The organism is Gramella sp. MAR_2010_147, from assembly GCF_900105135.1.
Lineage (GTDB): Bacteria > Bacteroidota > Bacteroidia > Flavobacteriales > Flavobacteriaceae > Christiangramia.
In genome coordinates this window covers 3,108,581-3,158,483 of the sequence record NZ_LT629741.1, presented here as the reverse complement: position 1 = coordinate 3,158,483, position 49,903 = coordinate 3,108,581, and the positions used below count along the sequence as shown (strand labels likewise).

Sequence of the window (49,903 nt, the reverse complement as noted above, 5' to 3'; positions counted from 1 at the left end):
TTTGCTGCCTGAGGTTTCAATTTTACCAGCGTAGTTAATAATTCCTTTGCGTTACCTGCAATTTCTCAGCATCAAAAGATGCTTTTCCAACTCCAGCGTGCACAATTCCGTGCTTATCTACCTTAAAGTCAATCTTACCAGCCTTCACATCAGAAACCGCTTTAGCGATATCCATAGTTACTGTACCGGTCTTTGGGTTAGGCATTAAACCTCTTGGTCCAAGAACACGTCCCAAAGGTCCAAGTTTACCCATAACGCTTGGCATAGTGATGATCACATCAACATCTGTCCAACCGCCTTTGATCTTATCAAGATACTCATCTAATCCAACGTAATCGGCACCAGCTTCTTTAGCTTCTTCTTCCTTATCTGGAGTAACAAGAGCCAAAACTTTAACGTCTTTACCAGTACCATGCGGAAGTGTTACCACTCCTCTTACCATTTGATTTGCTTTTCTAGGATCTACGTTCAAACGAACCGCTAAATCTACAGAAGGATCAAAATTTGCGTTGGTAACTTCTTTTATCAAAGCTGAAGCTTCGGCAACTGTATAAGTTTTGCCGTTCTCAATCTTAGACTGAGCTTCTTTGCTTTTTAGTTAATTTTGCCATTTCTTAATTTCTTTAGGATTAAAACGGTGCATCACCTTTTACAGTTATTCCCATCGAACGAGCTGTTCCGGCAACCATTTTCATTGCAGATTCTACAGTAAATGCATTAAGATCCTGCATCTTGTCTTCTGCAATCGCTTTAACCTGATCCCAAGAAACACTAGCTACTTTTTTTCTGTTCGGCTCACCAGAACCTTTTTTAGTCTTAGCCGCTTCCATCAATTGTACTGCTGCAGGAGGAGTTTTGATCACAAAATCAAAAGACTTATCCTTATAAACAGTAATTGCAACTGGAAGTACCTTTCCTTGCTTATCCTGAGTTCTACCATTGAATTGCTTACAGAATTCCATGATGTTTACTCCGGCAGCACCTAAAGCAGGTCCAACTGGTTGGTGATGGGTTAGCAGCACCTCCGCGAACTTGTAGTTTTACAACTTTTACTTACTTCTTTTTGCCATTTTTCAAATTTTTAAATGATCGTTTATTGAGTGGAAGCTTAAAAAACAATCAAAAAATATGTAACAGTTATTATTTATACTTTTTCTACTTGCATATAGCTTAATTCTAATGGTGTTTTTCTTCCGAAATCTTCACCATTACTTCAAGCTTACGCTTTTCTTCATTAATCTTCTCTACTGTACCATTAAATCCATTGAACGGTCCGTCAATAACTTTAATAGTCTCACCAATTGTAAACGGAATTGCAACATTATCAGCTTTCACAGAAAGCTCATCTACTTTCCCTAACATTCTATTCACTTCAGACTTTCTAAGTGGCACAGGATCCCCTCCTTTGGTTTCACCTAAAAATCCAATAACTCCATTTATCCCTTAATAATATGAGGAATTTCCCCTCCAATATTTGCCTGAATCATTACATAACCCGGAAAATAAACACGTTCTTTATTTACTTTCTTTCCATTACGTATCTGAATTACTTTTTCAGTAGGAACAAGAACCTGATCTATCGCATCCTGAAGACCTAAGTATTCGATCTCTTTCTCGATATAATCTTTTACTTTATTCTCCTGTCCGCTAACGCACGAACCACATACCACTTTTTATCCTTTGCTTCTGCCATAGCTATCTAAATTATGATTTAACCCATTCAAAGTATTGCTCAATCGCTCCACTAAAAAGCGTATCAACACCCCAAATAGCTAATGAAAAAATAATCGAGAAAACTGCAACAATCACTGTAAGCCTTTGAGCTTCAGACCAGCTTGTCCAGGTAACGTGGTTTCTTAACTCGTTATATGATTCTGATATGTAATTAACAATTCCTGCCATTTTATAAAAAGATATTTGCACGGGTTGAGAGGCTCGAACTCCCGACACCTGGTTTTGGAGACCAGTGCTCTACCAACTGAGCTAAACCCGTAAATATAAGTGAAGGTATCCGCTCTTCACGGATACCTTTTTATATTAAGATAATTCTTAGTCTAGAATTTCAGTTACCTGACCAGCACCTACAGTTCTACCACCTTCACGGATAGCGAAACGAAGTCCCTGGTTCATTGCGATAGGCTGAATAAGCTCAACTGTAATTGTAAGGTTATCACCTGGCATTACCATTTCTACACCATCAGGAAGATTAATTGTTCCTGTAACATCAGTTGTACGTACGTAGAACTGAGGACGGTAGTTATTATGGAATGGAGTGTGACGTCCACCTTCTTCTTTCTTAAGGATATAAACCTCTGCTTTGAATTTAGCGTGAGGAGTTACAGATCCAGGCTTAGTGATTACCATACCTCTAGAAATCTGAGTCTTTTCAATACCTCTTAGAAGGATACCAACGTTATCTCCAGCTTCACCTCTATCAAGAATCTTACGGAACATCTCAACTCCAGTAATAGTAGAAGTAAGTTTTCCAGCTCCCATACCAATGATCTCTACAGGATCTCCAGTGTTAGCTACACCAGTCTCAATACGACCAGTTGCAACAGTACCACGACCTGTAATAGAGAATACATCTTCGATAGGCATTAAGAATGCTTTATCAACATCACGCTGAGGAAGTTCAATCCAAGTATCTACAGCTTCCATAAGATCAAGAACAGTCTTAGACCATTTCTCATCACCTTCTAAAGCTCCAAGTGCAGAACCTGAAATTACAGGACCATTATCACCATCATACTCGTAGAAAGAAAGAAGATCTCTTACTTCCATCTCAACAAGCTCTAAAAGCTCCTCATCATCAACAAGGTCAACTTTATTCAAGAATACAACAATTCTTGGGATACCAACCTGGCGTCCAAGAAGGATGTGCTCACGAGTTTGTGGCATAGGACCATCAGTCGCAGCAACAACAAGAATAGCACCGTCCATCTGAGCAGCACCAGTTACCATGTTCTTTACGTAATCGGCGTGACCTGGACAGTCAACGTGCGCATAGTGACGCTTCTCAGTTGAGTACTCAACGTGAGAAGAGTTAATAGTAATACCTCTTTCCTTCTCTTCTGGAGCGTTATCAATTTGATCAAACGCACTAGCTTCTGAATATCCAGCATCAGCCATCACTTTAGTAATCGCTGCAGTTAAAGTAGTTTTTCCGTGATCTACGTGTCCAATTGTACCAATATTTAGGTGCGGTTTGGAACGATCGTAAGTTTCCTTTGCCATAATTAATACTTATTTAATCTTAGTTATATATTAGTGTTCAATTTTATACAAAACTAGAGCCAACGATGGGAATTGAACCCATGACCTCTTCCTTACCAAGGAAACGCTCTACCCCTGAGCTACGTCGGCCAGACAATTGACTGTTTCAAACAGCAATAACCATAAACCTACTAGGGCTTATGGACACGATCAAGACTGAGGTAACATTGCCGACACAACCCATAATTTGGTTTTAAAAGAATAGATTCAAAATTAAAGGCTACAAAACCTGAATTTCAAACTACCCTGTACCGGGGGACATCTTGATTCAATTTAATTTAGAGCGGGAGACCGGGTTCGAACCGGCGACATTCAGCTTGGAAGGCTGACGCTCTACCAACTGAGCTACTCCCGCATTACATATATTTAAGGATTATCAAATAAATTTGATGATCCGTAAGGGTGACCCCTTACTAAGCTTTTTATTCAATCGCTTTAGAAAATGAGTTTTCTTCGCAATTTTCATAAAATCTTTGTGGGGAGAGCAGGATTCGAACCTGCGAAGACGTAGTCAGCAGATTTACAGTCTGCCCTCGTTGGCCGCTTGAGTATCTCCCCAATTTTACCACTATTTCATAGAACCGTAGCTGAAACAGCTAAGCTTCTGATGGTTTTAAAACGGCTGCAAATTAAAGTAAATTTGAAGCACCATCCAAAGCATTTTTTAAAATTTCAGAAGATTTTTTTCAATTTATTAATCCTTAAGGACTTAAATTTCAAATTATCTCTGAAACTTCGGTGATTTCAGTATTTCAAGAGCCGATGGAGGGACTCGAACCCACGACCTGCTGATTACAAATCAGCTGCTCTAGCCAGCTGAGCTACATCGGCCTTTTATGCTACTTTTTCAGCATAAAAAAGTCCGCTATTTCTAACGGACTGCAAATGTATATAAATTATTCCTTTATCAAAAAATAATTTTAAAAAAAATTAGCTAAACATGTGAGCTCATTTTTTCCTTTTTCTTAATTAACTGTCTTTGAAGCGAACTAACACATTCATCTACACAAGCTTCAAATTTATTACAGGTCTTTTTAACCATAATATCTCCACCAGGAACACTTAGCAAAATTTCGGTAATCTTATTATCTTTCCCACTAGTATTTTGAACTTTAAAATAAACATCGGCATGAATAATCTTGTCAAAGTAAGTATCCAGTTTATCAAGTTTCTTTTGAGTGAAGTCAATTAGCTTTTGGTCGGCATTGAAGTTCACAGACTGCAAATTCATTTTCATATCCAATAGAATTTAATTAAACAAAAGGTTAAGTTAATTCTTATTGTTCCGGGGATGAGCGTTTTGGTGAATTTTACTCAATTCGGCAATGCTGTTATGGGTGTAGACCTGAGTCGCTGCTAAACTGGAGTGACCCAATAATTCTTTTACCGCATTTAAATTCGCGCCCTGGTTCAATAAATGAGTGGCAAAAGAATGTCGCAAAATATGCGGACTTCTTTTCAATTTGCCAGACACTTTACTAAAATAATTATTTATAATTCTATAAACAAAACTTTCATAGATTTTATCTCCTTTGGAAGTTAGAAAAAGATAGTCTGATCCTGATATATTCTCCGTATGCCTTCTGCCTTCAAGATATTTGGAAGCGGTATCTTTTACGGAAGCAATCAGGGGAATATATCTCTCCTTATTTCTTTTCCCCAAAACTTTTAGTACTCCCCCATCGAGATCCAAATCTGAAATTTTAATATTGATCAGTTCTGCCCTTCTAATCCCTGTTGAATAAAATAGCTCAACGATCAATCTATCCCTGATACCTTCTAACGTAGAATCATCTATCGTTTCCAGTACCCGCACAATCTCATCTTCTGAAAAAGGAATCTGAATCTTTTTTGGTGTTTTTAAAGCTTTATGTTTTGTAAGTGGAGAAGACTCTATTTGTTCGGTTTTTAAAAGAAACCGATAATAAGCCTTTAGAGAGGAAATTTTTCTATTGATCGTTCGGTTAGAAATATTTGATTCAGAAAGCTCAACGATCCAACTTCGAATCTGAGCATAATTTACATCATCAAGTGTTTTCTGCTCAAAAGCGGTTTCTATATAAAGCTGAAAATCACTAAGATCTGCTTTATAAGCCGTAATGGTATGTACGGAGTATTTTTTCTCAAGCTGAAGATAATCCAGGAAAGCAGAAAACGGCATAAAAAAACTGTTGATAAACAAAGTTACTAAACTTTAGCCTATCAACAGTTTTTAAAGTTTTAATCAATACTTACAAAGTGGACCATATAGAATAAGAGTTCGCGGGAACTTCTATTTTAACCCAACCATCTCCCTGTGTCGTTGGCTGCCAATTAGAATTACCTGTGTATTCTTTTATGGTTTGGTTATACCAATTTGTTGGCACCCATCTTTCTAATCTACTATTACTATCGTTTAAATAAACTATCAAACCGGGAGCTCCATTTCTACGGGCTACATACTCGTCCTGATCTGCATGCAAAATATCTGTAGATCCACCGGCCTTATTATTGTGAATCCAAATAAGATTATTCAATTTATCCTTATCCAGCCATTCTTCGTAATCCTGGTAAAAAACAGTAGGATAACCTTCATGTGTCATAATATAAGCGTAGGCCAGCATTTTCCCGGTATAGATTTCATCTGTATCATGGTTTGTTACAAAAGTAACGGCCTTCATAGGTTTTCTCTTCCAGAGCATATCATCCTGTAATCTGGAAAGATCATTCCCTTCAAAGGCATCCTTCATTCTATAATAACAAGCAAAATCGAATGCAGAGGCTCCAGATTGGTTTACCCAGGCTTCCAGAGTAGCGGCATTTCCATCCCAATACTCTCCAACGGCAAAACCTCCTACTTCATCAGTCCAGCTGTTCACCACCCATGGTGCAAAACCTTTTACATAATCAAATCTCCAACCATCAAATCCCATGGTATTCTTGTAGTACTTCGCAACCGAATTCGGTTTATTCCAAAGCCAATCCTGCACATAGGTTTTATCGTGACATAGATCTGCAAAGCCGCCAAATACTCCAGAATCATTGCTATGGTAATCATTAGGATGAAAATCTGCAGCAGACCTGTAAAATAAACCTGAAGCAGGATCATAATCGGTATAAGTAGATGTACCGGTGTACGGATTATTTTCAGAAGCACCGCCACTATTATGATTTAGCACGATATCTGCTATTACACTAATATTATTGGAATGTGCAGTTGAGATCATTGATTGAAGCTCTGTTCTGGAACCAAACCTGGTCTCGGTAGATCCCATCTGATTAAAATCACCAAAATCATAATAATCAAAAGGATCGTACCCCATAGAAAAAGGTCCGTTTTGTGCTTTAGAAGCCGGAGGAACCCAAATAGCATCTATACCGGCATTACTCCAGGCCGGAATCTTATTTTCAATAGTTTCCCACCAGGTACCACCAGCAGGAACATCCCAGTAGAAAGCCTGCATCATTACTTTACCACCCACCTGGGCTTTGGTAGTATTGGAGTTTTTAGTTTGGGATCTTAAAGTGTTCTGATTCTGGATCTCTTCTGAAGCAATTTTCTCCTGCTCACACGAGCTGAAGAATAAGATTGAAGAAGCCAAAACAGCGTAAAGGTTAAGTTTTTTCATAATAAATTATTTAGGGTTATCCTCAAATTATGAAAAACCGAAGTTTTTAACGATCTAAAAAAGAGAATCACATAAACGAAAACGTTTTCGTGTTGACAAGTTTTTAAATAAGAGCACATTAAATAAAAAAACCACCGAAATAATCGGTGGTTCTTCTTAAATGATATTAGCTTTTTACTAGATATCTTCTGCGTCTCTCAGATGCTGAATGTATTCAGCTTTCTGAACCTGAGCTCTACGCTCTACAGAAGGTTTCGTAAAATGCTGACGATCTCTTAGCTGACGCATAGTTCCTGTTTTGTCGAACTTACGCTTAAAACGCTTAAGAGCTCTATCTATATTTTCTCCGTCTTTAACTGGTATAATTAACATAGTGTCATCACCTCCCTTCTTTTGGAATCGGCTGCAAAGATAATGCATTTATACAAACACCCAATATTTTTATTATTTTATTTCAATTTATAAAGCATACATTTAAATACTAAGTTCCAGTTTTTCTGTAAATTAGAAATCTATAAACTAGCCATCATGAAATACTCTTTTAAAATTCTGTTTTCAATACTTTTAATAAACTCTTCTCTGTTTGCCTTTCAGGATATGAAAGATGTAGAGATCAGGATCATTCCTGTAAATGAGAATGTATATATGTTACAGGGCGCTGGAGGAAATATTGGAATTCTAACCGGTGAGGATGGAATTTTTATGATAGATGACCAGTTTCCCGCCCTTAGCGAGAAAATTAAAGAAAAATTAAAGACGATTAGTGACCAACCAGTTAATTATCTTGTGAACTCACATCATCATGGTGATCATACAGGTGGCAACCTGAATTTTCAGGAAGATGGCGCCTTAATTTTTGCTCATGAAAATGTTCGGAAAAGACTTAAGGCAGACACTACTAAAACAAACGGACTTCCTATTGTAACTTTTAACAACAAAATAAATCTTCATATTAATAAAAATGATATTGTGGTTGCCCATGTCCACAATGCTCACACAGATGGGGATGTACTGATCTATTTCCCGCAAAGCAATGTATTGCACACGGGGGACACTTTTTTTAATGGCATGTTTCCCTATATAGATCTAAAAAGTGGAGGGAGTGTTGATGGCGACATTAAAGCTGCAAAAACGGGCTTGTCGTTAATAAATGAGAACACGAAAATAATCCCTGGTCATGGAGCGGTTGCTAATTATTCTGAGTACGAGACCTATTTAAAAATGCTGGAATCCATTAGAACAAATATACTCAACGCCATTTCTGAAGGAAAATCTGAATCTGAAATCGTTGAGGATGAAAATATAACAAGTGAATTCTATTCTGATGAAAAAGCAGAGAATTTCTTTATAAACGGAAAAAAGATAAGAAAGACATTCTATGATAGTTTAAATAAATAACCCCGGGTGAAACCCAGGGTTATTTATTTTATTTGTTCTAAAAACTCTTACTTAGCTGCTGGCTTATATTCTTTATTATCGATTACCATTTTGGCGATAATTGAAATGAATTTTCGCCAAAACTCTTACTTAGCTGCTGGTCTATACTCTTTATTATCAATCACCATTTTGGCGATAATTTCTTTTAAAATTTCAGAAGTCCCTCCACCTATTGGGCCTAATCTGCTATCCCTAAACATTCTCGCCATAGGATAATCTTCCATATAACCATAACCTCCTAACATTTGGAGGCACTTATACATCACCTCATCGGCAATCTTAGTGGCCAGCAATTTAGACATACTCGCCTCTTTCACTACATACTCCCCATCATTCAATCTTTGTGCAGTAGCATAATTAAATTCTTTAATCACTTCCACCTCACTAACCATTTCTGCAAGAGAGTGTCTCAGTACCTGAAACTTATCCAGGGTCTTGCCAAAAGCTTCACGCTCCTTCATATAACCCATTGCATAGTCTATTGCAAATTCAGATCTTGCATGAGCATTAATCCCCATGATCAAACGCTCCATAGCAAAATGCTGCATAATATAATTGAAGCCCTTTCCTTCTTCTCCCAACAAATAGGCCTCTGGCACCTCTACGTTGTCAAAAGCAAGTTCTGCAGTATCTGAAGCTCTCCAGCCCAACTTGTTTAATTTAGTAGCTGAGATGCCTTTAAAATCTTTATCTACCAGGAACATACTCATTCCCTTATTTCCCTCTTCGGGAGCTGTTTTGGCAGCAACAACATAAAAATCGGCATAAACGCCATTTGTGATAAATGTTTTAGAACCATTGATCACATACTTATCACCTTTTTTTACAGCGGTAGTTTTCATCCCTGCAACGTCAGACCCTCCAAAGGGTTCTGAAATACAAAGACAACCTATCTTATCGCCATCTATGGCAGGTGTGAGATATTTTTCTTTTAAATCGTGACTTGCCTCAACTTTTAAATGAGTCATCGCCAAATAAGCATGAGCCCACATTGCCGCTGCAAATCCTCCGGAATTGATCTTCTGAAGCTCTTCCAGGAATATTACCGTGTAGAATAGATCAAGACCCATTCCTCCATATTTCTCTGGTTGATTAAGTCCGAAATATCCCATTTCACCAAACTTTTTCCAGATAAAACGCTCTATGGTTCCCGTTTCTTCCCACTTTTCTATGTGAGGCACCACTTCTTTCTTCAAAAATTCCTGGAAACTTTTTCTGAATAAATCATGTTCCTCTGTAAAATATCTGCTCATTTCTATATTGTATTAATGCTGTTATAAATTATATAAAAACAGCAATCTTCGATTATCTTATTATGAATTTGGATACGAAATATTTCCAAAAATTATTCTATGGCCAAATATAATTTAATTCTATCGATTTTATCGTAAGGAAAAGTGTTGATTTTTGATAATTCTTCAAAAGAAGAAATCCCCTCATGTAGCTTTCGATAGCTTATAATCTCCCTGGCAAGCTGATCATTAAAATACGGAATTTCAGATAATTCCGCTTCCGTTATAGAATTGAGATTCTTTATAGCAATATCAGGTTTAGACAGAATGGTGAACTTTTGATCAATCCTGGCTATAACCTCTGGAGAGAGCCCATAAACATCCTTTAACTGAGATGAATTTAGAAATCCTCCAATACTGCTGCGATATTTCACAATTCTTTGGGAAAGCACCTCTCCTATCCCATTAATTGCTTTAAAATCTTCGGCACTTGCTGCATTGAGATCTGAAACCTTCATTTCTGAAGTTTTCAAATTATTTTGAAAAGTGTTTATCGATGAAACTTTTTGTGTCCATTCAGGAAAGCGAAATGACGGACTGATCTTTTTAAGTAAACTATCTGAAATATCGGTTACTTTTTGAAAGTCTTCGCTAGAATTAATCCATTTTCCTGAATTCCTGAAGACTAACAAACGATCTATCTCCTCCAGGTTCATCCCCAACTGATATCCTTTAAAATCGGTAATATAATTAGGGTTGAAAGGATAAATTGTATCCTTTCGTTTAGACGCAGTACGGTTTAAGGAATCTAATTGCCGTTGAAAACCTTCAATTTCGCTTTGATCAACAACTTCAGATTCCGAAGAAAAATCAAGAAATAAGAATATCTGAAATCCAATGATAATAAGCACTAAAACAAAAATCCCATTTTGCTGACTTCTTGAAAGCGCAAAATGGGATTTTAGAAATTTCATTTTTTATAATGACCTAGGAGGTCGCTTCAGCTTTATTCTTTCCAGTTTTATGGAATAGCTCCCCTGCTTTAAGTCTATGAGTGTACTCTTTAAGATCATTACTCACTTCACCTATCATAAAGTATAATCCAATGATGTTAGGGAAAGACATCGCAAGGATCATCATATCTGAAAAGTCAAGTACTGCTCCTAAACTAACAGAAGCTCCAACCACCACAAAAACAAGGAATAAAATCTTATATGCTATCTCATTCTTCTTACTTTTTCCAAATAGATATGTCCATGCTCTCATTCCATAATAAGACCAGGAGATCATCGTAGAAAATGCAAAAAGGAATACTGCTGTTGCAAGTACGTATGGGAACCAGGAGATCACACTACCAAAAGCAGATGACGTAAGTTCTACCCCTCCAACACCTTCAACCTCGTGCATTCCTGTAAAGATAAGAACTAACGCAGTAAGTGTACAAACCACTACTGTATCGATGAAAGGTTCTAACAATGCAACAAATCCTTCAGAAGGCGGATGGTTTGTCTTAGCGGCACTGTGCGCAATCGCAGCAGAACCCACACCAGCCTCATTAGAGAAAGCAGCTCGCTGGAATCCTACGATAAGAACACCAATTATCCCACCTTTTAAAGCACTGGGACTAAATGCTCCATCCCAGATCGCAGTAAATGCCGGACCAATATTTTCAATATTAACTCCAATTACTATAAGTGCTCCCAGAACGTACACTGCCGCCATAATAGGAACAATTTTACCGGTAACTTTAGCGATACTACTAATTCCTCCAATAATAACAACTCCTACAAGTAGCGCTACCACGATACCAAACCAGAATCCGTTCCCGATAAGCATTGGAAACTCTCCCGCAAGAATAGAAAAGGACTGATTCGCCTGGAACATGTTACCTCCACCAAAGGAAGCTCCAATTGCGAGAATAGCGAAGAAAGCCGCAAGGAATTTACCTAAACCTCTTTTATTTCTTTTTTCAAGACCATATCTAAGATAGTTCATTGGGCCACCAAATACACGACCTTCAGAATTTATGAATCTGTATTTTACACCTAAAGTACATTCTACGAATTTAGAAGACATCCCAAGTAAACCTGCAAGGATCATCCACATCGTTGCCCCAGCACCTCCTAAAGAGATCGCTACTGCCACACCAGCAATATTACCAAGACCAACGGTTCCCGATACTGCAGTTGCCAATGCCTGGAAATGTGTAACCTGGCCAGGTGCGTTGGGATCGTCATACTTACCTTTGGCAAGTTGAAGTGAATGTCTAAATCCTCTAATATTGATAAATCCTAAACGGATCGTGAAGAATAAGGCTCCCAAAACAAGCCATACCACGATAAATGGAATATTCTTTTGCTGAGGATCGCCGTTTGGATGCAATAATGCTATAGGTTCATCGTATTCTATACTGGCAAAATATTGTGCTCCCTGCTCTATAACATGTTGTTTATTCTCTGAATTGTAAATTACCTCTCCTTCTTCCAGGAAATGTTCCAATTTACCATCGGCATTAGCATAAGCCGTAATGTCCTGTCCATTTTTAGAAACTGTAGCAATAGGATCGCCGTTATTCACATGCTCCCCATCTCCAACTTTCCATTCTTTTAAAATAAACCTTGAAGTTTCCTGAGCGTCCCACTCTGGAGCAGCCACTCTTTTCAAATCGGCATATACAACAGGATCGTAAATTCCTATTGCCGAAAACGGATCCCAGAAAAGAACGCTTCCCATACTGGCAACAATAGGAGCAAACGTACCATTGAAGTGCTCTGTGATCGCTTCTGCATCTACCTGATATTCCTTTTCTACACTATTTCCTTTACTATCGCTTACAACAACGGTATAGGGAATTCCTTCGGTAAGACCTTCAGTTCTATTAGACTCAAGATTGGTTCCCTGGTTGGACCATTTGTATTGGTAAGGAGGAGTACCTCCGGTTACATCTAGTTCGATGAACCCGTTATTAATCACTTTTGAAGGATTACCTACCTTGGCTTTTACGTCTAGTTCTTGTGCAGACAATCCAAAAATTGAAAATAAAAAGAACATTGAAAGCAAATACTTTCTCATATAAAATATCGGTTATTTATTTGAAGTTAAATTTTCAGCGGGTGAATATGCTAAAAAATTAGGCTATTTCAAACTTTTGCCCGTTAAATTGTGAATTTATTGTTAAAACAATACAAATCTTCTGTTGGACCAGAAGGCCTGATATTTTTAAACGGAATAGTACTTTTTTAAGCTATCAATTTGTTGCGGCCTGCCAATCATGATAAGTTTTGATTCTTTTTCCAATTTAAGGGAGGGCTCGGGATTTACTACGTAAGTACCTGAAGGTGACTTATACCCGATTATAGAGCAACCTGTTTTTTTACGAATATCGGTCTCTGCTATTGTTTTTTCTATACCATCTGAACAAATCTTGGAAAAGGAGATTTGTTCCACATTAATACTGTCATGTTCCCCGGAAACCGAAAGATTATCCAGGAACTCCACAAGGTCTGGCACCACCACAAGCGAAGCCATATGACTTCCCCCAATTCTATCTGGCATGATCACATTATCTGCCCCTGCAAGTTTTAATTTTTTGTAGCTGTTTTCTTCCGTGGCTCGGCTAATTATTTTAAGATCCTTTTTTAGCTGTCTGGCAGATAGTACAATAAAAAGATTATCGGCATCTCTGGGTAAAGCGCAAATTAAGGTGGAAGCTTTTCCCACACCTGCTGTTTCAAGTACCTCATCTTCAGTTGCATTTCCCACAATATAATTAAGCTGATCATCTTCCATACCCTGAAAAACCCCTTCATTTCTATCAATTATCACAAAATCCTTTCGATAATTTAATAATTTCTGAACGGCTTGTTTTCCATTCTGACCGTAACCGCAAACTATAATGTGATCCTTTAAAGAATCTATTCGCTTTCTCATTTTATTCCGCTTTAAATTGCCAATATTGTTCTTATTCAGGATGTGTTCTGTAATCGTTGAAAAACCAAAGCCGAAGATAAAAAGTCCGGAAATAATAAATACCGAAGTAAATATCTTTCCATAGGGATCCATAGGCTGCACTTCCCCATAACCAACCGTACTTATCGTGATGATGGTCATATAAAGAGCATCTACCCACGAATAATCATATAAAAAGTGAAATCCCACTACCCCGGAAACAAATACCAGAATAATTAATACGATAGCGAGTTTTAACTTTGAATCTACCAGTCTTGTCATAGATCGAATACCGAAGTTCTCTTTGTATAAATAAGATCCTTTAATTTGAGCCAGAAGGCGAGGGTTAGATATATTACAAATCCTGCTCCCATGGTAAAAAACGATGCATAAATAAAGAACAATCTAACGTTCTTTGCTCGCATCCCCAGTTTATCTGCCATTCTGGTAGAAACATAAAAACCATGTTTTTCCAGATAATACCTAATGTTAGAAACAAGACTCGTCATACCGCAAATTTAAATGTATTTGGGAGATTTCCTCAACAAAGAAGCTCCCAATTCACATTTCAGACATTTGTTCAAATCGCAATATTCATTTTTCATCTGCAATAATGCTTGTGAATGCATAGCGGTAATAGCCGTTTTGGGTCTTAGATCATTAAAAAGATCTATGATGCTATTTTTTTCTACATTGACTTCATTGATAAGATCCTGGATAGACTGTTCATCTTCTTCTCCAATAAATTGAAAATAAGAATGTTTAACCGGAATAATACAGTTTATAATAATAAGGTCTATAAAGGCAGCGCTAAGCTTTTTATTTCTGAATGAATGGCTCCTGCCAAAATTATAATGGTTTTTCCAATATTCTGAAACGTCCAGTACCAAAAGATCTTTAATGGTACTTAAGTCTTTTGCCTGCATCAATTCATAAAATAAATTCTTCTTATTTGAATATAAAGATGCGAGTTGTGACAATCTTATGGTAGGGAAATTATTAGGTCTTAATCTAAAGAATTGTGGAGATGGAAGAAATTCGCTTTGTAGTGAATATTTATGTTTTAAATATTTATATTCTTTCTCCAGTTCCAGACCGTAATGGTCTATATTTTTGATCAAGCCTGCCTGACCAAGAAATATTGCTTCCAACGCGAAACTATTATTAGCGATCTTCTGCACAATTTTAAAATCAAGACTTTGAGCCATCGCCATAAAAGCATCGGCATTTACCTTAGAACCAAAACTTCTGGAAAGCATAATAAACAAAACTGCTTCCCAATTATTTTCAGTTTTTAGTAATAGATCCTGGATTACTTCAGACTTTTTTTCTAATCTTTCAAAAAACAAGCGTTCCAACCAATGCTGTAATTGAAAATCTGAAAAATTTTCAAATTCATTTTCACAGTTTAATCTAAGATGCGATTTCTGAAGAAGGTTTTTGTAGGAATCCAGAATACTCTCTTCCACTTTACTATTTAATATTAGTGTGGGAATGATAGAATGATCTTGCCGATAAATTTCAACATCATGTTCCCACACTACATGAAGTATTACATTATCGTAAGCGGGATCTGTTTCGTGATGATGCGCATACCAGTCTGAAGATTTTATATGAATTTCTACGTTGCCGGCCCAAAGTTGCTCCCCTATCTGGATCTTCGCGTTGAAAAAGTCTGGACCCGATAAATCGTTCTGAATACCAAGATGAAGTATTTTTAAAAGCTCCTTTTCTGAAGTTTCCAAGCCTTCAGGATCATATTTTTGAAACTTCCATACATGATATAAAAAATCCTCTTTCACAGATTAAATATATCAATTTAAACAATTGAATATTAGGGTATAAAAAAATTATTGAGGTAATTTAGCTGCTACTTCATTTACAAATTTGTCTACCCAAAATTGATACATTAATCCACTTGGGTGCAAACCATCACTAGCTATCAAATCTGGGTTATTGACTGCATCTCGTGAAATTGGAGTGATATTGTAAAAAGGAACATCAAACTCATCTGCTATCCTTTTAAATACTTCGTTGAACCTGTCAATCTCAGCACTAATTTTTTCCTGATTTGCAGCACCAAAAGGAGTATATCCATAATCTGGGATACTTACTGCAAAAACTCCTTTTTCCATTGTTTTTGAATGATTTACTGCTTTTCGAAATATCGTTCTAAGATCTTCCTCATACTCTGTGACCGGTTTTCCCTGGTACTGATTATTAACACCTATTAAAATGGAAACAAGATCAAAATCCCGCTGAATATTAAGCTCATTCTCCATTCCTCGCAGAAGATCTTCTGTAGTCCAACCTGTTTTCGCTATGATCTTAGGGGCGGCCATTTTATAATCACGGGAGCGAAGCTGCTCGGCAAGCTTTACTGGCCAGCGATCTGTTTCTTTTACACTTTCACCAATGGTATAGGAATCTCCAAGTGCGAGGTAAGAATATTGTGGATCTTCAGGCTCTTGATTATCCTGCACATCTAATGTAGAGCTACAGGAAAATAGTATAAGGCTTAGAAATAGAAAGTAGATTTTTTTCATAATTTTCATTTAAGTCCTGAAAATAGGGTATTTGAAACTATTCTGAAATAATTAGATAGAGTTTAGCCTTTTCTTAGCATAAAAAAACTCTTCCCAGAAAAGGAAGAGTTTTTAAAATACTTTAAAATTTAATCTATGCAGCTTCCCTAAACTTTTCATTGATGAAAAGCTCTCCATTTTTAAGTCTGTGCCAGTATGCTTTCATATCTGCCCTTACTTCTGGAGACATGATATACAATCCTATAATGTTAGGAAAAGACATAGCGAGGATCATCATATCTGAGAAGCTTAAAACTGCTCCCAGACTTACAGACGACCCCACGACTACAAATATCAAAAAAAGAACTTTATAGATTATTTCAGATTTTTTGCTTTGTCCAAATAAATAGGTCCAGGATCTCATTCCATAATAAGACCAGGAAACCATGGTAGAAAAAGCAAATAAAAATACTGCCATGGCAAGTACTGCCGGAAACCAGGAGATCACACTCCCAAATGCATCAGAAGTTAATTCAACTCCTTTCATTCCGCCACCTACTTCATGCATTCCTGAAAAGATAAGAACAAGTGCCGTCATGGTACAAACTACCATCGTATCTATAAAAGGTTCTACTAAAGAAGTAAAACCATCTGCAATAGGATTTTTAGTTTTGGAAGCACTATGGGCAATAGCCGCAGAACCTACCCCTGCTTCACTCGAGAAGGCAGCTCTCTGAAGACCAATAATGAGTACTCCAATAAACCCACCTTTCATGGCACTAGCTGATAATGCCCCGTTATAAATCGCGGAAAATGCTCCCCCAATATTTTCAATATTCACCCCAATCACCACGGCACATCCAAGAATATAGATAATAGCCATTACAGGAACCACCTTTCCGGTCACACGGGCAATACTATTAATTCCTCCCAGAATCACTGCTCCAACTAGTATAGCGAAGATCACTCCGAATATAAAACCATGCCCCTGCAAAATAGGAATTTGTTCAGAAACAATCTTAAAAGCCTGGTTAGACTGGATCATATTACCACCTCCAAACGAAGCTCCAACTCCTAGTACAGCAAATAGTCCTGCAAGAAACTTACCAAGACCTTTCATGTTTCGTTTCTCTAAACCGTAGCGCAGATAATTCATTGGTCCACCGAAGATCCTACCATCTTCTTTGATCTCGCGGTATTTCACTCCCAATGTACATTCGGTAAATTTTAGCGACATGGCAAAGAAACCAGCACAAAACATCCAGAATGTAGCACCTGCTCCTCCCAAAGAGATCGCAACGGCCACACCTGCAATATTCCCAAGTCCAACGGTAGCAGATACTGCTGTAGCCATCGCCTGAAAATGCGTAATAGTTCCCGGTGCGTCCGGATCATCAAATTTTCCTTTAGCGAGTTGAATGGAGTGTTTGAATCCTCGGATATTTACAAATCCAAGCCTAAACGTAAAGAAAATACTCCCTAGAATCAGCCATATAACAATAAAGGGAATAGCATTCGTTCTTATGTCTCCATTTGGATGATGTAAAGGCTGTGGATCATCAAACTTTACCATAGCGATCATATGAGCGTTCTGCTCAATTACATCACTTTTTTTATTTGGATTGAAAATTTCGTCCCCTTCCTTAACGAGATAATTAATTGTTCCTGAAGCATCTGAATACACCTCATGTTCTTTTCCTGAATCACTTTCTACAATCGCTATTTTATCTCCTACACCAACTGATGCTCCTTCGGGAATAAGCCACTTTTTTAAATTATAAACACTATTAGTGGTAGCTTCAAAATTAGGAATTGGAATTTCTTTCCCATCAGAATAAACTATGGGATCGTAAATACCCACGGCTGCAAATGGGTCCCAGAAAAGAACACCCCCTAAAAAATCTACTGCAGGCTGTACCTTGCTATTAAAGATTTCTGTAATTGAAGTGGCAGGTACAGTAAAATTTTCCTCTACACTCTTGCCTGCAGCATCAGTTACAGTAACTGTATGCTCCATTCCCTCAATAAGACCTCTGGACTCTTTAGAATCTAGAGCTGTGGTCTGTTTACTCCATTTATATTTATAAGGAGCTTCTCCTCCCTGAACCTGTAATTTAGCAACCCCGTCATTGATCTCCCGGCTGGGATTAACCAATGTTAGAGAAACCTCTAAATCTGAGTAATTTTTTACATCATTCTGTGCATTTGCAATTAAACTTAGTGTTAAGAATAAACTGGTTAATAACCACGAATTCTTTATCATAAAAGATTAAATTTTCTTACTTAATATGTTTGTATTATTCTAGATATCCCATTTTTTTCATCCAGTCATCATTGTACATTTTACCAACATAGCGACTTCCATGATCATGAAACAGCACCACTACCACATCATCTTTAGCAAAATGTTCCTTTAACTGTAGTAATCCTTTTGCTGCTGCTCCTGCACTATTACCTAAAAAGAAACCTTCTTCTTTTGATAATTTCTGGGTATAAACCGCGGCATCTTTATCGGTTACTTTGGTAAATCCATCAATTACATCAAAATCTACATTTTTTGGCAATATATCTTCACCAATGCCTTCCGTTACGTATGGATATATTTCCTTTTCGTCAAAAACGCCCGTTTCGTGAAATTTCTTAAAAACTGAACCATAGGTATCTATTCCCCACACTTTGATATTGGGATTTTGCTCTTTTAAATATTTCCCTACTCCAGAAATAGTCCCTCCTGTACCTACACCTACTACAAAATGAGTCACCTTACCATCAGTTTGTTTCCAAATTTCAGGACCTGTAGTCTCATAATGAGCCTGGCGATTGGCAAGATTGTCATATTGATTCACATACCAGGAATTTGGAGTCTCTTCGGCTAATCTCTTCGAGGTGGAATAATAAGAACGTGGATCATCTGGCTCTACATCTGTAGGACACACAATCACTTCGCTTCCAACCGCTTTAAGAATATCCATTTTCTCCTTGCTCTGTTTATCACTTAAAACACAGATCATCTTATAACCTTTGACGATAGCCACCAATGCAAGACCCATTCCCGTATTTCCCGAGGTACCTTCAATAATGGTCCCCCCTGGTTTCAGCAATCCTTTTTTTTCAGCATCCTCGACCATTTTCACAGCCATCCTGTCTTTTACAGAATTTCCGGGGTTAAAGGTTTCATACTTTGCAAGCACAAGAGCATCAATCTCTTCAACGATCTTATTCATTTTCACCAAGGGAGTATTCCCTATAGTACCTAATATATTTTCAGCGTATTCCATTTTCAATTTTTAAAAGTGCAAATGTAAAAAATCCTGAAGCCTTAAACCAAGGATTACAGGTGCTTATATCTTGGTCGAAGAATTTATTCGAACTTTATAGCTTTTACCGGGGAAATTTTCGAAATAATTACAGATGGAATCAGCAGCATCAGCATACACAATAACAGGGTGCCTACATTAACCGCAAGAATATAATCCCAATTCAGATAAATTGGAACTTCGGTTACATAATAGGTACGAGGATCTAAAGGCACTAGCTTGAAATACTTCTGAATTGCCAGTATTCCAATTCCAATGAGATTACCCCAGAAAAGACCAAGAACGATCAGGTAACCCGCATTATATAGAAAAATCTTTCTAATACTCCAGTCAGAAGCACCGAGACCTTTTAAAATCCCGATCATTTGTGTTCTTTCCAATATTAATACTAACAATGCCGTGATCATATTAATACCAGCCACCAGGATCATAATCCCAATAATTAACGCGATATTAAAATCAAAAAGGGACAACCATTCAAAAATTGAATAATATTTCTGGCTGATGGTTTGAGTGTCCAGAAAAGATCCTGTATTCTCATAAACTTCATTGCCTTTTTGATCCAATTCATCAAAATCTTCTACAAAAACCTCAAAATTCCCAACCTGGTCGTCTTCCCATTTATTGATTCGCTGAATATGCCTTATATCGGCTAATAGATATAGCTCATCAAACTCCTGAAAGCCCGACTCATAGATTCCTGTAATTTTAAAACCTCTTGCTAATGGTCGCTCACTACCTTCCCGAAGAAAATATGTTGGCACTTTATCTCCCACTTTTAACTGAAGTCTGCTGGCGAGATATTGTGAAATTAAAATCTCATCGTTTAGATTATTAGAAAAATCTGGAAGCTCCCCATCAATTAGAAACTCATTAAAATAATCCCAGTTATAATCTTCCCCAATGCCTTTAACAATAATACCCTCAAAATCCTCTTCGGTTCTTATCACAGCAAATTTAGTGGCTACGGCCTGCACATGTTTTATACCTTCTACCGAGGTGAATTCAGGATAAAAATCCTGGTTTTTTGATACCGGAATAAGAGATACCTTTGAGCTGTTGTTATCGTAACTGGAAATATTGATATGGCCGTTAAAAGCAGCGATCTTATCCCTTATTTTTTCCTGCAGACCGAGACCGGTTGCGAAAGAAACAAGCATCATAATCACCCCAATAGCGATCGCCGTGATCGCAATTTTTATTATAGGTGCAGATATGCTACTTTTATATTTTTTAGCGCTGATTAGCCGCTTTACAACGAAATACTCGAAATTCAATATTCTATGATTAAGAGATTACTCAAAAGTACATTTTTATTCTTTCTTATTGGAACTCTTTCCTGCGGAAACACCAATAAGCAATCTGATGCTGAGTTGAAAAAAGCTTCGGAAACTAAAAAACCTCATACAGCTTCTTCAGAAATAATTCTCGCAGCTAATAGAACGGAAGCATACTTACCACTCCTCAAAAATAAACGAATAGGTTTCGTAGGAAATCAAACTTCCATTATTAAAACTGAAAAAGGAGACTATACACATCTTGTTGATTCTTTAATTAGTTTGAATGTTAAGATTCAAAAAGTATTTGCTCCTGAACATGGTTTTCGGGGTACAGCCGATGCCGGAGAAGCCATTAAGGATGGCATAGATACTAAAACCGGGCTTCCGGTAGTTTCACTCTATGGAGACAGTAAAAAGCCTTCCAAAGAATCTTTAAAAGATATTGACCTGATGATCTTTGATATTCAGGATGTAGGAGCCAGGTTTTATACCTATATCTCTTCGCTGCATTATATCATGGAAGCTTGCGCCGAGAATAATATTTCGCTATTAATTATGGACAGACCCAATCCTAATGGACACTATATTGATGGACCTATCCTGGAACCAAAGTACAGTAGTTTTGTTGGAATGCATCCCATACCGGTTGTTCACGGGATGACAATAGGGGAATATGCAAAAATGATCAATGGTGAAAAGTGGCTAAAAAATGAAGTGCAATGCGATCTTCAAATCATTGAGATGAAAAATTATGATCATTCCAAACTATACTCTTTGCCCGTAAAACCTTCTCCCAATCTTCCAAATGACAAATCGATCAATCTATACTCCAGTTTATGTTTTTTTGAAGGAACCAATGTGAATGCTGGGCGGGGCACGTCAAATCAATTCCAGGTGTTTGGATCTCCATTTTTAGATAAAGATTTTTTTAATTACTCTTATACTCCGCAACCTATGGACGGGGCTAAATACCCTAAACATTCAGGAAAAGAATGTTATGGCAAAGACCTTACAAATACCGGGCATTTATCCTCGTTAAATCTTGATTGGCTAATTGAAGCCTATCATAACACTTCAAATAAGTCTGAATTTTTCAATTCTTTTTTCACGAAGCTTGCAGGAACTGAAAGGCTTCAGAAACAAATTGAGGCTGGAAAATCTTCAGAAGAAATAAGAGCCAGCTGGCAAGATGGGTTAGATAACTTTATAAAAACAAGAAATAAATATCTGAGCTACCAATAGCACCTATAATGAAAGAAATTTTCTTCGTAGCACTTTTATTACTTATCCTGGGATTTACTATTAAAATGGGGCTACATATCTATCACAGCAATTTAAGCCTAATAGCAAAAACTATATGGATCATTTTCCTTATTTCAGCGCCATTACTTGGTGCGACTTTGTATTTCATATCAGATTACGGCAGGACTCAGTAATTTAATCTTCTTTTCATTTCTTCCACGATATTGTAAGCTGCAGGACATACTGCCGTATTCCTGATGGTGATATTTGATATTTTATGAAAATCTTTCCTGTCTGTATGCGGATATTCCCTGCAGGCCTTAGGTCTTTTATCGTATACCGAGCAATAATTATCGGCTCCTAAAAAAGGACATGGTACTTGTTGAAGCACAAAATCGTTCTCTTCATCCAGCCTTAGATAAGAATCGATAAACTCACCCGGCTTCATTCTAAAATGCTTACTAAGCCTTTCTATATCTTTTTGAGTAAATAAAGGCCCTGTAGTCTTGCAACAATTTGCACAGCTAAGACAATCTGTTCTTGAAAATTCTTCTTCATGAAGATCAATCATTAAAGAATCCAGATCTTTTGGCGGTCTTTTCTTTAACTTAGAAAAGAACTTTCTATTTTCCTTCTTCTTATCTTTGGCCTTTTCAGGTAACCTATTAAGAATCTCTTCCATTGGACAAAAATAAGGATATATTCGGCATCGCCATCAAGGCATTTTATGAGAAAAATGACAAGACAGACATTATTGTGCATTCCCCAGATTTTGATGATGATGTTATTCCAGTAGCATATCTTTTTAGAGATTTCAGAGAAATGCCTGAAATAGAACAAACTGCACTGGAAAACTGTCATGGAAAAGTTCTGGATGTTGGTTGTGGCGCCGGTAGCCACGCTCTATACCTCGAGAAAAAAAGAAATCTATTTGTAGAAGCGATAGATACTTCTACAGGCGCCATTGAAATTTGCAAAAAACGAGGTTTAAGCAATGTCTTTTGTAAAGACTTTTTTCATATCAAAAATGAAAAATTTGACACTATTTTAATGCTGATGAACGGCAGTGGTATTATTGGAAAACTTGAAAATCTTGAGCATTTCTTTAACCATTCTAAATCCCTCTTAGCCGAAAATGGTAAAATCTTAATGGATTCTTCAGATCTTATCTATTTATTTGATGATGAAATCGTAGAAACCGACCAGTATTATGGAGAATTTGAATTCAGCATAAGCTATAAAAATCAAAAGACCGATAGTTTTGAATGGCTTTACATAGATCCTGTGCTACTTGAAAAATTAGCTAACGCAAACGGTTTTAAATGTGAGATTTTGCAACGGGGTAAAAATCATGACTTTTTAGCTTCCTTATCGATTAATTCCTGACAATATTTTTTTGTACAAATCTTAGTAAAGGCCTAAACCACTATTTTTCCTATTTTTGCCATAATTCATATAAATCATAATGAATAGATTTAAAAAAGTACTCTTAATTTTCTATACTGCTGTTTTCATCATTTCCTGTAGTACAGATAATTCAAATGATCCCGGCAGCAATACTATAGACCGATCTGCGAACTTAAAAAATCTTGGGTCCTCTGCTTCAGATTTGCTTAGCGACGTCACCTTTACTTCGCTGAATATTGAAATGGTATATGTTGAAGGAAATCGCCCAACCGATGAAGCCATTAACCAATTTAGAGGTTTCCTGCAATCAAGAATTTATAAACCAGATGGCATTCAAATAAATCTAAGGGCAGCAAACTCTTCGGGAAAAGCTCCTTTTTCAGTAGATGAAATTGTAGCGATAGAAAAAGAGGAGCGCACGGCATATAATGTTGGGGACGAAATAGCCGTATGGATCTATTTTGCCGATGGAAAAAACGAAAAAGATACCAACGAAAAATTTGTATTGGGTTCAGCTTACAGAAACACTTCCATGGTGATTTATGAAAGAACCATTAGAGAATTTGCCAATAGAACCGGTGCTCCAGACAGAGCCACGATTGAAGCTGCAACACTTAATCACGAATTCGGACATTTATTTGGACTTGTAAACCTGGGAACTACACCCGTTTCAAATCATGAAGACCCTGAAAATGATGGTCACTGTGTAATAGAAGGTTGTTTAATGCGTGCTTCTATTGAATTTGGAAGCGGGGTAATTAACGTAATAGACGGTGGTGGTGTCCCTAATTTAGATGATGCCTGTATTGAAGATTTACAATCTGTAGGTGGAAGATAAAATTTCATATCAATAAAAAAGGCTCGCTATTCCGCGAGCCTTTTTTATTTCCTATATTCTTAAAAATATCTATTGAAAAACATCAGGATCTAAATAATCTGGTGTTCCATCATTATTAGAATCCGTAAAAGAAATACTTCCATCTTCGTTTATGGTGATTTCATCCCTGGTTAAAGTTCCATCTCCATCATCATCAGCATCTGAATGATTTGGCAATCCATCATCATCAGAATCGTCACTAAAAATATCATCATCACCATCCAGATCTTCCAGGTACGAAGGAATCCCATCCCCATCATGATCTGCTTCATTCACCCTGAACATATTGATCTTAAAAATAAGTGGTGCATATTCTGGAATTGCGATAGAAGGCGGACTGTTGAAGTAAGCAAGACCTGATGGTATAAAAACTGCTCCTATCCCGTAATCGTCGTTCCATTTGATCGTATTATCAGCATTCACCTCAAAACCACTGGCGCCTCCAAATTCCTGCAGACCTTCATTGAATCCCGTAATAGTTCCACCTGTTGGCACAAAAGAACCCGTTGAATTTCTAACAAGGTAAGCCACCAGGTTAAACCAAACCGGAGTTTTCAAATTCCCATCAAACACATCATTTGTTAGCAATTGCCCCTGGTATGTTACATAGGTAGAGTCTGTAAATTTAGGTTTCGCACCAACACCCTCTCTTACTTTTAAGATATAAATCTGCTGGTCTACGCCTTCATTATTAACCGTTTTGGTAACTAATTTATCAGAATCTATTATAGGAGTTTTATCAGCATTTTCCCCTGAAATAGTATCGAAACGCACAACATTATCAAAACCCTCAGATGAATTCTCAAATTCCTCATAATTATAAAAATGAGTAGAAAGATATTCGATCAGGGCCTGATCGTCTTCAATTGCCTGCTCTCCTCTATCTCTTGGAGGAACAGTTTCCGCAGTATTGTCATCATCATTATCACATGAAAAAACAAGAAAAGCCGTAAGGCCAATCAGTAAAAGTTTGTTTATTCTCATCAGAATTCTATTTTGGAGCCGCAAGATACAATAATCTTGTATTTTTGTTCAATATTGAACGGTGATTTAGAGGTCAAATTATGAGAGTTGATAAGTTTTTGTGGTGTGTAAGATATTTTAAGACTAGAAATATTGCTACCAACGCTTGCAAACAAGGTAAAGTGAGGCTTGAGGATGAGATTTTAAAACCTTCTAAAGATATTTTCCCAGGAGATAAATTAAGAGTTAGAAAGAACCAGATCAATTATGAACTGGAAATCCTGGACCTACCAAAAAGTCGTGTAGGTGCAAAACTGGTTAATCTTTATGTTCATGATATTACTCCTAAGGAAGCTTTTGAAAAATTAGACCTGCTTAAGTATTCAAAAGATTATTATAGAAAGAAAGGTACAGGGCGACCCACTAAAAAAGATAGAAGGGACATTGATGACTGGTTTGAAAATGCGGGAGATGATGTAACCGATAAATCAGAGAAAAAGGATGAATAAAGATTTTTGGTCATCAAAATACCAGAAAGATCAAACGGGTTGGGATATTGGACATATTTCTACCCCTTTAAAAGAATATATTGATCAGCTTAAAAATAAGAACCTTAAAATTCTCATCCCCGGGGCTGGGAATTCTTACGAGGCTGAATATCTTTTTAAAAATGGTTTTGAGAATATCTGGATCTGTGATATTGCCGAAGAGCCTATAAAAAATTTAAAAGCTAGGTTTAGAGATTTCCCAGATGCTCAAATTCTGCATGAAGACTTTTTTAAATTACAGGGTCGATTTGATCTTATTTTAGAACAAACGTTTTTTTGTGCCTTACCCGTAAGTAAGAGACCCGATTATGCTAAAAAATCCCATGACCTGCTTCAAGCTAATGGAAAAATTTCAGGCCTGCTTTTCAACTTTAAACTTACATCAAACGGACCTCCTTTTGGTGGTAATAAAGAAGAATATTTGACGTATTTTAGTCCGTATTTTAAAATCAATATTTTTGAGCCCTGTTACAACTCTATCAAACCAAGGCAGGGAAATGAGTTGTTTTTTAATTTCAACAAAAAGTAAGTAATGGAGAATCATCACCTAATTCTAAATCAGGAACAGATTAAACATAAGATTCGCAGGATCGCCTATCAGGTTTATGAAAGTAATATTGAAGAGGAAGAAATCATCATCGCCGGTATTGCAAAAAATGGATTTATATTGGCCGAAAAGCTGGAAAAAGAATTAAAAAATATCTCCCAACTTAAAGTCTCCCTTTGTAAAGTTCAAATAGACAAAAAGAATCCACTGGGTGAAATAAAAACCTCCTTACCCGCTAAAGATTATCAGAATAAATCGATCATTCTTGTAGATGATGTTTTAAACTCTGGTACCACTCTTATATATGGAGTAAGACATTTTCTGGAAGTTCCCTTAAAGCAGTTTAAAACAGCGGTACTCGTAGATAGGAATCACAAAAAATATCCGGTAAAAGCAGATTTTAAAGGAATATCGCTATCTACGTCGTTAAGCGAAACAGTAAAAGTGATCTTTGAAAAGAATAAAGAAAAAGTAGAGCTATCCTAGTTTCTCCTGAATCTTACTAATAATTTCATCTGCAGATTTATCATTGCAATCTATCACATAATCACTCTGGTTGTAATAGAAACCTCTCTCAAAAAGATGCTTTCTTATAAATTCTTCTAACTGTTCCTCGTTATCAAGGTGACTAATCACAGGTCTGTGAGCTTTTTCAGCCTCCAATCTCTCCGTAAGTGTTTGTATGTCCAATTTTAAATAAAAGGAGGCAACATCCGCATTAGTTTTTATAAGCTCCATATTATTTCCATAACATGGGGTACCTCCTCCCAGGGAAACTATTGCCGCTTCATCCAGCTGGATCATTTCCTCCAGTACCTGGCGCTCTAATTTCCTAAAAAAGATCTCACCCTTATTTTTGAAAATTTCAGAAATAGTAGAATTTTCTCTTTTTTCGATTTCTTCATCAAAATCTATAAATTTTTGATAAATTCTCTCTGCTAATCGCTTTCCAATATGAGATTTTCCGGAACCCATATATCCCAATAGAAATATTTTCATTATCTAATCTGCTTAAAATGAGATAAAGGCAAAACTAAGATAAAATTATACCAATTTAGGCTTGAAAAATAAATTAATGAATGTATATTTGCACCCGCATTCGCAAAACGACGGATGCTTTTTATTGATCTGGTAGCTCAGTTGGTAGAGCATCTCCCTTTTAAGGAGAGGGTCCTGGGTTCGAGCCCCAGCCAGATCACTTATTACGTTCTAAATTATATTTTCAAGATCTGGTAGCTCAGTTGGTAGAGCATCTCCCTTTTAAGGAGAGGGTCCTGGGTTCGAGCCCCAGCCAGATCACTCTTTTTGGTCTGAATTTTAAGGGCACGAATTTTACCTAAACTGAAGAGCCTTGCGTTGAGCGCAGTCTAAGCGAAGGAAGCCCCAGCCAGATCAGTGCTTTTCCGGCATACTTTTTCGGAAATTTTATTGTACCAGCCATATGGATCATACCCCATAATATTTACCCGGGTGCTGGAATTGGTAGACAGGCATGGTTGAGGGCCATGTGTCCATTAGGGCGTGCGGGTTCAAGTCCCGCTCCGGGTACTACTTTTCTATTTATATTTCAACTTTTTTTTCTTCAATAAATCAATATCTAAAGAGTTCTTGAGATTTTTCTCGAACTCCAGAATATTTTGTTTAATTAATTCACCCTAAAATTAAACAATTTAACATTTCACTATACAGAATACGCTATTTAATTGTTTAGTTTTGTTTAATGTCTATTATAAAATATGGAACACATTAAACAGAATTTCAGTATTAAGGATCTCGAGCATCTAAGTGGAGTAAAAGCTCATACTATTAGAATTTGGGAAAAAAGGTATGACATCTTAGATCCTGAGCGTACCGATACTAATATTAGAACCTATAATGGCAAGAATTTGCAAAAGCTATTGAATATAGCTTTTCTAAACAGCCATGGATATAAGATTTCCAGAATATCCAGAATGGATGAGAGTGAAATAAAAAATCTGGTTAATCGAATTTCTGCATCATCCAGTGAAGAGAACAGAGCTAAAAATTCTTTTAAGCTTGCGATGATGAACTTTGATGACCGCCTTTTTCAAAGAACCTATAACCAACTACGAGAAAACAGGAATTTCAGGGAGATTTTTAACGATGTGTTTTTACCACTTCTAGATGAAATTGGCCTGCTATGGCAAACAGATACTATTAAGCCTATACATGAACATTATATCGTAGAGCTTATAAAACAAAAAATTTATTTGAACATTGCAGAGATAAAATCTGAAACGCTCAATAAGGAGGATGATAAATTATATGTTCTATTTCTCCCCTATAATGAAATTCACGATGTGGGGATTCTCTACCTGAATTACGAGATCTTAAACTCCGGAAAAAATGCGATCTACCTGGGACCTAGTTTGCCATTAGAGAATATAGATTATCTAATGGAAATCCATAAGAACTTAATCTTCGTAAGTTACCTTACAATATCACCCGTAAATACCAATATTCATGATTTTATAAGTAGCTTTCAGGATAAAATATGCCAGGAGAAAATGCATGAATTCTATTTATTTGGACAAAGAACCAGGGAAATTGATTCTTCCAAATTACCGGGTAATATAAAAGTTCAGAAATCTATTTCTTCTTTTACTAACACGCTATAACCTACTAAATGCCTCAAAAAATTAATATTATAGGATCTGGATTTTCATCTCTTGCAGCATCCTGTTACTTAGCAAAAGCAGGATACAAGGTAGAAGTATTTGAAAAAAACAGTAGTCTTGGAGGAAGGGCCAGGCAACTAAAAAAAGACGGATTCACTTTTGATATTGGCCCCACATGGTATTGGATGCCCGATGTTTTTGAACGCTTTTTTTCTGATTTCAATAAAAAACCTTCAGACTATTATAAACTTGAAAAATTAGATCCTGCCTATCAGGTATATTTCGAGAAAAATGACTCTATCACTATTCCCGGATCCCTTCAAGGAATTTACGACAGTTTTGAAAAGGAAGAAACAGGAAGTTCAAACAACCTGAAAAGGTTTATTTCAAAAGCCAAAGATAATTATGAAATAGCCATAAAAGATCTGGTATACCGTCCCGGTGTTTCACCTATAGAGTTAATCACTCCTGAAACCGCTAAAAGATTAGGTAGATTTTTCACCAATATTAGCAGTGACGTTAGAAAAGAATTTTCTAATACAAAACTCCGACAGATCTTAGAGTTTCCTGTTTTATTTTTGGGTGCAAAAGCGAGCGATACGCCGGCTTTTTACAGTTTTATGAATTATGCCGATTTTGGGCTGGGCACATGGCACCCGGTTGGAGGGATGTATAAGGTCATTGAAGGAATTAAAGAACTTGCCGAATCCCTTGGGGTTAAATTTCACTTAAATTCCCCCGTTGAAAAAATTATTACTGAAAATAATAAGGCCAAAGGTATTCTTGTGAATGGAAAAGAGTTTCATGCAGATATTGTTCTATCGGGTGCAGATTATCATCATTCAGAACAATTACTGCCCCAAAAACTACGACAGTATTCTGAATCTTATTGGAATAAAAAAACATTCGCACCGTCTTCTTTGCTCTTTTATGTAGGTTTTGACAAGAAAATAAAAAATGTTTCTCATCATACGCTTTTCTTTGATTCAAATTTTGAAGCGCATGCAAAAGACATTTATGATGATCCAAAATGGCCTGAAGACCCGTTGTTTTATGCCAGTTTTCCGTCTATTACTGATAACACCTGTGCTCCAGAAGGAAAAGAGGCGGGTATATTTTTAATCCCACTTGCTCCAGATCTTGAAGACACCCAGGAGTTGAGAGAACACTATTTTAATTTGATCCTGGATCGTTTTGAAAGACTTACTGATCAAAAATTGAAAACAAATATTATATTTAAAGAATCCTTCTGTGTGAAAGATTTTAAAAAAGCCTATAACTCCTATAAAGGTAATGCTTATGGGATGGCCAATACACTTTTTCAGACGGCATTTTTAAGACCAAAATTGAGGAGTAAAAAAGTTGATCAACTTTACTTTACGGGACAATTAAGCGTTCCCGGTCCGGGGGTACCACCTTCCCTAATTTCAGGAAAACTGGCAGCCGGATTGATAGAAAAATATGAAAGAAATTAATATGAAAGCCCTTTTCGATAATGTTTCCAGAGAGTGCAGTAAGACCGTTACCAATTCTTACAGCACATCCTTTTCTTTGGCTACTAAAATGCTAGCGCCTTCCATTAGGCAGGATATCTATAATATTTATGGTTTTGTACGGCTGGCAGATGAAATAGTAGATTCATTTCATGATTATGATAAAGAACAGCTCTTTGCTGATTTTGAATCAGATCTTCACAAAGCAATAGATTCAAAAATATCATTAAATCCAATTCTAAATTCTTTCCAGGAAACTGTACACAAATATTCCATCCAGAAAGAATTATACTCCTCTTTTATGGATAGTATGCGCTTAGACTTACATAAATCTGAATATCTAAGCATGGAAGAATATAAACAATATATATATGGAAGTGCAGATGTAGTTGGACTTATGTGTCTTAAGGTATTTGTGCACGGAGACGAGAAAAGATATAAGGAACTAAAAGAATCTGCCATGAGCCTTGGTTCCGCTTTTCAGAAAGTAAATTTTTTAAGGGATCTCAAGGCAGATTATGAAGACCTTAGCAGAAGTTATTTCCCCAATGTAGATCTGTCTCAGCTAAATGAACTTAATAAAGAACAGATCATTAAAGAAATTGAGGAAGATTTTCATAAAGGCTTAAAAGGTATTGCACATTTACCTGTAGAAGCTAAATTTGGAGTTTACACGGCTTATATTTATTATAGAAAATTATTACAAAAATTAAAAAGGATTCCATCGCTTGAAATAAGAAAACGGCGGGTAAGAGTCCCTAATTATCAGAAAGCCGGATTGCTTGCAAAATCTTATATTTCATATAGATTGAATCTCATTTAAAAGAAAGAAGATGAATGTAATATTATGGATAGTGGTTTTTCTAGGCACCTTCATGATGATGGAGGGTATGGCCTGGTTTACTCACAAATATGTGATGCATGGGTTTCTATGGAAATTGCATCAAGATCACCATAAAAAAGACCATAGCAGCTGGTGGGAGCGAAACGATCTTTTCTTTGTTTTCTATGCTCTTGTTAGCATTGGTTGTTTCTTATTATGGCGATATGACGATGTTTGGATAGGTTTACCCATTGGACTTGGTATCCTGGCCTACGGAATTACTTACTTTACCGTTCACGATATCTTTATACACCAGCGTTTTAAAATATTTCGAAACGCTAATAATAAATACGCAAAAGGCATTAGAAGAGCACATAAAATGCATCACAAGCATTTAGGCAAAGATGACGGAGAATGCTTCGGAATGCTTTTCGTACCTTTTAAATACTTCAGAAAATAATAAATTCTTTAAATAAATGATAACGCCAGATTATTACTACGTCATTGTTGGTGGTGGCCTGGCGGGACTTCAACTGGCATTACGCCTACATCAGGATGTTTTCTTCAAAGGGAAGAAGATTGCTATTATAGAACCCTCCAAAAAGTCTGCAAATGATAAAACCTGGTGCTTCTGGGAAAAAGGACGTGGAAACTGGGATCACCTTATAGCTAAAAAATGGAATAAAGGTAAATTTATATCATCAGAACTTTCCAGGGATCTGGCTCTGGAACCATATTCGTATAAGATGATAAATTCGCTGGACTTCTATGACTATGCGAAAGAAGAATTGGAGAATTCAGAAGATATTTTCTTTATTAAAGACAGGATCACCAAAATAGATCAGGTTACCAGAAATGCTATTGGTGAAAAAAATAATTACACCGCCACCCATTTTTTTGATAGCCGCCTGGATTCAGACTTCAAAAATGATGAGAAATCGTCTTTAATATATCAGCATTTTAAAGGCATCAAAATCAAGACTGAGAAAGCACATTTTGATCCTGAGATCTTTACTATGATGGATTACAGAGTAAAGCATAAGGAAGATACCTGTTTTACCTACATTCTGCCCACATCAAAAAATGAAGTGCTTGTAGAATTCACCTTTTTCACTCCTTCGCTTTGCAAGGAATCTGTTTATGATCAAAAACTTGAAGAATACATTCATTCTATATTGAAGATCGATCATTTTGAAATCATAGAAACTGAGAAAGGTATCATCCCCATGACCGATTATCCCTTCCATAAATCCAATACAAGATATCTTACCAAGATAGGCACTGCAGGTGGCTGGGTAAAAGCATCTTCGGGTTATTCATTTAAAAATACTGAAGTAAAGGTTGAGAAGTTAATTGAAAATATAAAAAGCGGGCTACACCCTTCTGCAAACCTGATGAATAAAAAATTTCAGAAATATGATGCTATTTTCTTAGATGTTTTGCAATCTCAAAATAACCTTGGTGAATCTCTTTTCACAAAATTCTATACAAAAAACAGCATTCAGGAAATTTTTAGCTTTCTGGATGAAGAGACAAGCTTTTCAGAAGACCTGAAGATTATGCTTTCGCTTTACCACCCTCAATTCATAAGATCATTCTTTAAAAAGATCTAATTTTATTCTGAAAGGAGTTTATCCAGCGTTTTTCTGAAACTTTCACTATTCCAGTCGGCAGAGCCAACTTTATCCACAACTATACTTCCATCCTTTGCAATCACATAAGTAGTAGGAAGCGTTTTTCCATTCATAGGTTCCGGAGCTTTGGTTAGCATTTTATAGGAAGGCAACGTAAAACGTTTTCGTTTCATATAATTTTCAGTGGTCTCATGCTGCTCTCCTGAAACAAAAATAAAAGTAACCTTTTCTCCATAAGCTTCATATAACTCCTGAAAGCTTGGCATTTCAGCGATACAGGGCGGACACCAGGTTGCCCAGAAATTCACTACAATGACTTTATCCTCAAATTCAGAAAACTCAATACGCTTCCCTCTTTTGTCTTCCAGAATCCAGTTATAATCGGCAATTTTCTCTCTATCATCTTCATCGTTTATTGAAGGTGCAAAGGAGATTAATTTATTTACGAAAATTTGAATTGGTTTTCTGGTTTGTGGAATCACCATCGCCAGGATAATCACGATAATGATAATATTAGACCACTGATTTTTAAATAATTTCATAGGAAAAGGGCAACAAAATTTTCGCAAAGTTACCACATAAAAAAACTCCCTGAAAAGGGAGCTTTCTTTTTATTATTTAAGCTCAAACTTAAGCTGCATTTTGCTTTTTAATAAGATTTAATGCTGAACCATGCTTATACCACTCAATTTGAGGAGCATTATAGGTATGGTTTGCTTTTATTGTATCCTTGCTTCCATCTGCATGAACGATCTCTATCGTTAATGGAGTATCTGGAGCAAAGTTCTCAAGATCTACAAAGTTGAAAGTATCGTCTTCCTGAATTAGATCGTAATCACTTTCATTTGCAAAAGTAAGACCTAACATCCCTTGTTTCTTAAGATTTGTTTCGTGAATACGGGCGAAAGATTTTACCAATACCACCTTAACACCTAAATGTCTTGGCTCCATAGCTGCATGCTCTCTTGAAGAACCTTCACCGTAATTATGATCTCCCACCACTATCGTTGAAATTCCTTCTTTCTTGTATTCTCTTTGCACTGCCGGTACACCATTGTACTCACCAGTTAGTTGATTTTTAACAAAATTCGATTTCTTATTATAAGCGTTAATCGCTCCGATCAAACAGTTGTTAGAAATATTATCAAGGTGACCTCTGTAACGTAACCAAGGTCCTGCCATAGAAATATGATCGGTAGTACATTTACCCCATGCTTTGATAAGCAGTTTCGCACCGGTAAGGTTCTTACCATCCCAAGGCTCAAATGGGGTTAATAATTGAAGTCTTTCACTGTCTTCAGCTACTTTTACCTCAACACTACTTCCGTCTTCTTTAGGCGCAACATAACCTGCATCTTCAACGGCGAACCCTTTAGATGGAAGTTCAATTCCCTGTGGCTCGTCTAACATTACTTCTTCTCCATCCTCGTTCATTAACTTGTCACGAGTAGGGTCAAAATCAAGTCTACCAGAAATTGCAATTGCTGCAACCATTTCAGGAGAACCTACAAAGGCGTGCGTATTTGGATTACCATCTGCACGCTTAGAGAAATTACGGTTAAAAGAGTGAACAATAGTGTTCTTCTCTTCCCCTTTTCTATCTGAACGATCCCATTGACCTATACATGGTCCACAGGCGTTTGTAAATATCGTTGCATCAAGATCTTCAAAGATCTGAAGCAATCCATCTCTTTCTGCAGTAAATCTAATTTGCTCAGATCCCGGGTTAATTCCGAAATCAGATTTAGCTTTTACTTTCTTGTCTACCGCCTGTTTTGCGATAGAAGCTGCTCTTGTCAAATCTTCGTAAGAAGAGTTCGTACAGGAACCAATTAGACCCCAATCTACATTGATTGGCCAGTCATGCTCCTTAGCTTTCGCTCCCATTTCAGAAATAGGAGTTGCAAGATCTGGAGTAAAAGGTCCGTTTAAGTGTGGCTTCAATTCATCTAAATTGATCTCGATCAATTCATCAAAATATTGCTCTGGATTTGCATAAACCTCATCATCACCTGTTAGGTGTTCACGAACTGCATTAGCTGCTTCAGCAACATCAGCTCTGTTAGTTGCTTTAAGATAACGCTCCATAGAGTCGTCATAACCAAAAGTTGAAGTAGTTGCACCAACTTCAGCTCCCATATTACAGATAGTACCTTTACCTGTACAGGATAAATTACGTGCCCCTTCACCAAAGTATTCAATAATTGCACCGGTACCACCCTTAACAGTAAGAATACCTGCAACTTTTAAGATCACATCTTTAGAAGAAGTCCATCCAGAAAGTTTTCCGGTTAACTTCACTCCAATAAGTTTAGGGAATTTAAGCTCCCATGGCATTCCTGCCATTACATCTACAGCATCTGCACCACCAACACCAATAGCAACCATTCCTAATCCCCCGGCGTTCACCGTGTGAGAATCTGTACCAATCATCATTCCTCCTGGGAATGCGTAGTTTTCAAGAACTACCTGGTGAATAATACCTGCACCTGGCTTCCAGAATCCAATTCCGTACTTATTTGATACTGATTCCAGAAAATCAAAAACCTCACTACTACTCTTGTTAGCCGACTGTAAATCTATCGCAGCTCCCATTTTTGCCTGGATAAGGTGATCACAGTGAACTGTGGTAGGCACAGCCACCTGCTTCTTCCCAGCTTGCATAAATTGTAGCAAAGCCATTTGAGCCGTCGCATCCTGGCAGGCAATTCTATCTGGTGAAAATTCTACATAATCCTTCCCTCTGACGTAAGCTTCATTAGCTTTACCGTCCCATAAGTGAGAATAAAGGATCTTTTCTGAAAGTGTCAAAGGTTTACCAACAACTTCACGTGCTGTATTCACACGTTCTGCCATTTGGCTATACACCTTCTTAATCATATCAATATCGTATGCCATATTCTGTTTGTTTTATGTTCTAAAAAAGTCTTGCAAAAATAGGGATTTCCAAGGGATTTTGAAAATTAGAGGCAATAGTCAGAAGTTAGTATAAATAATTTCTGAAATTATAATTTTTACCGGTAAAAATTCAGTAAAACTCAATATTTAGGTAATAAAATAAGAATTTGTCAATTTTACAGAAGTAAGTCCTGGAACCAGGCTTTTTAGACTGGTTATGAATTAGAAGAAATATATAGAAAAACTCTAAAAAAGTTTACGAATAATATCCTCTTCAGTAATCCCCTCAGCCTCTGCTTTGTAGTTTTTAATGATCCTGTGCCTTAAAATTCCAAATGCTACGGCCTGAACATCTTCAATATCGGGAGAAAATTTACCATTTACAGCTGCATGAGTTTTTGCCGCCATAATTAAATTCTGAGAGGCTCTTGGGCCAGCTCCCCAGTCTACATAATTAGTAACCAGTTCTGGAGCACCGTTTAAAGGTCTTGTTTTTCCTACAAGTCTAACAGCATATTCCACTACATTATCTGGCACAGGAATTCTTCTAATAACATGTTGTATTTCTGAAATTTCCTGGGCGTTAAATAAAGCATTTACTTCCTGTGGCTTATCTGAAGTGGTCGCTTTCACAACATCTACTTCTTCCTGAAAACTTGGGTAATCTAAATTTATAGCGAACATGAACCTGTCTAACTGCGCTTCAGGAAGGGGGTAGGTTCCCTCCTGCTCTATTGGATTTTGTGTAGCAAGTACAAAATAAGGAAGATCCAGTTTATAATGATGACCAGCAACGGTAACCGCTCTTTCCTGCATAGCTTCTAAAAGAGCCGCCTGAGTCTTAGGCGGAGTTCTATTGATCTCGTCTGCCAGGAGAATATTCGTAAATACAGGTCCTTTGATGAATTTGAATTTCCTGTTCTCATCCAGGATTTCTGATCCCAAAATATCACTGGGCATCAAATCTGGAGTAAATTGAATTCTTTTGAAATCCAGACCAAGCGCCTGGGCAATGGTATTTACCATAAGGGTTTTTGCAAGCCCCGGCACCCCAATTAATAATGAATGACCACCGGAGAAAATTGATATAAGGATTTGATTCACCACCTCATCCTGACCTACGATCACTTTAGCGATCTCATTTCTAAGATCGTGATGTTTATCTATCAATTTTTCTACCAATGCAACGTCAGACATATTAACTTTTAGTTTTTCACCCAGTCACTCGTATACTCACAGTCCCGATATTTTCCGTTAACCTTTATGTAAGTATCGTTTATTTTTTCTGTTTGCCATTCTTCAATAGCATCTAATTGCTTATCTCTTAAAGCAAGTTCTTTAATTTTGAGATAATCTGTAGCATAGTCGGCTTCATGTTCCTCAATTTTCTTTGTCACCTTAATGATCTTAAATTGTGGTCTTCCTGCTCTATCTTTTTCAGTTAAGACCAAAGAAACATCACCTTCTTCAAGCTCTTCTACCTGTTTGAATAATTCAGGATCTATTTTAGTAAGTTCGAACCTTGTATCTCCCGTACGCGGATTTATTAATTTACCGCCATCGTTCTTAGTTTCTTCTTCGTCTGAAGCTTCTCTGGCCGCAGCAGCAAATTCAATATCCCCACCAACGATTTTACTTCTAAGAGTATCAATCTTCGTTCTGGCCGCTTCAACAGATGCATTGGTAACATCTGGGATCAAAATGATATGTCTTAATTCTAATGTTTGACCTCTAATTTTATCTACTTGAATGATATGGTATCCAAATTCGCTTTCAAAAGGCTCACTAATCTCACCTTCCTGTAGACTAAATGCAACATCTTTAAATTCTTTTACAAAAGCATCTTTACGGGTTAACGTAATTCTACCTCCATCTGAAGCGGTTCCAGGATCCTGTGAATAAAGTACAGCCTTCGTTGAAAAACTTGCTCCATTATCTATAATATCTGCCTTAAATTCTTTTAACCTGTCAATTACCTTTTGCTTTTCAGATTGAGGAATTTCAGGTTCAATAACTATTTGAGATAATTCAACTTCAGTCCCGAACATTGGCTTTTCTTCCATTCCAACATAATACTGTCTTACTTCTTCAGGAGTCACCTCAATCTCTTCAATAATTTTTTGCTGCATTCTCTGCGCCAGTTGTCTTTGCTTAGTGAGCTGGAAAATTTCAGCTTTAAGATCTGCTTCATTTTCTTTCTTATAGAACTCCAGCACTTTTTCCATAGAGCCAGCCTGCTGAGTAAGACCTTGAATTTGCTGATCTACCATTCCATTAATCTGAGAATCTGGAATAATGATACTATCCTGGATAGCATGGTGTGCATATAACTTGTTCTCCATTAAGGAGCCTGCCAGATTACAGTCGGTCACTTCAGAAGTTGACATACCCTGGCTTTGCATATCCTTGTACATAAGATCTACATCACTGTCTAGAATGATATATTCTCCAATAACGGCAGCAATACCATCAACCTTCATTCTCTGAGAACCTTGTTTTGATACATTTTCCTTTTTTAACTCAGCATCTGGCTGAATGGAAGTACTATCTGTAACAATTACTTCCTGTGCGTCTGCGAAAGAAGACACTAAAAAACAGCCTGCGACTAGAGCCGACTTAATTGTAAATTTCAAATTCATTATTCTTAATTGCATCTTTGGTAATATCTTTTTCTAATTCTTTAATTAAAGCTTGTTTTCGCTTATTCAGCAAAATCTCGCGTATAGTTGCCGAAGCATATTCAAGAGGAGCCTGCTCATTTCGGCTTAGAACGTCATTTACATACACAAGATACACATTTAGTGAATCCTGCAATTCCATAAAATTAGATTTCTTAAGCAAGCTTGACCTGTCTTCTACAGAAAGCGGGCCAATTTTATTATATACAGATTTGGTCTTTACCCAAACCGAATCGTTCATAGAATAATTTTTAAACTGCAAGGCCATATCTATCAACTCCTGCTGATCTTTTTCATTGAAGCGTCTAAACTTAGTCTTAATCTCATCGAGATTATTACTATTCCTGGCCAGGTTGATATATCTCAGTTTCAAAAGGTCTTCATTCAAAATAAAATTCTCCTTGTTTTGCTCATAATATAATTCTACATCCTCTCTATTAAGAGACGTATCGAGATCACGGGAAACCACGGCTTCTGTATACGCATTGGTATATAATTCATTTCTATAATTACTCACCAAGCCGTTAAATTCTTTCTGCTGAGATTCAGGCAAATTTAATTCGGCACGATCAATTAAGAGTTGCTGAGTGGCCCAGCGTGTAATATAGCTGGATACGATTATAGAACTATCTTCCGGGGAGGTATCTTCATTAATCAATGCCGCAACATCTTCCTCGTAAAGATAGGAATCATTCACCCGTACTACTACTTTCCTGTCATCAGATTGCTCAAAATAACCACAACCCGCCATGAGGAGGGAAAATATACCTAAAGTAAATCCAAGAAAGTATTTCTTCAAATCAATTTTTTTGAGCATTCGTCAATTTAAATGCCAGAATAGACTTACTTAATGCTAAAAGCCTTTATTCGCGCAAAAATAAGAATTAGTTAAGGTTCTGCAAGCTAAAGGCATAACGAAAAAGACAGATTTAAATTATAAATTTCACAAATATTTAATTCTGTTATATCTTTAGAAGACCACAAACCAATGAGTTATGAAATATCAGCTTGAAATTGTTATTGAAAAGCCTAAAAACGAAGTGATAGAAAAGTTTTCGAATCCAGATAATATGGAGCACTGGCAGCGAGGTTTTATTTTTATGAAACCTATAAATGGCAAATTAGGAGCTGAAGGATCACAAAACCTTTTAAAATATAAAATGGGAAAAAGGGAGATTGAAATGACCGAAACTATTTTAAAAAATAATCTCCCTCATGAATTCAGTGCTACTTACAACGCAAAAGGCGTCTATAATCACCAGGTGAATAAGTTTACAGAGACCCCCGAGAAGCACACCATCTGGGCAGCTTATAATGAATTTAAACTTAGCGGTTTTATGAAAGTTTTTGGCTGGTTTATGCCAGGTGCTTTTAAAAAACAATCCCTGAAATATATGGAAGATTTCAAAGCTTTTGTGGAGGATGGAAAAAGTGTGAAAAATGAATAACCTTATTTTTAATTTAAAAATCTAGCTATATTTTACTCAGGCTGTTATATTTGCGAAAAAACAACAAAAGATGAAACGAGTAATTTTAGGAATGCTGCTATTGTTTATTGCATTCTCAGCAAATGCACAATCTAAGATCGGGACTATTAATGCCGAATACATTTTATCTCAGATGCCTGAGAATACCGAAGTAAATAAGAATATAGAAGCATACAATACAGAGCTTCAGGGTGAACTTAAACAGAACATTGAGGAATACGAGACCTTAGTAAAAGATTACCAGAATACCAGCGAGGGACTTGAGGAAGAAGAGAGAAAAGAAAAAGAGAGCAAGATCATTGAACTGGAAAATGATATAAAAGGTTTTCGTCAAAAAGCCTCTGTAATGATGCAGGTGAGACGTAACGAATTAACCGGACCTTTATACGGAAAAATAGATGTAGCTATGCAACAGGTAATTGAAGAGGAAAATTTTACACAAATATTTCTTTCTTCTGCTAGCGGTCTTGCTTTTTCAAGACCTGAAGACGATATTACATTAAAGGTGATGGATAAATTAGGAATAGAGCCTAAAGAGCCAAAACCAGCAACAGAAAATACGGTTGAAAATTAAAGCCAAACTATCATACAAAAAAAAGCCCTGAAAATTCAGGGCTTTTTTTATTTTATAATACAATCTATTATCTACTATAATTTGGAGATTCTTTAGTGATCGTAACATCATGAGGGTGACTTTCATGTACACCAGCTGCGGTAATTCTAACAAATTTACCTGTTTCTTTAAGTGTTTCTACATCTTTAGCACCACAATAGCCCATTCCGGCTTTTAATCCACCAATAAATTGATGAATGCTTTCTTCCAGATCACCTTTATAAGGTACACGCCCTACGATACCTTCTGGCACCAGTTTTTTGATATCATCTTCTACATCCTGAAAATATCTGTCTTTAGAACCTTTTTCCATCGCTTCTACAGATCCCATTCCTCTGTAAGACTTAAATTTACGCCCTTCATAGATGATCGTTTCACCCGGGGATTCTTTAGTTCCTGCAAGTAACGAACCTAACATCACGCAGTCTGCTCCGGCTGCTATCGCTTTTGGGATATCTCCGGTATATCGAATCCCACCATCTGCAATTACAGGAACACCACTCCCCTTGATAGCAGCAGCCACTTCCAGTACCGCAGAGAATTGAGGAAATCCAACACCTGCTACAACACGGGTGGTACAAATAGAACCTGGACCTATTCCTACTTTTACCGCATCTGCACCAGCATCAACAAGATATTTTGCAGCATCACCAGTAGCGATATTTCCAACCACTACTTCTAAATCTGGAAATTTCTTCTTAACCTCGTGTAACACCTGAACCACTCCTTTAGTATGTCCATGAGCCGTATCTATAATGATCGCATCTACTCCTGCATTCACCAGCGCTTCCGCACGCTCTACCGCATCACCAGTCACTCCTACTGCAGCTGCGACACGCAGACGGCCATAGCTATCTTTATTAGCCATTGGTTTTTGCGTTAGCTTGGTAATATCTCTAAAGGTTATTAAACCTACCAGTTTATCGTCATTATTTACTACAGGAAGTTTTTCAATTTTATTTTCCTGGAGAATATCCTCTGCGTCATCCAGAGAAGTTCCCTCTGCAACGGTTACGAGGTTTTCTGACGTCATCACCTCCTGGATAGGACGATTAAGATTCTTTTCAAATCTTAGATCTCTATTAGTTACAATCCCTAAAAGTTTACCATTTTTATCTACAATAGGAATTCCGCCAATACTATGTTCTTTCATAGACTCCTTCGCGTCTCTTACCTTTGCAGAAATTGGTAGTGTTACGGGATCTATAATCATTCCGCTTTCAGCACGCTTCACTTTACGAACTTTTAAAGCCTGCTGCTCGATACTCATATTTTTATGAAGAACACCAATACCACCTTCCCTCGCCATGGCGATCGCCATTCGAGACTCTGTAACGGTATCCATCGCTGCGGAAACGATAGGAACATTGATGGAAATATTACGTGTAAAACTGGATTGAATACTTACTTCTCTTGGAAGAACTTCAGAATAAGCCGGTACTAGTAGTACATCGTCATAGGTAAGTCCGTCACCAAGTATTTTTGAATCGTGTGCTGTCATTGCAATTAAGGATTTAATTGCATGCAAATGTAAGGCTAATATGTGAGAAAACTAGGCTTTTATGTGTTAAGAGAAGATAAACTTTAAATGTCATTTATTTTATTGCAACAATAATCTGTTAAACAAGTTTCTGGCAGACTAGAATAAATAAACAACTGACATATAGCTATTTATATTGTTTCTTAAAGACTCCGTTTGTAACTTTAATTAAATCAAAATCAGGAAGATCATGAGTATTAGATTAGGAAACAGCTGTATGAATTGTGAACGATTCAAAAATAATTTTTGCACAAAGCACGAAACCAGTGTGGGATATCAGCATACCTGCGATAGCTTTAAAATGAAAGCTGCCATAAAGAATGAGCCAAACTGCCTTAATTGTAGCAGATACGAATCGCCCACCTGTGCAAATCCTCAGAAAGCCGCTCCGGGAATGTTATGCAATCACTGGGCGCCACAAGCTACAGCGTAACTTTAAAGTTTTACCTGCAGGGTTGTGTACCAGGTTATTGGCTGCGCTGGAATAATTCCCGGCCCCGGATATCCTGTGGCTCTTCGGGTGAAGTACGAATTATCAAGTAAGTTATTAATTCCCGCTTCCAGTTTAAACTTTCCTAAACTATAAGACGCCGAAAAATCTAAAATTCCATAAGCGGGTACAGCTCCTTCAATACCCCTGTTATTTTCTGTTCTCACCTGAGGTGCATTTGTAGCATCGGTAAACTGCTTACTTAAATAAGTATATTGTATACCGCTGAGAAAGTTCTTATACCCAAAATTAAGTCCGGTCTTTAAATTTACCGCAGGAATAAACTCTACTTCATTTCCTTTCACATTTACTTCTTCTGAAGCTATATATTCAGATTTGGTGAATGCGGCATTTACAAAAACATTCAACTTATAGTCTTCTGCAGCACTGAAAAATGAATTTCTTAAATTCCATTCAGCAAAAGTTTCCAAACCATAAATAAAAGCATCCCCGATATTTCCTCTAAACCGAACTAGCCTGCCTGTTTCTTCTGTTTCTCCGGCTGCATTTACTCGTTCTTCCGGCTTTAAGGTCTCTCCAATCCTATCATTATACCTCAAACCAAAAATACTTAGATCGTAAGAAAGATAGTCCTTTAATCTCCCTCTAACTCCTACATCGGAAGTGAAACCCTCTTCATCATTGATATCTGGATCCACCTGAAAACTAGGGTTTACCACACGAATATCGTTAAAAGTAACCGACCGGTAATTCTGAGAAAAATTAGCGTAAAGTTCGTTTGAAGGATTGAGATTATAACTACTACCAACTCCTAAAAGAATAAAACTTCTATTGAATTTACGATCATCATTCAATGTTTCATTCAACAAGGTATTTCCAGCATTATCATTGATGATATTCTTATAAAAACCATCTGCTTCCGTATTGATATATTCAAATCTAAAACCCGGTGTTACTGAAAAGTTATTGGTAATATTAAAAATGTTTTCTCCAAAAAAAGCGAGATTCTTATTTGGAAAATCAAATTGGGATTGTCTCTCATAATTTGGAAAATCTGCTGCAGCAAACTCAAAATCCGGACCTGCAGAAGCACTTCCCGGGCCCTGTTGCTGTTCATTAAATGCCTGGTAATATTTGCTTCCTAATAATAAAACTGATTCCTCCTCAAACAAATTATATCGGGTAAGAATTCTTGCTTCTGCACCCCAATTGGAAAAATCATCGACCAGCAATTCTCGCGGTTCCTCAGGATCATCAGCTAAAGCTACCCTGTTCTGTCTAAAACCTACAGCCTTCCTGCTTGCATTTAAGCCGAAAACATTTAAACTAATATCTGTTTTCTCAGTTAATTCATGTTCCAGTTTCAGTGCAAAAAGATTCCAGTTTACATCAAACCAGTTGCGTTCGCGATTGCTGAAATCAGGATCTTCATAAAACTGACTATCGGTTAACCCCCCCGGCTGCTGCGCCAGATAATCCAGATAGGTATATTCAAAACTTATATTGGTTTTATCATTGAATTTCCAGCCTAAATGCGCAAATGCATTATGAGAGTCGTATTCTGAATTTGGTCGAAATCCCTTTCCTCCCTTGTAATTATAATAGGTATAATAACTAAACTTTCCTACGGTTCCACTCAAACTATTAAAGCTAGTGAACATATCATACGAGCCAACAGATTGTCTTGAGATCAATTCGATCTTCTTATCTGGCACAGGTTCTTTAAATTTGAAATTGATAAGTCCTCCAAACTGAGTTCCATATTGTAAGGATGCCGCACCACGCACTACCTGAATTTCTCTCAATGCTTCCGGCGGCGGAGTATAATAACTTTCAGGATACCCTAAAACATCAGCGGAAATATCATAGCCATTCTGGCGGGTATTGAAATTTTGAGTTCTGTTGGGATCCAGGCCTCGACCTCCAATATTTAGCTGAAGTCCGGCGTCGCCATTGTCATAAATATTTAAACCAACTACCTGACTATAGATCTGCCTGGCATTATTTGCAGCCAGATTCCCGGAAACTTTATCCAGTAAAACCACCTCGCTTTTTTTACCCGCATATATGGCCGTGCCTTCAACTTTTCTAAGTTTACGCAGGGCAAAAAGCTGCTCCCTTCTATTGGTGATCATTACCTCGCTCAAACTTTCAGCAAGAGGTGATAATTGAAAATTTGCTGTAGTATTCTGTGTCACCGCTATTTCCTTTTCCAGAATTTCAAACTCATAGCTAAAAACAGCAAAAATATAGGTACCCTCTTTCAATTCCCTTACTTCAAACTCACCATTTACGTTGGCCACGGTCAATTTTCCAGTAGTCTTATTCCATATTTCTGCATTGGGAACAGGCTCACCGGTTTCTGAGGAAGTCACTATACCGCTTAGCGAATTCTGAGCATTCGTAAACAGGCAAAAAAAGAAAAATATACTAAAGACCTTTAATTTCATCTTCGAAGGGTAAAATGTATGTTTTGTGTTTAAACGAATCGGCGAAATTAAGCAAATTAACATCGGGACTTATATAAGGAGTACTTTTTCTCCCATTAAGCCCTACATAACTATCTACATAAATTTCAATATTCCTATGTCCATCTTTACGGAAATGATCTGCCAGGAAATGGGCATACTCTAAAATAAAATCTGGTTGAAAAGACATTTGCTTCTCCTGAAATGGAGTAAGAAAATCTGAATTATCTACATAAAAACGTTTTCCTGTTTCAGCATCAACGACCTTGAATTCGGCATATCCGGCTTTTTCCATCAACATGACTCTCCAGGAAAACCTGAAACCTTCTTCGGTCCAGAATAATTCTCCAGGATATAGTAAATACCTCCATGGAAATAATAATTGAATGATAAAAAATACACTTACCACCGAGACAAGAAGCTTTCTCCTGGCAGGTTCTTTAAAAAGCAGTCTATTATTGTCAAATCTCGTTTTATTGATGCTAAGCCAGGATGAAATTTTATTCAGAATTTGATGATGCACTTTCGGGCTAAAGAATATAAGTGCGCTCACGATCATAATATAAGGAAACATCCCAATGGGGAATAAAACGCGTGTCATTATATGGAATACGATCACGGCCAGAAATGCCATAAATCGAGTTCTACTATAGAGCAATAAAAACGGGATAAAGAGATCGTAGAGCATCCCACTCCAGCTAAATGCATAAGCCACCCATTCCTGTTGCATAAGATCTCCCAAAAAAGGAAGATCATATTTTGAAGGAAGCCAGATCTTTAAAGGCATTGCTCTAAACAGCCAGTCTGAATTAAGCTTTGCCAGACCTGCGTAGAAGTAAACAATAGCGAGTAAAAGTTTAATTGAATCTATACTCCATTTTGGTATCTTTTGGAAAGTTTTAGCTGGATTTTTCCAGGCATCCAGGGAGAAATAGGCATTTGCAGGTAAAAAGACAAGCAAAAAACTAAGGATGCTTATAAAATAATAATGGTTAAGATAGGTGGTCTTATCCATGAGCTCGATGTAAGTAAAACTCAGGAAAAAAGTAATGATCGCTATGCGGTATTTATAACCCAATGCTACGAAAAGTGCGGCAAGACCACATACTATAAAAAGTAAATAGGTGAAATCGCCAAGCGGTTTCACCCATTCAAAATTGTAATAACTAAAATGAAATTTTGGAGTTATATAAAGTTTTTCAATCCATCCGTTAAGCCAGAATCTAATGATACTAGCAAACATCATAATTCCAAATCCTATTCTAAAAACCGCAAGCGGTGCTGCTTCGGTATAGGTATTCAGATATTTTGAGATCGAAAAATTCATTTAAACAGACTAATCTCCGTCTGAATCTACATAATCCACACTAATAGAAAGCGCCTGCAGCATATCTAATTTTAGCAATACTACTTCCTTTTGTAATTCATCATGAACCTCTAGCATTAATGTATTATTGGTTTCTACCTGATTTCTAAGACTTGTATCAAGATCTCCAGACATCGAGCTTATAGTATTGAATTGTGATAAAATATCACTCGAAAGTTCCTCTCTATCCAGTGCTTCTAAATATGCCTGATAACTTTTTCCAGTTTCACTACTTCCAAAATACTTTCCTGTGAAAAAATCTTTACTGCTTTTCAAGGCCTCCAAATAAAGCTCTTTAGAAAAGTCTTCAGCGTAATATGCTTCCACATTGATTGGTGAAGGCGCTCCTGTAATGGCACCAGAAGGGAAACCAATTTTTCCGGAACGCAAGAATTTTTCAAAATACATTACATATTTATTTGTCAAACGATCTACAGAACCTGTACTTGATGAGCTGGTATTATTTACAAAAGTATCCCTGTAATCACCCTGCCAGGAATTGGTAACCTCAGTAGTAAGAGCGTTGATTCGCTTAGTTACATCCAGAAGATAAGCCTTATAATTCTCTGCGTTGGCATCTGTAGTATATTTTGTCAGTATCGATTCTTTTGTAGAACCCAAACCGTACAATAGATAATCCAGGGCCGGAAAACCCTGTTCATCATAACTTGACGGTAGCTCAAAGTTATAACTACCAGCTTCTACTTTAGACTCTACATCTGATGCGTTAAGCGGGTATGTATTTAAAAAACTTCTGTAATTCAATTCTTCTGCCTTACCAATATCAAACATAGATACACTCTGGAAAGATTTGTAAGAAAGCTCAAATTGCGCTCTAAGCGCTGTTAATTCACTATTTCCAGGATTATCTACAAAAGCCTGGGCTAATTCCTCTAGCCTCTGAGTTTTTGTAGAAAAATCTTCATATGAAGGAAGAATAATATTATCTGCCCAGTTAGCCAGCATTTCACCACGATCAAAAGCATCTGTTGCGTTTCCACCACCGGTATCCCCTCCATCATCTTCTGTAGAACAGGCTGCAAAAACAAGACACACTAATAATAAAATTCTCGAAATCTTCATAGTTATAAATTTTAAAAACCGGAGCGGAAGAAACTTCCAGCTCCGGCTAATTATCTTCTTTAATTATGCTTCGTCTACGGAAAAACCGAATGCTGTAGCAATTTCCTCTGAAATTGCATCCAGTGTTTCAGGGGTAACATCCCAGAAACCATTTCCTGACAATAATTGTTCTTTAAACGAATCAGTTTGAGCTTTTGAAATATACGGAGCTCCTGTTGATGGATCATGCGTAAACCTAAGGCTATAGATAAATCCAAATCCTTCAGAAAGTTCATGGAAGGCACTGCCCATATTTCCCTCAGCTAATGCAGCTTTACCTCCCTGTAAATAATGTACGGCTCGTATAGCGATCACTTTAGAAAGATTCTCACGAATAACAGCAACCTGCTCATCTCGTTTTGTATAATTTCCAGCAACGATCGCAGCCCTACCTGTTTTGAAAGCTTCAAAAGTTTCTTCAGCAATTCCGGCAAAATCTTCATCAGCATCTACACGTCCCAGATAATTGAATAAAAGACGGTCATCGCTTTCATTTAAAACTGAATTAGGATCTGCCGCTGGAATTGAAGGATCTCCATAAACATATCCGTAAGCTTCATCCCATTTATGCTCCATCGTGGTGTAAACCTTACCATCTTCAGTGATTTCAGCATCATTGTTAGCTATATTGTCACCTTCGTCCAGTACAGCTTGAGACAGGTAATTATTTAAAGTCTGGTCTATTAACAACGCACCAATTAATCCTTTCGCAAATGCCTGGTTAAACTCCAAACCTTTTTCATTTACATAACGTACTCCATCACCATCAGCGATCTGCCCTGCCATACCAGCTTCTGCAAGCTGATCTTTATTTGACTTTACTGTAGTCATTTGCCCTGAAATATAAGACTCAAAATCATTCTTAATTTCTGTGCTTTCAACCGCATTGGTTGAGAAATACAAGTTTGAAGCTGCAACTTTAGATTTCACACTTTTAGAAGATTCATTTAGGCTTGCGTTTTCAAATGGAGCATTCTCATTGGCAAACATATTCAACAACAAATCTTCTGTTGCATTATCAAAATCATTAAAATTAGAAAGAAGTTCAGCAGACATTTGAAGTCTGGTTGTCTGACCATTATAATCTACAGTTGAACTATTGTCTCTTTCAAAATTATAAGTTGCAGGAGTATTTATATTGTTTTCTCCTTCCGGGTTAAGTGCATCATCATCTGATGAACAGGATACTAAAGTTGCTCCCGCTAATACTGCTGAAAATAACAGCTTTTTCATATCTCTTTATTTAGACTGGTTTAAAATAATATTCGCCGGCAAATATAAAAACCCGTTTTGGCTACGGCAAGTTTATTTAGATTAATTTTAAATAACTTTTCTCAATAGTTGTTTTTAAAACAATAAATACAATTAATAATAAACCTAAGAATAGCTGGAAATCAGAACTTAAACAATAGATTCTGAGTTGCGGTTTAACCGAGTTCTAGCAAAGAATTTACCTTTAATTTACTCAGTTCCCATCGTAGAAAGATGAAATATGATCTTTAGAAAATGTAAATCTGAGAATTTTAGACGAACACTATTCCTGACAAATAAACTCATTCTACACTTGCTTCAGGATTTTCTAAAGTTAATAGAGCAAGGATTCTGAAATAAATTCAGAAAGACGTTTTAGATATATTTTCTTTGAATACTAATGGTAAGCATTAAAAATTTTGGAAGCTTCATTATAAGACGATTCAAAACTGGTCATTTTCACGTTTGTATCCTCTTTTGCAGCATTGAAATAAGAAAGCATCTTTTCTGAAGGCATATTACCTGTAAGTTCATCCTTAGCCATAGGGCAACCTCCAAAGCCCTGGATAGCACCATCAAATCTATAACAACCAGCCTTAAAAGCGGCATCTACTTTCTCGTGCCATTTGGATGGTGTAGTATGCAAATGTGCACCAAACTCGATATTTGGATATTTTGGGATGAGATTGGAAAACAGGTAATCAATGATCTCTGGAGTAGAAGTTCCAACGGTATCAGACAAGGACAGAATTTTAACTCCCATCGCCGAAAGTTTTTCTGTCCACTCCCCTACTATTTCCACATTCCAGGGATCTCCATATGGATTTCCGAATCCCATACTTAAATAGGCAACTACTTCCTTCCCGGAAGCATCGGCGATATTTAGAATTTCCTCTAAAATCTCAACAGATTGGGCTATTGTTTTATGCGTATTACGCATCTGGAAGTTTTCAGAAATTGAAAATGGATAGCCTAAATAATCTATTTCAGAAAATTCTGAAGCATCTTCAGCTCCACGGGTATTGGCTACTATTGCCAGAAGTTTACTCTCAGTTTTTGAAAGATCCAGCCTGGAAAGTACTTCTGCAGTATCTACCATCTGCGGAATCGCTTTGGGAGATACGAAACTTCCAAAATCTATAGTATCAAACCCGCAGCGTAGAAGCGACTGAATATATTGTACTTTTTTTTCTGTAGGAATAAAATCCCGGATTCCCTGCATCGCATCTCTGG

General features: G+C 36.9%; 46 protein-coding genes, 8 tRNA genes and 3 pseudogenes (1 of these 57 only partly in view). 19 read left to right on the top strand and 38 right to left on the bottom strand.

Features of this window, described 5'->3' with window-relative positions:
- The 14 genes and pseudogenes from rplA to rpsU form a co-directional block, all read right to left on the bottom strand.
- Positions 1-611, bottom strand: a pseudogene (gene rplA, locus BLT95_RS14285) (50S ribosomal protein L1); the annotation flags it as partial.
- Positions 612-629: 18 nt separating this feature from the next.
- Positions 630-1,050, bottom strand: a pseudogene (rplK, locus tag BLT95_RS14280) (50S ribosomal protein L11); the annotation flags it as partial.
- Positions 1,051-1,144: 94 nt separating this feature from the next.
- A pseudogene (gene nusG / locus BLT95_RS14275) lies at positions 1,145-1,693 on the bottom strand (transcription termination/antitermination protein NusG).
- A gap of 11 nt (positions 1,694-1,704) precedes the next feature.
- Complete coding sequence (gene secE / locus BLT95_RS14270; RefSeq protein WP_011710243.1) at positions 1,705-1,902, bottom strand: preprotein translocase subunit SecE; 198 nt, start codon at positions 1,900-1,902, stop codon at positions 1,705-1,707.
- 18 nt (positions 1,903-1,920) lie between these two features.
- Positions 1,921-1,993: transfer RNA gene (locus BLT95_RS14265), tRNA-Trp, on the bottom strand.
- 56 nt (positions 1,994-2,049) lie between these two features.
- Complete coding sequence (gene tuf / locus BLT95_RS14260; RefSeq protein ID WP_089664048.1) at positions 2,050-3,237, bottom strand: elongation factor Tu; 1,188 nt, start codon at positions 3,235-3,237, stop codon at positions 2,050-2,052.
- Between the two features lie 57 nt (positions 3,238-3,294).
- Positions 3,295-3,366 (bottom strand) — tRNA-Thr (locus tag BLT95_RS14255).
- A 192-nt stretch (positions 3,367-3,558) separates the two neighbouring features.
- A tRNA-Gly gene (locus BLT95_RS14250) sits at positions 3,559-3,631 on the bottom strand.
- Between the two features lie 121 nt (positions 3,632-3,752).
- Positions 3,753-3,834 (bottom strand) — tRNA-Tyr (locus BLT95_RS14245).
- A 199-nt stretch (positions 3,835-4,033) separates the two neighbouring features.
- A tRNA-Thr gene (locus BLT95_RS14235) sits at positions 4,034-4,107 on the bottom strand.
- Positions 4,108-4,210: 103 nt separating this feature from the next.
- Positions 4,211-4,513, bottom strand: coding sequence for a ribosome-associated translation inhibitor RaiA (raiA, locus tag BLT95_RS14230; protein WP_089664046.1), 303 nt, complete (start codon positions 4,511-4,513; stop codon positions 4,211-4,213).
- A gap of 33 nt (positions 4,514-4,546) precedes the next feature.
- Entirely contained in the window at positions 4,547-5,437 is an 891-nt protein-coding gene (locus tag BLT95_RS14225; protein WP_089664045.1) for a tyrosine-type recombinase/integrase, read from the bottom strand.
- 70 nt (positions 5,438-5,507) lie between these two features.
- Complete coding sequence (locus tag BLT95_RS14220; protein WP_089666796.1) at positions 5,508-6,884, bottom strand: alpha-amylase; 1,377 nt, start codon at positions 6,882-6,884, stop codon at positions 5,508-5,510.
- Positions 6,885-7,061: 177 nt separating this feature from the next.
- Entirely contained in the window at positions 7,062-7,256 is a 195-nt protein-coding gene (rpsU, locus tag BLT95_RS14215; RefSeq protein WP_041250351.1) for a 30S ribosomal protein S21, read from the bottom strand.
- A 156-nt stretch (positions 7,257-7,412) separates the two neighbouring features.
- Between rpsU and BLT95_RS14210 the strand changes: the two genes are divergently transcribed.
- Complete coding sequence (locus BLT95_RS14210) at positions 7,413-8,282, top strand: MBL fold metallo-hydrolase (RefSeq protein WP_172822599.1); 870 nt, start codon at positions 7,413-7,415, stop codon at positions 8,280-8,282.
- Positions 8,283-8,407: 125 nt separating this feature from the next.
- Here BLT95_RS14210 and BLT95_RS14205 read toward each other — a convergent pair whose 3' ends face one another.
- From BLT95_RS14205 to BLT95_RS14160, 10 genes are all read right to left on the bottom strand, one after another.
- On the bottom strand, positions 8,408-9,574 hold the full coding sequence (locus BLT95_RS14205; protein WP_089666794.1) for an acyl-CoA dehydrogenase family protein: 1,167 nt from the start codon (positions 9,572-9,574) through the stop codon (positions 8,408-8,410).
- Positions 9,575-9,666: 92 nt separating this feature from the next.
- Complete coding sequence (locus BLT95_RS14200) at positions 9,667-10,527, bottom strand: helix-hairpin-helix domain-containing protein (protein WP_089666793.1); 861 nt, start codon at positions 10,525-10,527, stop codon at positions 9,667-9,669.
- A gap of 13 nt (positions 10,528-10,540) precedes the next feature.
- Complete coding sequence (locus tag BLT95_RS14195; protein ID WP_089666792.1) at positions 10,541-12,625, bottom strand: amino acid carrier protein; 2,085 nt, start codon at positions 12,623-12,625, stop codon at positions 10,541-10,543.
- 147 nt (positions 12,626-12,772) lie between these two features.
- Positions 12,773-13,783: a potassium channel protein gene (locus BLT95_RS14190; RefSeq protein WP_089666791.1), complete on the bottom strand. Its 1,011-nt coding sequence runs from the start codon at positions 13,781-13,783 to the stop codon at positions 12,773-12,775.
- Entirely contained in the window at positions 13,780-14,010 is a 231-nt protein-coding gene (locus BLT95_RS14185; RefSeq protein WP_089666790.1) for a PspC family transcriptional regulator, read from the bottom strand. The genes BLT95_RS14190 and BLT95_RS14185 overlap by 4 nt, the downstream gene beginning before the upstream one ends.
- A gap of 9 nt (positions 14,011-14,019) precedes the next feature.
- Complete coding sequence (locus BLT95_RS14180; protein WP_089666789.1) at positions 14,020-15,303, bottom strand: DUF2851 family protein; 1,284 nt, start codon at positions 15,301-15,303, stop codon at positions 14,020-14,022.
- Between the two features lie 48 nt (positions 15,304-15,351).
- Entirely contained in the window at positions 15,352-16,047 is a 696-nt protein-coding gene (locus BLT95_RS14175; RefSeq protein ID WP_089666788.1) for an SGNH/GDSL hydrolase family protein, read from the bottom strand.
- A gap of 133 nt (positions 16,048-16,180) precedes the next feature.
- A complete protein-coding gene (locus BLT95_RS14170) occupies positions 16,181-18,289 on the bottom strand; it encodes an amino acid carrier protein (RefSeq protein WP_089666787.1) in 2,109 nt (702 codons plus the stop codon).
- Positions 18,290-18,323: 34 nt separating this feature from the next.
- Positions 18,324-19,304, bottom strand: a complete 981-nt coding sequence (locus BLT95_RS14165) for a cysteine synthase family protein (protein ID WP_089666786.1) — start codon at positions 19,302-19,304, stop codon at positions 18,324-18,326.
- 83 nt (positions 19,305-19,387) lie between these two features.
- The gene (locus BLT95_RS14160; RefSeq protein WP_089666785.1) at positions 19,388-20,620 is read right to left on the bottom strand and encodes an FtsX-like permease family protein; all 1,233 of its coding nucleotides are present in this window, start codon (positions 20,618-20,620) and stop codon (positions 19,388-19,390) included.
- A gap of 6 nt (positions 20,621-20,626) precedes the next feature.
- Between BLT95_RS14160 and BLT95_RS14155 the strand changes: the two genes are divergently transcribed.
- Together BLT95_RS14155 and BLT95_RS14375 are read left to right on the top strand one after the other, a co-directional pair.
- Positions 20,627-21,865, top strand: a complete 1,239-nt coding sequence (locus tag BLT95_RS14155; protein ID WP_089666784.1) for a DUF1343 domain-containing protein — start codon at positions 20,627-20,629, stop codon at positions 21,863-21,865.
- Between the two features lie 8 nt (positions 21,866-21,873).
- Positions 21,874-22,059, top strand: a complete 186-nt coding sequence (locus BLT95_RS14375; RefSeq protein WP_157718072.1) for a hypothetical protein — start codon at positions 21,874-21,876, stop codon at positions 22,057-22,059.
- Here BLT95_RS14375 and BLT95_RS14150 read toward each other — a convergent pair.
- A complete protein-coding gene (locus BLT95_RS14150; protein WP_089666783.1) occupies positions 22,053-22,547 on the bottom strand; it encodes a YkgJ family cysteine cluster protein in 495 nt (164 codons plus the stop codon). The genes BLT95_RS14375 and BLT95_RS14150 overlap by 7 nt on opposite strands.
- On the opposite strand from BLT95_RS14150, the gene BLT95_RS14145 reads away from it, so the two are divergent.
- Entirely contained in the window at positions 22,547-23,251 is a 705-nt protein-coding gene (locus BLT95_RS14145; protein WP_089666782.1) for a class I SAM-dependent methyltransferase, read from the top strand. The genes BLT95_RS14150 and BLT95_RS14145 overlap by 1 nt on opposite strands.
- A gap of 79 nt (positions 23,252-23,330) precedes the next feature.
- A complete protein-coding gene (locus BLT95_RS14140) occupies positions 23,331-24,110 on the top strand; it encodes a hypothetical protein (protein ID WP_089666781.1) in 780 nt (259 codons plus the stop codon).
- A gap of 69 nt (positions 24,111-24,179) precedes the next feature.
- On the opposite strand, the gene BLT95_RS14135 is transcribed toward BLT95_RS14140, so the two are convergent.
- Positions 24,180-25,133 (bottom strand): hypothetical protein, encoded by a 954-nt coding sequence (locus tag BLT95_RS14135; protein WP_089666780.1) that lies wholly within the window; start codon positions 25,131-25,133, stop codon positions 24,180-24,182.
- 80 nt (positions 25,134-25,213) lie between these two features.
- Between BLT95_RS14135 and BLT95_RS14130 the strand changes: the two genes are divergently transcribed.
- From BLT95_RS14130 to BLT95_RS14120, 3 genes are read left to right on the top strand one after another with little or no spacing between them, the layout of a single operon-like run.
- Entirely contained in the window at positions 25,214-25,621 is a 408-nt protein-coding gene (locus tag BLT95_RS14130; RefSeq protein WP_089666779.1) for a S4 domain-containing protein, read from the top strand.
- Positions 25,614-26,189 carry a methyltransferase domain-containing protein gene (locus tag BLT95_RS14125; protein ID WP_089666778.1) on the top strand — a complete coding sequence of 192 codons (576 nt, stop codon included), beginning with the start codon at positions 25,614-25,616 and terminating at the stop codon, positions 26,187-26,189. Before BLT95_RS14130 ends, BLT95_RS14125 begins: the two co-directional genes overlap by 8 nt.
- 3 nt (positions 26,190-26,192) lie before the next feature.
- Positions 26,193-26,693: a phosphoribosyltransferase family protein gene (locus BLT95_RS14120; protein WP_089666777.1), complete on the top strand. Its 501-nt coding sequence runs from the start codon at positions 26,193-26,195 to the stop codon at positions 26,691-26,693.
- On the opposite strand, the gene BLT95_RS14115 is transcribed toward BLT95_RS14120, so the two are convergent.
- The gene (locus BLT95_RS14115; RefSeq protein WP_089666776.1) at positions 26,685-27,206 is read right to left on the bottom strand and encodes a shikimate kinase; all 522 of its coding nucleotides are present in this window, start codon (positions 27,204-27,206) and stop codon (positions 26,685-26,687) included. The genes BLT95_RS14120 and BLT95_RS14115 overlap by 9 nt on opposite strands.
- A gap of 126 nt (positions 27,207-27,332) precedes the next feature.
- Between BLT95_RS14115 and BLT95_RS14110 the strand changes: the two genes are divergently transcribed.
- From BLT95_RS14110 to BLT95_RS14075, 8 genes are all read left to right on the top strand, one after another.
- Positions 27,333-27,405, top strand: a tRNA-Lys gene (locus BLT95_RS14110).
- Between the two features lie 28 nt (positions 27,406-27,433).
- A tRNA-Lys gene (locus tag BLT95_RS14105) sits at positions 27,434-27,506 on the top strand.
- Positions 27,507-27,671: 165 nt separating this feature from the next.
- A tRNA-Leu gene (locus BLT95_RS14100) sits at positions 27,672-27,755 on the top strand.
- A gap of 188 nt (positions 27,756-27,943) precedes the next feature.
- Positions 27,944-28,846: a MerR family transcriptional regulator gene (locus BLT95_RS14095; RefSeq protein ID WP_089666775.1), complete on the top strand. Its 903-nt coding sequence runs from the start codon at positions 27,944-27,946 to the stop codon at positions 28,844-28,846.
- 8 nt (positions 28,847-28,854) lie between these two features.
- The gene (gene crtI, locus BLT95_RS14090; RefSeq protein WP_089666774.1) at positions 28,855-30,321 is read left to right on the top strand and encodes a phytoene desaturase family protein; all 1,467 of its coding nucleotides are present in this window, start codon (positions 28,855-28,857) and stop codon (positions 30,319-30,321) included.
- Position 30,322: 1 nt separating this feature from the next.
- Positions 30,323-31,162, top strand: coding sequence for a phytoene/squalene synthase family protein (locus BLT95_RS14085; protein ID WP_089666940.1), 840 nt, complete (start codon positions 30,323-30,325; stop codon positions 31,160-31,162).
- Positions 31,163-31,172: 10 nt separating this feature from the next.
- Positions 31,173-31,622 (top strand): sterol desaturase family protein, encoded by a 450-nt coding sequence (locus tag BLT95_RS14080; protein ID WP_089666773.1) that lies wholly within the window; start codon positions 31,173-31,175, stop codon positions 31,620-31,622.
- 16 nt (positions 31,623-31,638) lie between these two features.
- The gene (locus tag BLT95_RS14075) at positions 31,639-32,775 is read left to right on the top strand and encodes a lycopene cyclase family protein (RefSeq protein ID WP_089666772.1); all 1,137 of its coding nucleotides are present in this window, start codon (positions 31,639-31,641) and stop codon (positions 32,773-32,775) included.
- Positions 32,776-32,777: 2 nt separating this feature from the next.
- Here BLT95_RS14075 and BLT95_RS14070 read toward each other — a convergent pair whose 3' ends face one another.
- From BLT95_RS14070 to BLT95_RS14050, 5 genes are all read right to left on the bottom strand, one after another.
- Positions 32,778-33,338, bottom strand: a complete 561-nt coding sequence (locus BLT95_RS14070; protein ID WP_089666771.1) for a TlpA disulfide reductase family protein — start codon at positions 33,336-33,338, stop codon at positions 32,778-32,780.
- An 88-nt stretch (positions 33,339-33,426) separates the two neighbouring features.
- Complete coding sequence (locus tag BLT95_RS14065) at positions 33,427-35,694, bottom strand: aconitate hydratase (RefSeq protein WP_089666770.1); 2,268 nt, start codon at positions 35,692-35,694, stop codon at positions 33,427-33,429.
- Positions 35,695-35,940: 246 nt separating this feature from the next.
- The gene (locus tag BLT95_RS14060; protein ID WP_089666769.1) at positions 35,941-36,891 is read right to left on the bottom strand and encodes a MoxR family ATPase; all 951 of its coding nucleotides are present in this window, start codon (positions 36,889-36,891) and stop codon (positions 35,941-35,943) included.
- Between the two features lie 8 nt (positions 36,892-36,899).
- Positions 36,900-38,348: a peptidylprolyl isomerase gene (locus tag BLT95_RS14055; protein ID WP_089666768.1), complete on the bottom strand. Its 1,449-nt coding sequence runs from the start codon at positions 38,346-38,348 to the stop codon at positions 36,900-36,902.
- On the bottom strand, positions 38,311-39,171 hold the full coding sequence (locus tag BLT95_RS14050; protein WP_347584294.1) for a peptidyl-prolyl cis-trans isomerase: 861 nt from the start codon (positions 39,169-39,171) through the stop codon (positions 38,311-38,313). The genes BLT95_RS14055 and BLT95_RS14050 overlap by 38 nt, the downstream gene beginning before the upstream one ends.
- Positions 39,172-39,367: 196 nt before the next feature.
- Here BLT95_RS14050 and BLT95_RS14045 point away from each other — a divergent pair, with 196 nt between their 5' ends.
- Positions 39,368-39,820, top strand: coding sequence for an SRPBCC family protein (locus BLT95_RS14045; protein ID WP_089666766.1), 453 nt, complete (start codon positions 39,368-39,370; stop codon positions 39,818-39,820).
- 70 nt (positions 39,821-39,890) lie between these two features.
- Entirely contained in the window at positions 39,891-40,433 is a 543-nt protein-coding gene (locus BLT95_RS14040) for an OmpH family outer membrane protein (protein ID WP_089666765.1), read from the top strand.
- Between the two features lie 67 nt (positions 40,434-40,500).
- Here BLT95_RS14040 and guaB read toward each other — a convergent pair whose 3' ends face one another.
- Positions 40,501-41,973, bottom strand: coding sequence for an IMP dehydrogenase (gene guaB, locus BLT95_RS14035; RefSeq protein WP_089666764.1), 1,473 nt, complete (start codon positions 41,971-41,973; stop codon positions 40,501-40,503).
- 229 nt (positions 41,974-42,202) lie between these two features.
- On the opposite strand from guaB, the gene BLT95_RS14030 reads away from it, so the two are divergent.
- Positions 42,203-42,445, top strand: a complete 243-nt coding sequence (locus BLT95_RS14030; protein WP_089666763.1) for a hypothetical protein — start codon at positions 42,203-42,205, stop codon at positions 42,443-42,445.
- 2 nt (positions 42,446-42,447) lie between these two features.
- Here BLT95_RS14030 and BLT95_RS14025 read toward each other — a convergent pair whose 3' ends face one another.
- The 5 genes from BLT95_RS14025 to BLT95_RS14005 all read right to left on the bottom strand — a co-directional run.
- Positions 42,448-44,913 carry a TonB-dependent receptor gene (locus BLT95_RS14025; RefSeq protein WP_089666762.1) on the bottom strand — a complete coding sequence of 822 codons (2,466 nt, stop codon included), beginning with the start codon at positions 44,911-44,913 and terminating at the stop codon, positions 42,448-42,450.
- Entirely contained in the window at positions 44,894-46,258 is a 1,365-nt protein-coding gene (locus BLT95_RS14020; protein WP_089666761.1) for an HTTM domain-containing protein, read from the bottom strand. Before BLT95_RS14020 ends, BLT95_RS14025 begins: the two co-directional genes overlap by 20 nt.
- Positions 46,259-46,267: 9 nt before the next feature.
- Positions 46,268-47,380: an imelysin family protein gene (locus tag BLT95_RS14015; protein ID WP_089666760.1), complete on the bottom strand. Its 1,113-nt coding sequence runs from the start codon at positions 47,378-47,380 to the stop codon at positions 46,268-46,270.
- A gap of 63 nt (positions 47,381-47,443) precedes the next feature.
- A complete protein-coding gene (locus BLT95_RS14010) occupies positions 47,444-48,652 on the bottom strand; it encodes a DUF4856 domain-containing protein (RefSeq protein WP_089666759.1) in 1,209 nt (402 codons plus the stop codon).
- A 415-nt stretch (positions 48,653-49,067) separates the two neighbouring features.
- Positions 49,068-49,903, bottom strand: the 3' portion of a protein-coding gene (locus BLT95_RS14005; protein WP_089666758.1) for a hydroxymethylglutaryl-CoA lyase. 28 nt of this gene lie beyond the right edge of the window; only the last 836 of its 864 coding nucleotides appear in the window; its start codon lies off the right edge, out of view; its stop codon occupies positions 49,068-49,070.

What these genes read in the sequence shown, in the direction of transcription:
- BLT95_RS14115 (WP_089666776.1), bottom strand. Translation starts at nt 27,206, where the DNA reads ATGAAAATATTTCTATTGGGATATATGGGTTCCGGAAAATCTCATATT.
- BLT95_RS14015 (WP_089666760.1), bottom strand. Translation starts at nt 47,380, where the DNA reads ATGAAGATTTCGAGAATTTTATTATTAGTGTGTCTTGTTTTTGCAGCC.
- BLT95_RS14020 (WP_089666761.1), bottom strand. Translation starts at nt 46,258, where the DNA reads ATGAATTTTTCGATCTCAAAATATCTGAATACCTATACCGAAGCAGCA.
- BLT95_RS14010 (WP_089666759.1), bottom strand. Translation starts at nt 48,652, where the DNA reads ATGAAAAAGCTGTTATTTTCAGCAGTATTAGCGGGAGCAACTTTAGTA.
- BLT95_RS14195 (WP_089666792.1), bottom strand. Translation starts at nt 12,625, where the DNA reads ATGAGAAAGTATTTGCTTTCAATGTTCTTTTTATTTTCAATTTTTGGA.
- BLT95_RS14190 (WP_089666791.1), bottom strand. Translation starts at nt 13,783, where the DNA reads ATGACAAGACTGGTAGATTCAAAGTTAAAACTCGCTATCGTATTAATT.
- BLT95_RS14210 (WP_172822599.1), top strand. Translation starts at nt 7,413, where the DNA reads ATGAAATACTCTTTTAAAATTCTGTTTTCAATACTTTTAATAAACTCT.
- BLT95_RS14095 (WP_089666775.1), top strand. Translation starts at nt 27,944, where the DNA reads ATGGAACACATTAAACAGAATTTCAGTATTAAGGATCTCGAGCATCTA.
- BLT95_RS14175 (WP_089666788.1), bottom strand. Translation starts at nt 16,047, where the DNA reads ATGAAAAAAATCTACTTTCTATTTCTAAGCCTTATACTATTTTCCTGT.
- BLT95_RS14060 (WP_089666769.1), bottom strand. Translation starts at nt 36,891, where the DNA reads ATGTCTGACGTTGCATTGGTAGAAAAATTGATAGATAAACATCACGAT.
- BLT95_RS14045 (WP_089666766.1), top strand. Translation starts at nt 39,368, where the DNA reads ATGAAATATCAGCTTGAAATTGTTATTGAAAAGCCTAAAAACGAAGTG.
- BLT95_RS14055 (WP_089666768.1), bottom strand. Translation starts at nt 38,348, where the DNA reads ATGCAATTAAGAATAATGAATTTGAAATTTACAATTAAGTCGGCTCTA.
- BLT95_RS14130 (WP_089666779.1), top strand. Translation starts at nt 25,214, where the DNA reads ATGAGAGTTGATAAGTTTTTGTGGTGTGTAAGATATTTTAAGACTAGA.
- BLT95_RS14030 (WP_089666763.1), top strand. Translation starts at nt 42,203, where the DNA reads ATGAGTATTAGATTAGGAAACAGCTGTATGAATTGTGAACGATTCAAA.
- BLT95_RS14135 (WP_089666780.1), bottom strand. Translation starts at nt 25,133, where the DNA reads ATGAGAATAAACAAACTTTTACTGATTGGCCTTACGGCTTTTCTTGTT.
- BLT95_RS14200 (WP_089666793.1), bottom strand. Translation starts at nt 10,527, where the DNA reads ATGAAATTTCTAAAATCCCATTTTGCGCTTTCAAGAAGTCAGCAAAAT.
- guaB (WP_089666764.1), bottom strand. Translation starts at nt 41,973, where the DNA reads ATGACAGCACACGATTCAAAAATACTTGGTGACGGACTTACCTATGAC.
- BLT95_RS14205 (WP_089666794.1), bottom strand. Translation starts at nt 9,574, where the DNA reads ATGAGCAGATATTTTACAGAGGAACATGATTTATTCAGAAAAAGTTTC.
- BLT95_RS14170 (WP_089666787.1), bottom strand. Translation starts at nt 18,289, where the DNA reads ATGATAAAGAATTCGTGGTTATTAACCAGTTTATTCTTAACACTAAGT.
- BLT95_RS14155 (WP_089666784.1), top strand. Translation starts at nt 20,627, where the DNA reads ATGATTAAGAGATTACTCAAAAGTACATTTTTATTCTTTCTTATTGGA.
- BLT95_RS14225 (WP_089664045.1), bottom strand. Translation starts at nt 5,437, where the DNA reads ATGCCGTTTTCTGCTTTCCTGGATTATCTTCAGCTTGAGAAAAAATAC.
- BLT95_RS14120 (WP_089666777.1), top strand. Translation starts at nt 26,193, where the DNA reads ATGGAGAATCATCACCTAATTCTAAATCAGGAACAGATTAAACATAAG.
- BLT95_RS14185 (WP_089666790.1), bottom strand. Translation starts at nt 14,010, where the DNA reads ATGACGAGTCTTGTTTCTAACATTAGGTATTATCTGGAAAAACATGGT.
- BLT95_RS14375 (WP_157718072.1), top strand. Translation starts at nt 21,874, where the DNA reads ATGAAAGAAATTTTCTTCGTAGCACTTTTATTACTTATCCTGGGATTT.
- rpsU (WP_041250351.1), bottom strand. Translation starts at nt 7,256, where the DNA reads ATGTTAATTATACCAGTTAAAGACGGAGAAAATATAGATAGAGCTCTT.
- BLT95_RS14025 (WP_089666762.1), bottom strand. Translation starts at nt 44,913, where the DNA reads ATGAAATTAAAGGTCTTTAGTATATTTTTCTTTTTTTGCCTGTTTACG.
- BLT95_RS14220 (WP_089666796.1), bottom strand. Translation starts at nt 6,884, where the DNA reads ATGAAAAAACTTAACCTTTACGCTGTTTTGGCTTCTTCAATCTTATTC.
- BLT95_RS14080 (WP_089666773.1), top strand. Translation starts at nt 31,173, where the DNA reads ATGAATGTAATATTATGGATAGTGGTTTTTCTAGGCACCTTCATGATG.
- BLT95_RS14150 (WP_089666783.1), bottom strand. Translation starts at nt 22,547, where the DNA reads ATGGAAGAGATTCTTAATAGGTTACCTGAAAAGGCCAAAGATAAGAAG.
- BLT95_RS14125 (WP_089666778.1), top strand. Translation starts at nt 25,614, where the DNA reads ATGAATAAAGATTTTTGGTCATCAAAATACCAGAAAGATCAAACGGGT.
- BLT95_RS14065 (WP_089666770.1), bottom strand. Translation starts at nt 35,694, where the DNA reads ATGGCATACGATATTGATATGATTAAGAAGGTGTATAGCCAAATGGCA.
- BLT95_RS14165 (WP_089666786.1), bottom strand. Translation starts at nt 19,304, where the DNA reads ATGGAATACGCTGAAAATATATTAGGTACTATAGGGAATACTCCCTTG.
- secE (WP_011710243.1), bottom strand. Translation starts at nt 1,902, where the DNA reads ATGGCAGGAATTGTTAATTACATATCAGAATCATATAACGAGTTAAGA.
- BLT95_RS14085 (WP_089666940.1), top strand. Translation starts at nt 30,323, where the DNA reads ATGAAAGCCCTTTTCGATAATGTTTCCAGAGAGTGCAGTAAGACCGTT.
- BLT95_RS14070 (WP_089666771.1), bottom strand. Translation starts at nt 33,338, where the DNA reads ATGAAATTATTTAAAAATCAGTGGTCTAATATTATCATTATCGTGATT.
- BLT95_RS14140 (WP_089666781.1), top strand. Translation starts at nt 23,331, where the DNA reads ATGAATAGATTTAAAAAAGTACTCTTAATTTTCTATACTGCTGTTTTC.
- crtI (WP_089666774.1), top strand. Translation starts at nt 28,855, where the DNA reads ATGCCTCAAAAAATTAATATTATAGGATCTGGATTTTCATCTCTTGCA.
- raiA (WP_089664046.1), bottom strand. Translation starts at nt 4,513, where the DNA reads ATGAAAATGAATTTGCAGTCTGTGAACTTCAATGCCGACCAAAAGCTA.
- tuf (WP_089664048.1), bottom strand. Translation starts at nt 3,237, where the DNA reads ATGGCAAAGGAAACTTACGATCGTTCCAAACCGCACCTAAATATTGGT.
- BLT95_RS14075 (WP_089666772.1), top strand. Translation starts at nt 31,639, where the DNA reads ATGATAACGCCAGATTATTACTACGTCATTGTTGGTGGTGGCCTGGCG.
- BLT95_RS14040 (WP_089666765.1), top strand. Translation starts at nt 39,891, where the DNA reads ATGAAACGAGTAATTTTAGGAATGCTGCTATTGTTTATTGCATTCTCA.